Annotated in this window: 53 protein-coding genes, 1 other RNA gene and 1 other annotated feature; of the genes, 21 read left to right on the top strand and 33 right to left on the bottom strand. The window is 54.8% G+C overall.

The annotated features are described in order from the left end of the window. Positions 1-678 (bottom strand): FAD-binding oxidoreductase (locus tag NKJ21_RS26405; RefSeq protein WP_254733360.1); only part of this gene is annotated, 678 nt, incomplete at its 3' end. A 218-nt stretch (positions 679-896) separates the two neighbouring features. On the opposite strand from NKJ21_RS26405, the gene ydiK reads away from it, so the two are divergent. Then, entirely contained in the window at positions 897-2009 is a 1113-nt protein-coding gene (gene ydiK, locus NKJ21_RS26400; RefSeq protein ID WP_004203114.1) for an AI-2E family transporter YdiK, read from the top strand. Positions 2010-2198: 189 nt separating this feature from the next. Beyond that, positions 2199-2306: antisense sRNA RprA (gene rprA / locus NKJ21_RS26395), an RNA gene on the top strand. Positions 2307-2391: 85 nt separating this feature from the next. On the opposite strand, the gene ppsA is transcribed toward rprA, so the two are convergent. After that, complete coding sequence (gene ppsA / locus NKJ21_RS26390) at positions 2392-4770, bottom strand: phosphoenolpyruvate synthase (RefSeq protein WP_012541376.1); 2379 nt, start codon at positions 4768-4770, stop codon at positions 2392-2394. Between the two features lie 75 nt (positions 4771-4845). Here ppsA and NKJ21_RS26385 point away from each other — a divergent pair, with 75 nt between their 5' ends. The 4 genes from NKJ21_RS26385 (at position 4846) to hemP (ending at position 7479) form a co-directional block, all read left to right on the top strand. Further along, complete coding sequence (locus NKJ21_RS26385; protein WP_012541375.1) at positions 4846-4965, top strand: hypothetical protein; 120 nt, start codon at positions 4846-4848, stop codon at positions 4963-4965. Positions 4966-5109: 144 nt separating this feature from the next. Next, the gene (locus NKJ21_RS26380) at positions 5110-5943 is read left to right on the top strand and encodes a pyruvate, water dikinase regulatory protein (protein ID WP_002909061.1); all 834 of its coding nucleotides are present in this window, start codon (positions 5110-5112) and stop codon (positions 5941-5943) included. 154 nt (positions 5944-6097) lie between these two features. Beyond that, a complete protein-coding gene (gene aroH, locus NKJ21_RS26375) occupies positions 6098-7144 on the top strand; it encodes a 3-deoxy-7-phosphoheptulonate synthase AroH (RefSeq protein WP_008804446.1) in 1047 nt (348 codons plus the stop codon). A gap of 155 nt (positions 7145-7299) precedes the next feature. Beyond that, positions 7300-7479 (top strand): hemin uptake protein HemP, encoded by a 180-nt coding sequence (gene hemP, locus NKJ21_RS26370; RefSeq protein ID WP_012967843.1) that lies wholly within the window; start codon positions 7300-7302, stop codon positions 7477-7479. Between the two features lie 29 nt (positions 7480-7508). Here hemP and selO read toward each other — a convergent pair whose 3' ends face one another. From selO to NKJ21_RS26350, 4 genes are all read right to left on the bottom strand, one after another. Continuing rightward, the gene (selO, locus tag NKJ21_RS26365; protein WP_094284983.1) at positions 7509-8951 is read right to left on the bottom strand and encodes a protein adenylyltransferase SelO; all 1443 of its coding nucleotides are present in this window, start codon (positions 8949-8951) and stop codon (positions 7509-7511) included. 113 nt (positions 8952-9064) lie between these two features. Continuing rightward, entirely contained in the window at positions 9065-9529 is a 465-nt protein-coding gene (locus NKJ21_RS26360) for an NlpC/P60 family protein (RefSeq protein ID WP_002909082.1), read from the bottom strand. A gap of 81 nt (positions 9530-9610) precedes the next feature. After that, positions 9611-10360, bottom strand: a complete 750-nt coding sequence (btuD, locus tag NKJ21_RS26355; RefSeq protein WP_008804443.1) for a vitamin B12 ABC transporter ATP-binding protein BtuD — start codon at positions 10358-10360, stop codon at positions 9611-9613. Next, a complete protein-coding gene (locus NKJ21_RS26350) occupies positions 10360-10911 on the bottom strand; it encodes a glutathione peroxidase (RefSeq protein ID WP_008804442.1) in 552 nt (183 codons plus the stop codon). Before NKJ21_RS26350 ends, btuD begins: the two co-directional genes overlap by 1 nt. 236 nt (positions 10912-11147) lie before the next feature. On the opposite strand from NKJ21_RS26350, the gene NKJ21_RS26345 reads away from it, so the two are divergent. Then, positions 11148-11948, top strand: a complete 801-nt coding sequence (locus tag NKJ21_RS26345; RefSeq protein WP_002909085.1) for a MetQ/NlpA family ABC transporter substrate-binding protein — start codon at positions 11148-11150, stop codon at positions 11946-11948. 36 nt (positions 11949-11984) lie between these two features. On the opposite strand, the gene btuC is transcribed toward NKJ21_RS26345, so the two are convergent. Both btuC and NKJ21_RS26335 read right to left on the bottom strand, forming a co-directional pair. Continuing rightward, positions 11985-12971 carry a vitamin B12 ABC transporter permease BtuC gene (gene btuC, locus NKJ21_RS26340; RefSeq protein WP_101139171.1) on the bottom strand — a complete coding sequence of 329 codons (987 nt, stop codon included), beginning with the start codon at positions 12969-12971 and terminating at the stop codon, positions 11985-11987. A 123-nt stretch (positions 12972-13094) separates the two neighbouring features. Then, positions 13095-14528 carry a gluconate:proton symporter gene (locus tag NKJ21_RS26335; protein WP_254733358.1) on the bottom strand — a complete coding sequence of 478 codons (1434 nt, stop codon included), beginning with the start codon at positions 14526-14528 and terminating at the stop codon, positions 13095-13097. Between the two features lie 277 nt (positions 14529-14805). Between NKJ21_RS26335 and NKJ21_RS26330 the strand changes: the two genes are divergently transcribed. Genes NKJ21_RS26330 through NKJ21_RS26320 form a run of 3 tightly spaced genes read left to right on the top strand, consistent with a single transcriptional unit; the run spans position 14806 to position 17373 of the window. Further along, positions 14806-15720, top strand: coding sequence for a LysR family transcriptional regulator (locus tag NKJ21_RS26330; RefSeq protein WP_008804439.1), 915 nt, complete (start codon positions 14806-14808; stop codon positions 15718-15720). A 49-nt stretch (positions 15721-15769) separates the two neighbouring features. Then, entirely contained in the window at positions 15770-17023 is a 1254-nt protein-coding gene (locus tag NKJ21_RS26325) for a D-amino acid dehydrogenase (protein WP_023297833.1), read from the top strand. Next, positions 17020-17373, top strand: coding sequence for a RidA family protein (locus NKJ21_RS26320; RefSeq protein WP_080928526.1), 354 nt, complete (start codon positions 17020-17022; stop codon positions 17371-17373). The genes NKJ21_RS26325 and NKJ21_RS26320 overlap by 4 nt, the downstream gene beginning before the upstream one ends. A gap of 52 nt (positions 17374-17425) precedes the next feature. Here NKJ21_RS26320 and ihfA read toward each other — a convergent pair whose 3' ends face one another. From ihfA to NKJ21_RS26270, 10 genes are all read right to left on the bottom strand, one after another. Next, positions 17426-17725, bottom strand: a complete 300-nt coding sequence (gene ihfA, locus NKJ21_RS26315) for an integration host factor subunit alpha (protein WP_002909098.1) — start codon at positions 17723-17725, stop codon at positions 17426-17428. A 4-nt stretch (positions 17726-17729) separates the two neighbouring features. Continuing rightward, on the bottom strand, positions 17730-20117 hold the full coding sequence (gene pheT, locus NKJ21_RS26310; protein WP_080928525.1) for a phenylalanine--tRNA ligase subunit beta: 2388 nt from the start codon (positions 20115-20117) through the stop codon (positions 17730-17732). Between the two features lie 15 nt (positions 20118-20132). Next, on the bottom strand, positions 20133-21116 hold the full coding sequence (gene pheS, locus NKJ21_RS26305) for a phenylalanine--tRNA ligase subunit alpha (protein WP_008804435.1): 984 nt from the start codon (positions 21114-21116) through the stop codon (positions 20133-20135). A gap of 63 nt (positions 21117-21179) precedes the next feature. After that, positions 21180-21304 (bottom strand) — a sequence feature (Phe leader region). After that, positions 21255-21299 carry a pheST operon leader peptide PheM gene (pheM, locus tag NKJ21_RS26300; protein WP_001386830.1) on the bottom strand — a complete coding sequence of 15 codons (45 nt, stop codon included), beginning with the start codon at positions 21297-21299 and terminating at the stop codon, positions 21255-21257. It overlaps the preceding feature by 45 nt. 118 nt (positions 21305-21422) lie before the next feature. After that, positions 21423-21779, bottom strand: coding sequence for a 50S ribosomal protein L20 (gene rplT, locus NKJ21_RS26295; RefSeq protein WP_000124850.1), 357 nt, complete (start codon positions 21777-21779; stop codon positions 21423-21425). A gap of 50 nt (positions 21780-21829) precedes the next feature. After that, positions 21830-22027 carry a 50S ribosomal protein L35 gene (gene rpmI, locus NKJ21_RS26290; protein WP_001124225.1) on the bottom strand — a complete coding sequence of 66 codons (198 nt, stop codon included), beginning with the start codon at positions 22025-22027 and terminating at the stop codon, positions 21830-21832. Between the two features lie 96 nt (positions 22028-22123). Beyond that, positions 22124-22666: a translation initiation factor IF-3 gene (gene infC, locus NKJ21_RS26285; protein ID WP_012967832.1), complete on the bottom strand. Its 543-nt coding sequence runs from the start codon at positions 22664-22666 to the stop codon at positions 22124-22126. A 3-nt stretch (positions 22667-22669) separates the two neighbouring features. Beyond that, positions 22670-24598, bottom strand: a complete 1929-nt coding sequence (gene thrS / locus NKJ21_RS26280; protein ID WP_008804433.1) for a threonine--tRNA ligase — start codon at positions 24596-24598, stop codon at positions 22670-22672. Between the two features lie 432 nt (positions 24599-25030). After that, a complete protein-coding gene (locus tag NKJ21_RS26275; protein WP_012541368.1) occupies positions 25031-25264 on the bottom strand; it encodes a hypothetical protein in 234 nt (77 codons plus the stop codon). A 270-nt stretch (positions 25265-25534) separates the two neighbouring features. Continuing rightward, entirely contained in the window at positions 25535-26293 is a 759-nt protein-coding gene (locus NKJ21_RS26270) for a YdiY family protein (protein WP_008804431.1), read from the bottom strand. A gap of 354 nt (positions 26294-26647) precedes the next feature. Between NKJ21_RS26270 and pfkB the strand changes: the two genes are divergently transcribed. From pfkB to NKJ21_RS26255, 3 genes are all read left to right on the top strand, one after another. Continuing rightward, complete coding sequence (gene pfkB / locus NKJ21_RS26265) at positions 26648-27580, top strand: 6-phosphofructokinase II (RefSeq protein ID WP_008804430.1); 933 nt, start codon at positions 26648-26650, stop codon at positions 27578-27580. Positions 27581-27672: 92 nt separating this feature from the next. Further along, positions 27673-27957, top strand: a complete 285-nt coding sequence (gene ghoS, locus NKJ21_RS26260; protein WP_008804429.1) for a type V toxin-antitoxin system endoribonuclease antitoxin GhoS — start codon at positions 27673-27675, stop codon at positions 27955-27957. Positions 27958-28062: 105 nt separating this feature from the next. After that, complete coding sequence (locus NKJ21_RS26255) at positions 28063-28935, top strand: fructosamine kinase family protein (protein ID WP_012541366.1); 873 nt, start codon at positions 28063-28065, stop codon at positions 28933-28935. A 42-nt stretch (positions 28936-28977) separates the two neighbouring features. Here NKJ21_RS26255 and tonB read toward each other — a convergent pair whose 3' ends face one another. Further along, positions 28978-29724, bottom strand: coding sequence for a TonB system transport protein TonB (gene tonB / locus NKJ21_RS26250; RefSeq protein ID WP_022065331.1), 747 nt, complete (start codon positions 29722-29724; stop codon positions 28978-28980). Between the two features lie 210 nt (positions 29725-29934). Here tonB and NKJ21_RS26245 point away from each other — a divergent pair, with 210 nt between their 5' ends. Then, positions 29935-30231 carry a YciI family protein gene (locus tag NKJ21_RS26245; RefSeq protein WP_008804420.1) on the top strand — a complete coding sequence of 99 codons (297 nt, stop codon included), beginning with the start codon at positions 29935-29937 and terminating at the stop codon, positions 30229-30231. A gap of 275 nt (positions 30232-30506) precedes the next feature. Here the strand turns inward: NKJ21_RS26245 and NKJ21_RS26240 are convergent, their stop codons facing one another. Next, complete coding sequence (locus NKJ21_RS26240) at positions 30507-32936, bottom strand: glucose/quinate/shikimate family membrane-bound PQQ-dependent dehydrogenase (RefSeq protein WP_023340354.1); 2430 nt, start codon at positions 32934-32936, stop codon at positions 30507-30509. 782 nt (positions 32937-33718) lie between these two features. On the opposite strand from NKJ21_RS26240, the gene NKJ21_RS26235 reads away from it, so the two are divergent. Next, positions 33719-34297 (top strand): YceI family protein, encoded by a 579-nt coding sequence (locus tag NKJ21_RS26235; RefSeq protein ID WP_254733356.1) that lies wholly within the window; start codon positions 33719-33721, stop codon positions 34295-34297. A 468-nt stretch (positions 34298-34765) separates the two neighbouring features. Here the strand turns inward: NKJ21_RS26235 and NKJ21_RS26230 are convergent, their stop codons facing one another. Continuing rightward, complete coding sequence (locus tag NKJ21_RS26230) at positions 34766-34939, bottom strand: YciY family protein (RefSeq protein WP_023290120.1); 174 nt, start codon at positions 34937-34939, stop codon at positions 34766-34768. Positions 34940-35082: 143 nt separating this feature from the next. On the opposite strand from NKJ21_RS26230, the gene cls reads away from it, so the two are divergent. Together cls and NKJ21_RS26220 are read left to right on the top strand one after the other, a co-directional pair. Continuing rightward, on the top strand, positions 35083-36543 hold the full coding sequence (gene cls, locus NKJ21_RS26225; protein ID WP_008804416.1) for a cardiolipin synthase: 1461 nt from the start codon (positions 35083-35085) through the stop codon (positions 36541-36543). Positions 36544-36577: 34 nt separating this feature from the next. Continuing rightward, positions 36578-36907, top strand: a complete 330-nt coding sequence (locus tag NKJ21_RS26220; protein WP_002910079.1) for an HI1450 family dsDNA-mimic protein — start codon at positions 36578-36580, stop codon at positions 36905-36907. 63 nt (positions 36908-36970) lie between these two features. Here the strand turns inward: NKJ21_RS26220 and NKJ21_RS26215 are convergent, their stop codons facing one another. The 8 genes from NKJ21_RS26215 to NKJ21_RS26180 all read right to left on the bottom strand — a co-directional run bounded on the left by NKJ21_RS26215 (position 36971) and on the right by NKJ21_RS26180 (position 45235). Continuing rightward, positions 36971-37798 carry an ion transporter gene (locus tag NKJ21_RS26215; protein ID WP_032730668.1) on the bottom strand — a complete coding sequence of 276 codons (828 nt, stop codon included), beginning with the start codon at positions 37796-37798 and terminating at the stop codon, positions 36971-36973. Between the two features lie 54 nt (positions 37799-37852). Beyond that, positions 37853-38857 (bottom strand): murein tripeptide/oligopeptide ABC transporter ATP-binding protein OppF, encoded by a 1005-nt coding sequence (oppF, locus tag NKJ21_RS26210; RefSeq protein ID WP_008804414.1) that lies wholly within the window; start codon positions 38855-38857, stop codon positions 37853-37855. Next, complete coding sequence (locus tag NKJ21_RS26205; RefSeq protein ID WP_004151853.1) at positions 38854-39867, bottom strand: ABC transporter ATP-binding protein; 1014 nt, start codon at positions 39865-39867, stop codon at positions 38854-38856. The genes oppF and NKJ21_RS26205 overlap by 4 nt, the downstream gene beginning before the upstream one ends. A gap of 11 nt (positions 39868-39878) precedes the next feature. After that, positions 39879-40787, bottom strand: coding sequence for an oligopeptide ABC transporter permease OppC (gene oppC / locus NKJ21_RS26200; protein WP_004145396.1), 909 nt, complete (start codon positions 40785-40787; stop codon positions 39879-39881). 14 nt (positions 40788-40801) lie between these two features. Next, the gene (gene oppB, locus NKJ21_RS26195) at positions 40802-41722 is read right to left on the bottom strand and encodes an oligopeptide ABC transporter permease OppB (protein WP_002910089.1); all 921 of its coding nucleotides are present in this window, start codon (positions 41720-41722) and stop codon (positions 40802-40804) included. 85 nt (positions 41723-41807) lie between these two features. Beyond that, entirely contained in the window at positions 41808-43442 is a 1635-nt protein-coding gene (oppA, locus tag NKJ21_RS26190; protein ID WP_008804413.1) for an oligopeptide ABC transporter substrate-binding protein OppA, read from the bottom strand. Positions 43443-44188: 746 nt separating this feature from the next. Beyond that, entirely contained in the window at positions 44189-44836 is a 648-nt protein-coding gene (locus NKJ21_RS26185; protein WP_008804412.1) for a YchE family NAAT transporter, read from the bottom strand. Positions 44837-45019: 183 nt separating this feature from the next. Continuing rightward, positions 45020-45235 carry a hypothetical protein gene (locus NKJ21_RS26180; protein WP_012541357.1) on the bottom strand — a complete coding sequence of 72 codons (216 nt, stop codon included), beginning with the start codon at positions 45233-45235 and terminating at the stop codon, positions 45020-45022. A gap of 77 nt (positions 45236-45312) precedes the next feature. On the opposite strand from NKJ21_RS26180, the gene adhE reads away from it, so the two are divergent. Beyond that, on the top strand, positions 45313-47988 hold the full coding sequence (gene adhE, locus NKJ21_RS26175; RefSeq protein WP_008804411.1) for a bifunctional acetaldehyde-CoA/alcohol dehydrogenase: 2676 nt from the start codon (positions 45313-45315) through the stop codon (positions 47986-47988). 137 nt (positions 47989-48125) lie between these two features. Here the strand turns inward: adhE and tdk are convergent, their stop codons facing one another. Next, complete coding sequence (gene tdk, locus NKJ21_RS26170; RefSeq protein ID WP_008804410.1) at positions 48126-48743, bottom strand: thymidine kinase; 618 nt, start codon at positions 48741-48743, stop codon at positions 48126-48128. Positions 48744-49303: 560 nt separating this feature from the next. Between tdk and hns the strand changes: the two genes are divergently transcribed. Beyond that, positions 49304-49711, top strand: coding sequence for a histone-like nucleoid-structuring protein H-NS (gene hns, locus NKJ21_RS26165; protein ID WP_002910103.1), 408 nt, complete (start codon positions 49304-49306; stop codon positions 49709-49711). A 122-nt stretch (positions 49712-49833) separates the two neighbouring features. Here hns and galU read toward each other — a convergent pair whose 3' ends face one another. The 3 genes from galU to rssA form a co-directional block, all read right to left on the bottom strand. Beyond that, positions 49834-50736 (bottom strand): UTP--glucose-1-phosphate uridylyltransferase GalU, encoded by a 903-nt coding sequence (gene galU, locus NKJ21_RS26160; protein ID WP_008804409.1) that lies wholly within the window; start codon positions 50734-50736, stop codon positions 49834-49836. Between the two features lie 197 nt (positions 50737-50933). Then, positions 50934-51947, bottom strand: coding sequence for a two-component system response regulator RssB (gene rssB / locus NKJ21_RS26155; protein WP_008804408.1), 1014 nt, complete (start codon positions 51945-51947; stop codon positions 50934-50936). Between the two features lie 89 nt (positions 51948-52036). After that, the gene (gene rssA, locus NKJ21_RS26150) at positions 52037-52939 is read right to left on the bottom strand and encodes a patatin-like phospholipase RssA (protein WP_012541356.1); all 903 of its coding nucleotides are present in this window, start codon (positions 52937-52939) and stop codon (positions 52037-52039) included. Positions 52940-53051: 112 nt separating this feature from the next. On the opposite strand from rssA, the gene NKJ21_RS26145 reads away from it, so the two are divergent. Next, positions 53052-53510, top strand: a complete 459-nt coding sequence (locus tag NKJ21_RS26145) for a YchJ family protein (RefSeq protein WP_008804406.1) — start codon at positions 53052-53054, stop codon at positions 53508-53510. Between the two features lie 42 nt (positions 53511-53552). Beyond that, entirely contained in the window at positions 53553-54395 is an 843-nt protein-coding gene (gene purU, locus NKJ21_RS26140; protein ID WP_004203178.1) for a formyltetrahydrofolate deformylase, read from the top strand. Positions 54396-54609 lie beyond the last annotated feature (214 nt).

Below are 54609 nucleotides of genomic sequence, written 5' to 3'. Positions count from 1 at the left end.
TTCACGCTGCGTCTTGCAGCGCTGGTAGACCGTGTTATAGATTCGGCCAATCGTCGATGGGGTGTTGCCCAGCGTCTCCGCCAGCGCTACCGGCACCGCCTGGGTATCGAGGATATCGCCGCCCATCAGCACCGCTCGCAGACCGAGCACGTGATCCGACGTTTTACCGTACACCAGCGATCCCTGTCCGGACGCGTCGGTGTTTATCATCCCGCCCAGCGTGGCGCGGTTGCTGGTGGAAAGCTCAGGTGCAAAGAAGTAACCATAGGGTTTAAGAAACTGGTTCAGCTGATCTTTGATGACCCCGGCTTCAACGCGCACCCAGCCCTCTTCGGGGTTAATCTCAATGATGCGATTCATATAGCGGGACATATCGACAATAATCCCGCCGTTCAGCGCCTGGCCGTTGGTGCCGGTGCCGCCGCCGCGCGGCGTGAAGACCAGCGATGTAAAGCGCGGTTCGGCGGCGACGCGCGCCAGCAAGGCCACGTCCGCCGTAGAACGCGGGAAAAGGACCGCATCCGGCAGCAGCTGATAGACGCTGTTGTCGGTGGCCATCGTCAGCCTGTCGGCATAGCTGGTGGCGGTATCGCCGGTAAAACCCTGTTGCTCCAGTACCTGCAAAAAATTCAGCACCAGCTGAACTACCCCTGGTGCCTGAGAAATTTGTGGGATCATCACACTTGACCCTGCCTGACTATGTTGTGTTTGAAAATATTGTGTTGGTGCTAACTAAACGTTTGCGTAGCGCATTCAACTTTTTATCACATTTTTTTCATATGCGCCCACGTGTTTTCTGTGCAAAATCAGCCCGGCAATATTATTGATATTATTATCAGTACATGGATTTACGCGGCGCCAGCTTTTTGGCGCGACTGGAAAGGTAAAATTTCTCTATGATAAACCCCCATCAGCCTCGGGACATTCCGCAAATACTGCTGTCGGTGCTGTTCCTGGCCCTGATTATCATATCCTGCCTGTGGGTTGTGCAGCCGTTTATTCTGTCCTTCGCCTGGGCCGGTACGGTGGTGATCGCCACCTGGCCGGTGCTACTGCGTCTGCAGCGCGTGCTGTTCGGCAAACGGATGCTGGCGGTGCTGGCGATGACCCTGCTGCTGTTTTTGCTATTCGTTATTCCTATCGCTCTGCTGGTCAACAGCCTGGTGGATAACAGCGTCCCGCTGATCAAACTTATCAGCAGTGGAAATGTGACGCTGCCGGATTTCGCCTGGCTGAACAGCGTGCCGCTGGTCGGCGATAAGCTGTACTCCGCCTGGCATGGTCTGCTGGATATGGGCGGCTCGGCGATTATGGCCAAGGTTCGCCCCTATATTGGCACTACCACCAGCTGGTTTGTCGGGCAAGCGGCGCACATCGGCAAGCTGCTGGTCTACTGCGGTCTGATGCTGTTGTTCAGCGCGCTGCTCTACTGGCGCGGCGAGCAGGTGGCCTATGGTTTCCGCTACTTCGCTACACGCCTCGCAGCCAAACGCGGCGATGCGGCGGTGCTGCTGGCCGGCCAGGCCGTGCGCGCCGTGGCGCTGGGCGTGGTGGTGACGGCCCTCACTCAGGCGGTGCTGGGCGGGATCGGCCTTGCCATCTCCGGCGTCCCCTACGCCGCTCTGCTGACCGTAGTAATGATCTTTACCTGTCTGGTCCAGCTCGGCCCTTTGCTGGTTCTGGTACCGTCGATTATCTGGCTTTACTGGAGCGGGGACACCACCTGGGGGACCGTGCTGCTGGTGTGGAGCTGCGTGGTTGGCACCATGGACAACGTCATTCGTCCGGTGCTTATCCGCATGGGCGCCGACCTGCCGATGATCCTCATTCTTACCGGCGTCATTGGCGGACTGATCGCCTTCGGCATGATCGGTCTGTTTATCGGTCCAGTGCTGCTGGCCGTCTCCTGGCGTCTGTATGACGCCTGGGTACACGAAGTGCCGCCGCCGCCGAAAGACCCCGATGTCGTCCTCGAAGAGCTTAGCGAGCTGGAGGCTGGGCGCAAGTAATGCCCTGGCAGGCGGGGAGACCCGCCTGTTTCCTTGCCCGCCTATTGTTAAGCAAAATTTATTGATCGCCGGCAACGCGCTGGCCCTGAGCGCCATTCCCCTCGCTTTCCTCCCCCGGTCCTTCACAACAATTTAACTATTGAGAGGAATCTGATCGACGGCAAAGGCCCCGCTGCCTACTATTAGCTCACGGTTATAAATCAACACCTTGATTTATAAGCATGGAAATCCCCTGAGTGAAACAACGAATTGCTGTGTGTAGTCTTTGCCCATCTCCCACGATGGGCTTTTTTTTGTCCTGCGCATCGCCACACCGGACAGCCTGCAACAGGCAAAAAAATCCCCGGCATCGCTGCCGGGGATCGGTGCTGTCAGGGCGAACTTATTTTTTCAGTTCCGCCAGACCTAACCAGGTTTGCACCACAGTATCCGGGTTGAGGGACAGACTGTCGATCCCTTCTTCCATCAGCCAGGCGGCAAAATCTTCATGGTCAGACGGCCCCTGGCCGCAGATGCCGACGTATTTGCCCTGTTTTTTCGCTGCGCGGATCGCCATCGACAGCAGGGCTTTCACCGCGTCGTTGCGCTCATCAAACAGCTCAGAGACCACGCCGGAGTCGCGATCCAGACCGAGCGCCAGCTGGGTCATGTCGTTCGAACCGATGGAGAAGCCGTCGAAGTACTCGAGGAACTGCTCGGCCAGCAAGGCATTCGATGGGATCTCACACATCATAATGATCTTCAGCCCGTTCTCGCCGCGCTTCAGCCCCTGACGCTCCAGCTCTTCGACCACCGCTTTCGCCTGGGCGACGGTACGCACAAACGGCACCATCACTTCAACGTTGGTCAGCCCCATGTCGTTACGCACGCGCTTCATCGCTTCACACTCCAGCGCGAAGCAGTCGCGGAAGCTTTCGGAAACGTAGCGTCCGGCGCCGCGGAAGCCGAGCATCGGGTTCTCTTCTTCCGGCTCATAGCGCTCGCCGCCCACCAGGTTGGCGTACTCATTCGATTTGAAGTCCGACAAACGCACGATGACGCGTTTCGGGTAGAAGGCGGCGCCAAGGGTAGCGATCCCTTCGGTCAGACGGCCGACGTAGAACTCTCTCGGCGAATCGTAGCCTTTCATCAGCTCGCGGATTTCGTTCTGCAGGCCCGGCTCCTGGTCGTCAAACTCCAGCAGCGCGCGCGGGTGAACGCCAATCATGCGGTTGATGATAAATTCCAGCCGCGCCAGACCCACGCCTTCGTTCGGCAGGCAGGCAAAGTCAAACGCACGATCCGGGTTGCCGACGTTCATCATCACCTTCAGCGGCAGATCCGGCATCTCGCCAACGCTGGAGCTCTTGACGCTGAAGTCCAGCAGCTCGGCGTAAACGTAGCCGGTGTCGCCTTCGGCGCAGGAGACGGTCACGTTCTGGTTTTCCTGAATGCGATCGGTGGCATCGCCGCAACCGACCACCGCCGGGATCCCCAGCTCACGGGCGATAATCGCCGCGTGGCAGGTACGTCCGCCGCGGTTGGTGACGATCGCCGAGGCTTTCTTCATGATCGGTTCCCAGTCCGGGTCGGTCATGTCGGTGACCAGCACGTCGCCAGGTTCGATGCGGTTCATCTCGCTGATATCGTGGATCACCTTCACCGGGCCGGCGCCAATACGGTGGCCGATGGCGCGCCCTTCGGCGATGATCTGCCCCTGAGCGTGGAGGGTATAACGCTCCATCACCTGGCCGCGGGAACGCACGGTTTCCGGACGCGCCTGGACGATAAACAGCTTACCGGTGTGGCCATCTTTCGCCCACTCGATATCCATCGGACGGCCGTAGTGCTTCTCGATCTGCACCGCCTGCTTCGCCAGCTCCTGCACCTCCTCGTTAGTTAACGAGAAAACATCGCGCTGCGCCTGCGGCACATCTTCGATACGCACCTGCTTGCCGTGCTCCTGAGTCGGCGCGTATACCATGCGGATCTTTTTCGACCCCATGGTGCGGCGCACGATGGCCGGGCGGCCAGCGGCCAGCGTCGGCTTGTGGACGTAGAATTCATCCGGGTTCACCGCGCCCTGCACCACCATCTCGCCGAGGCCCCACGCCGAGGTGATAAACACCACCTGGTCAAAACCGGACTCGGTATCGATAGAGAACATGACGCCGGAGGAGGCCAGATCGGAGCGGACCATCCTCTGCACCCCGGCGGAAAGCGCCACGCCGCGGTGATCGTAACCCTGATGCACGCGATAGGAGATCGCGCGATCGTTAAACAGTGAGGCAAACACGTGCTTCACGGCAACGAGCACGGCGTCAAAGCCCTGCACGTTGAGGAATGTCTCTTGCTGCCCGGCGAAGGAGGCGTCCGGCATATCTTCCGCAGTAGCGGAAGAGCGCACGGCAAATGAGGCCTCGGCGTCATCGGCGGACAGCAGGTCATAAGCATCGCGAATCGCGTTTTCCAGTTCGCTCTGGAAAGGGGTGTCGATGATCCACTGACGGATCTGCGCGCCCGCTTTCGCTAATGCGGAAACGTCGTCAATGTCGGTTTCATCCAGCAGTGCATAAATGCGCTGGTTAACACCGCTTTGGTCCAGGAACTGATCAAAAGCATCAGCGGTGGTGGCAAACCCGTTAGGCACGGAAACACCCATACCGGACAGGTTTGTAATCATTTCACCAAGGGAGGCATTTTTGCCCCCAACTCTGTCTACATCATTCATGCCGAGTTGGTTATACCAAAGCACCAGCGGTGACGAGCCATTGTTGGACATCGAGACAATCCTTTTGTGATTTAATACCAGTGAAAAAAATTTCACGATCGACTGCAGGATTATCCTGACATATTTATGGGGCTGAAAAAAACGGTGAATCGTTCAAGCAAATTATTTTTTCATTTTTCGGACTGTTCCCGCGATATAGCTAACTTGATGATTTTTAGGAATTATGACGAAAAACGCTGGAAATAACGGCAAAAAGAAGAAAATGAACCACCCTTTTCATAAAAAACAAAAATAGCGTTTCAATTTTAACAAGAGACAAATCAAACAGGGATATGCTTAAATTTAATATCCGTATTCAGGCAATTAAACTCATTATACCGGATGGTCAAAATGGAAAGTGCTGTAGATCGCCACGTATTTTATATTTCTGACGGTACCGCCATTACGGCAGAAGTGCTGGGGCATGCCGTGATGTCGCAATTCCCGGTTGCCATCAGCAGCGTGACTCTGCCGTTTGTCGAAAACATCAGCCGCGCGCGGGCGGTAAAGGAGCAGATCGACGCCATCTATCAGCAAACGGGTATTCGCCCGCTGGTGTTCTATTCCATCGTCATCCCGGAAATCCGCGACATTATTCTGCAAAGTGAAGGTTTTTGTCAGGACATCGTGCAGGCGCTGGTGGCCCCGCTGCAGCAGGAGCTCAACCTCGACCCGACGCCAGTGGCCCACCGTACTCACGGCCTGAACCCCGGGAACCTGATCAAATACGATGCGCGTATCGCCGCCATCGATTACACCCTCGCCCACGACGATGGCATCTCCCTGCGTAACCTCGATCAGGCCCAGGTGATCCTCCTCGGTGTGTCGCGCTGCGGCAAGACGCCCACCAGTCTGTACCTCGCCATGCAGTACGGCATTCGCGCCGCCAATTATCCGTTTATCGCCGACGATATGGACAATCTGGTGCTGCCGGCGTCGCTGAAGCCCCTGCAACATAAGATGTTCGGCCTGACCATCAACCCCGAACGGCTGGCGGCCATCCGCGAAGAGCGTCGGGAAAACAGCCGCTACGCCTCTCTGCGTCAGTGTCGGATGGAGGTGACCGAAGTGGAGGCCCTGTATCGCAAAAATAAAATCCCGTGCCTGAACAGTACCAATTATTCTGTTGAGGAAATTGCGACAAAAATCATGGACATCATGGGGCTGAATCGCAGAATGTACTAACACACTAGTACATTATTAAAAATTTGTTTATGCTATCACCCGTGGCCTATACAGGATCATGCCCTGCTCTTGCAATAAGCAGGGATTGGTTTATCGTGATGCGCATCACTTCCCGGCATTTTCGCCGCGGAAGAAACAGATTTTTGAGACCCCAATGAATAAAACAGACGAATTGCGTACCGCGCGCATTGAAAGCCTGGTAACGCCCGCGGAACTGGCCCAGCGCCATCCCGTCACGGCCGACGTGGCCGCCCACGTTTCGGCCTCCCGCCGCCGAATTGAAAAAATCCTCAACGGCGAAGACCGCCGCCTGCTGGTGATTATCGGCCCCTGCTCCATTCACGATACCGACGCGGCGCTGGAGTATGCCCGCCGCCTGCAGGGCATGCGCGAGCGCTACCAGCCGCAGCTGGAGATCGTGATGCGCACCTACTTTGAAAAACCGCGTACCGTGGTGGGCTGGAAAGGCTTAATCTCCGATCCGGACCTCAACGGCAGCTACCGGGTCAACCACGGAATTGAGCTGGCGCGGCGCCTGCTGCTGCAGGTTAATGAGCTGGGGGTACCGACGGCCACCGAGTTTCTCGATATGGTGACCGGTCAGTTTATCGCCGATCTCATCAGCTGGGGTGCCATCGGGGCGCGCACCACAGAAAGCCAGATCCACCGTGAGATGGCCTCAGCGCTCTCCTGCCCGGTCGGGTTTAAAAACGGCACCGATGGCAATACGCGCATCGCGGTGGACGCCATCCGCGCCTCCCGCGCCAGCCATATGTTCCTCTCCCCGGACAAGCAGGGGCAGATGACGATTTACCAGACCAGCGGCAACCCGTACGGGCATATCATTATGCGCGGCGGCAAACAGCCAAACTATCATGCCGAGGATATCGCTGCCGCCGGCGAGGCGCTGCGTGAATTCGATCTGCCGGAACAGCTGGTCGTTGATTTCAGCCATGGCAACTGCCAGAAGCAGCACCGCCGTCAGCTGGAGGTGTGCGCCGATATCTGTCAGCAAATTCGCGCGGGCTCCACCGCCATCGCCGGAATTATGGCAGAGAGCTTCCTGCAGGAAGGCACCCAGAAAGTGGTCCCCGGCCAGCCGCTGACCTGGGGCCAGTCGATCACCGACCCCTGCCTGAGCTGGGATGACAGCGAAAGGTTATTGAGCGAGCTGGCCGCCGCCACCGCTACCCGTCTGTAACCGCTCCGCCCGTCGCGCCTGCGGCGGGCAATTTCCTTCGGTGACTCCCCTACCAAATCCGGTAACACGATAAATAACGCTTGCCGTCAAAAACAACATTATTGATAATGATTATCATTGTTGCTTTGATTTTTATTTTGAGAGCTATGACGCGTATGGATAACACTGCCACAGCTGAAAAACCAAAAGACAATGCCCCCTATCCCGTGGCGACGGACAGGCAGATTAGCAGTCGGGTGCTGTTAGGTAGCGAAGGACGGGTAGTCATCGAACATGGCGGCCAGCGCTATCTGCTGCGCCAGACCAACGCCGGGAAGTTAATTCTGACCAAGTAAGCGCCCCGCTGAGCGCGGGGCGAGGCGAGTTAGCTCGAGCAGCTGACTTCCAGACGTTTCCCCCAGTCCGGTGGGCGGCGGACGTAGTCGTCCTCGCGATCGGTAAAGGGGTCTGCCAGCGCGGCATGCAGGCGCTCCAGCTCGCCCATATCGCCCGCCTCGGCCTGCTCTATCGCCCGCTGCGCCAGCCAGTTGCGTAACACCAGCGCCGGATTTACGCCCTGCATCCGCTGCTGGCGCTGCGCGTCATCCACCTGTTCATCACGCAGGCGCGCACGATACCCGGCAAACCAGCTGTCGAAAGCCGCCCGATCGATAAACTCGTCGCGCAGCGGCGAGGCGGCGCTGAGCTGTTCGCTGTGGCTCAGCAGGCGGAACGTTCGGGTATAGTCGCTCTTCTCACGGATCATCAGGGCAAACAGCCCGTCCAGCAGGTCATTATCCCCTTTCTGCTGGCTGAACAGGCCGAGTTTATCGCGCATCCGCTGGCCATAAGCGGTCAGCAAGGCGTGCTGATAATCATCCAGCGCCGCGTTCAGCGCTTCGGCGCTGATAAACGGCGACAGCGACTGGGCCAGACGCTGCAGATTCCACAGCCCCACCGCCGGCTGGTTTTCAAAACTGTAGCGCCCCTGGTAATCCGAGTGGTTGCAGATGAAGTCCGGCTGAAAATCGTCAAGGAAGCCATACGGGCCGTAGTCGATGGTCAGACCGAGAATCGACATGTTGTCGGTATTCATCACCCCATGGGCAAAGCCCACGGTTTGCCAGCTGGCGATGGTCTGCGCGGTGCGCGTGACAACGTCACGGAACCATAACAGATACTTGTCTGCCTCATCCTGCAGCTGCGGCCAGTGGTGGCGAATGACATAGTCGGCCAATTGCTGGACCTTCTGCGGCTCACGGCGATAGTAAAAATGTTCGAAATGGCCGAAGCGGACATGGCTCTCGGCCACCCGCATCAGCATCGCGCCAGGCTCCACGCGCTCGCGGTAGATCGGGGTATCGCTGGTCACCATCGCCAGGGCGCGCGTCGTCGGGATCCCCAGGGCGTGCATCGCCTCTGACGCCAGACTTTCCCGGATCGTCGAGCGCAGTACAGCGCGCCCGTCCCCCATCCGCGAATAGGGGGTCAGGCCGGCGCCTTTCAGATGCCAGTCGTAACGGCGACCATCCGCCAGCTGCTGCTCACCGAGCAGGATCCCGCGTCCGTCGCCCAGCTGGCCGGCCCAGGCGCCAAACTGATGGCCGCTGTATACTTGCGCCAGCGGCGACATGCCCGGAAGCAGCGCTTCGCCGCCCCAGACACCGGCTCCATTTTCAGGCGCGAACAGGGCGTCGGGCACCCCCAACTGTTGCGCCAGCGGGGCGTTACGCCAGATGAGTCGGGCGTTATCCAGCGGCGTCGGTAACAGGGAAGTGTAAAAATCCGGCAGTTCATCCCGCCAGTGGGTGGTAAAAGAAAGGGTCATGGTTCCTCCTTCCTTCAGTGTAGTGCCTCAAACAGCGGATTAACACGGGCGGAGTGCAGGGTTATCGGCATAAAAAAGGGAAGCGCTCGCTTCCCTCTTGCTTCTGAATGACGTCAGATACGCCGCGCCTGCCAGAACTTTTTGTTCCAGTAGACGTTATCCAGCGAGGAACGGGTGACGCCCTGGCTGGTGGAGGCATGGATAAACTGGTTGTCGGTATCGTAGATGCCAACGTGCAAACCGCTCTCCCCTGAGCCGGTTTTGAAGAACACCAGATCGCCGGGCAGCAGATCGCGCTTATCGATACGGGTGCCGATTTCCGCCTGCTCGCGGGTTTCACGCGGCAGCTGGAGGGCAAATTTATCGCGAAACGTGCGCACCACGAAGCCGGAGCAGTCGACGCCGCGCGGCGTCATGCCGCCGTAGCGATACGGTGCGCCACGCCAGCTACGCAACTGCTCGTTCAGATTCGCCACCACCGTGATGGAGTCAGCCAGCCGTGGATTCGGCGGCGGTGCCCGATGGCTGCTGCAGCCGGCTAAAATTAACGCCGCCGCCAACATGAACCAGAAGCGCATTTCAGATGATCCCTCTGTCCCTAGTCTCTTTATCGCAATAATTTAGCTTGTTTATCAATACAGTGACAAGATAACTGCGTGCTACTGTGACGCGATGAGCATAATATGACCGGCCACCTCCACGCGCTGGAACGGGATCGCATAGGCAGCGGTTAAATTTTCCTCATTCAGCACCTCGGCGGTCTCTCCGCAGGCGATGGCTTCCCCCTGGCAGAGCAGCCAGCTTTGTCCGGCATGGCGCAGGGTATGGTTGAGATCGTGGCTGCTCATCACCACCGCAATCCCCGCCGCGCTCAGCTCACGTAACAGCCGATCCAGCGCCGCCTGCTGGGCCACATCCAGACTGTTCATCGGCTCATCCAGCAGCAGCAGTTGACCCGCGGGATGACTCAAGGGATCGATCTGCAGGATCACTGCCGCCAGCCGCACGCGCTGCCACTCACCGCCCGAAAGCTGATTAACCTGACGGTCCAGCTTATTGTCCAGACCAAGCCTGGCCGCGATATCGCTCAGACGGGCGCTATCGCCCTGCTGCTGCATATGCAGCGTCAGGTAGTGCCACACCGGCATGGCGAACGGCGGGGTCTGGTGTTGACATAGATATCCGCGACGGCGCGCCAGCTCCGTCGCCGGCCACTCGTCAAGCCGCCGTCCGTTAAAATGAACCGTGCCGGGGCCCTCGGACAGCCCCGCCATGCGGGTCAGCAGCGTGCTCTTCCCTGCGCCGTTCGGCCCCACCAGGTGGACAATCTCCCCGGCGCGAAAGGCCGCAGAAAACGGGGCCAGACGCCCCGCCGCTTCTACATCCTGTAGCTGCATCAGAAACGCCATTATTTCGCCAGCGCTCCTTTAATCGCCGCCACCAGCTGCGGATCGTCCGGCGTCATATCCGGAGAGAAGCGCTCAATGACGTTGCCCTGGCGATCGACGAGGAATTTTTCGAAATTCCACAGAATGTCGTCCACATACAGCGGCGCCCGGCCTTTGCTGGCCATCCGCTCATAAAAACCGCTGCCTTCCGGGGCCACCGCTTTCGGCGCGGCGGCAATCAGTTTTTGATACAGCGGCGCGCGATGTTCACCGTTGACGTCAATTTTGCTGAACAGCGGGAAGGTGACGCCGTAGGTGGTGCTGCAGAAGGTCTTAATCTCTTCTTCACTGCCCGGCTCCTGGCCGAGGAACTGGTTGCAGGGGAACCCCAGCACGCTAAAGCCCTCCCCGGCAAACTGCTTTTGCAGATCCTCGAGTTGCTCATACTGCGGCGTCAGGCCGCATTTCGAGGCCACATTGACGATCAACAGCACCTTGCCGGCAAAGGATGCCAGGGTGGTTTTCTCGCCATCAATGGTCGTCACTTCGGTATTCAGAATGTCATGTTGCATAGCCTGTCCTCAATGGATAAACCGGTTTCCGGTGAAGGTGATCCCTATCTACTGTAGCGGATTCAGCGGCCGCCATTCTACTGCCAATCCCCCCGAGTTGTCGCATGATGTAACAGCGCTTCGCTGGCCGCCAGCAACATGAAATCCTCTCAATTGGGCAGTCGACCATTTCCGTGTACAGTGTCCCGGTAATGTAATATGGTTTCGTTACTTGTTAATTTAAGAGAGTTTTATTGATGAAGAAGTTGTTTAGCCTGGCGTTAATCGCCACCTCTGTCGCCCTGCTGAGCGCCTGCTCTCCGGATGAAGATAATAAAGTGAAAGTCGCTATCAATACCGGGCCGGACGAAGCCATCTGGAAAGTGGTGGAGCAGGTTGCGAAGGATAAATATCATCTCGACGTCGAAGTGGTCTCCTTCAATGATTATGTGCTGCCCAACGAAGCACTGAACAACAAAGATGTGGATGCCAACGCCTTCCAGACCCTGCCGTACCTTGAGGCGCAGTCGAAAGAGCGCGGCTATAAATTTGCGGTGGTCGGTAAAACCTTTGTCTTCCCTATCGCCGCCTATTCTCACCGGATCAAAAACATCAGCGAACTGCCCGAAGGGGCGACGGTGACCATTTCTAATGAAACCACCACCCTGGGCCGCAGCCTGCTGCTGCTCCAGGCGCAGGGGTTACTCAAGCTGAAGCCGGGCGTCGGCTATTTACCGACCACGCTGGATATCATCGACAACCCGAAACAGCTGAAAATTGTTGAAGTGGATACCCCACAGCTGACCCGTACCCTTGATGATCCGAACGTTAGCTTGTCAATCATTAACACCAACTTCTCCGCCCAGGCGGGCCTGTCGGCCGCCCGCGACGGTCTGTTTATGGAGGGGCCGGATTCCCCTTACGTGAATGCGATTGTCGCCCGCGAGGATAATAAGGACAGCAAGAAAATTCAGGAGCTGAAAGCCGCTTTCCAGACCAGCGAAGTCGCGGAAAAAGCGAAGGAAGTCTACAAAGGCGACGCGATCAAAGGCTGGTAAGCCTGAACCGGCGCCGTCCCTGCCGACGGCGCCGCGCTATCCCCGCCCCCGCGAACGCAGCAGCAACCAGATAAAGACCGGCGCGCCCAGCGTCGCCGTCACCACGCCAATCGGCAGCTCTGCGGCGGAAAGCGCCAGTCGGGCAATGATATCCGCCCCCAGCAAGGCGCTCGCCCCGGCCAGCATGCAGGCCGGGAGCAACACCCGGTGATCGCTTAAACCGCATAGCCGCAGAATGTGCGGGATCACCAGGCCGATAAAGCCAATTGCTCCCGCCAGCGCGACGCTAACGCCGACCAACCAGCCGGTCGCCACCACCAGCAGCTTGCGCCATAGCCACAGCGGCAGCCCAAGCTGACGAGCGGAGACCTCGCCCAGCGCCAGTAAATTCAGGGGTTGCGACTGCAGACAGACCCAGCAGAGCACCGGCAGGAGGGCTATCATCAGCCACAGCTGCTGCCAGTCGACGCCGCCAAACCCGCCCATCATCCAGTACATCAGCTGACGCAGGTCAAAAGAGGTGGAGAAGTAGACCACCCAGGTCATCAGGGCGCTGCAGATGATCCCCAGCGCCACCCCTGCCAGCAGCAGACGGCTGGTAGAGAGATGGCGGCGGGCAAAACGTAGCAGAATAAAGGTGATCAGCAGCGCGCCGAGGATCGCGCACAGCCCGAGCGCCCAGCCGGGCAAGACTCCTTTGCCCAGCAGGACGGCGGCAATCAGCCCGACGCCCGCCCCGTTGGAGACGCCCAGCAGACCCGGCTCCGCCAGCGGATTTTCAAACAGCGCCTGCATAATCGCCCCGGAGAGCGCCAGCGCCGCCCCCACCAGCACCACCGCCAGGGTTCGCGGCAGGCGGATCTGCCAGATGAACAACTGGCCTTTCGCGCTCAGCCATTCCCCAGGCGGGATCCATTGATCGCCCGCGCACAGGCTGACCAGCAGGGTGACCAGGAGCAACAGCGTTAATCCGAAGAGCCAACGCCGGCTACGGCGCTGTTGAAGATGGGCGAGAGTCAGCATAGATTCCATTACGCAGTGGGAACAAGAGGCTGATTTTACGGTGGGTGTCGCGGTGAGAAAAGGAAAACCTCGCGGCCGTTCGTCGACGCGGAGGAAGACCTCCCCCGCGTCTGCGTTCGTTCGTTACACCAGGATCTGAAACAGTAGCGCAAAGAGAATGATATTCGCCACCACGATTGCCCAGCCGTTATAGAGCATATATTTCAGATGCGTGGACTGCGCCAGCCCCATCTGGCCGAACATGTCCGATGAGGGAAACGGACCGAACCAGTCCACCTGAGAAGAGGCGAGCAGCACCGCGGTGGTCCCCTGCGGCGGCACGCCGGCGGCCATCAGCATCGGGCCAAAGATTTTATGGGTAAACGTCATTTGCGCCACCGCCGCACCGGGCACATGGCCGATAATATTGAACGCGAAGATGCTAAAGCACAGCCAGGCCGGGGAGATCCCCTCGAGCAGCGGTTGGGTATACTCCAGCAGCCCCTGATAGGCATGCAGACCATCCATCAGTTCAAGGATTGGGTTATACAGCCAGTAGAGGATAAACATCCACACCAGACGGCCGCAGCCGTGATACAGCGCCTGCAGGATCTGCGTCGGTCGCAGGCCACCTACCAGCCCGGTCATCAGCGCCACCAGCAGCATCACGATAATCGCAAAGCTGAAGCCAGCTTTGATCACCACGCCAACGACCGCCATCACAATGATCGTCGCGGCGAAGGCCAGCGCGCTTAATTTACGCCGACGCTGCTGCGCGGCGCTGAGATCGTCTTTTGGCTTCTCCGAAAGATCGACGTCATAGCGCAGTTTGCCTTCAGTCATCTTCTGGATCCGCCCCGCCATTATCCAGCCGGCCAGCAGCGTCACCGCACTCATCGGCAGACCGACGTACAGCAGATAATCCGGATAGCTCAACCCGCCGAGGCTGAGGATTGTCACGGTGCTGTGGGTGAAGGGCCCGGTAAAGAGCCCAACGGAGCCGGCGGTCATCATCAGCGCGGCGACCGTCGGCGGCGTTAAGCGTACCGCTGCCGCCACCGGAATGATCACGGCCACGATAATGGCGTTACCACCGGCCATGGTGCCCAGCGAACCACAAATTAAAATCGATGACACCACAATGCCGAACTTAACCCGCGTCTGGCTCGACAGCCCAATACGATGAACCACGAATTTCACCAGCTCAACCGCTGCGCCGGTGCGGGTGGCCACTTCCCCCACGCCGGCGCCGAGCATAATGATAAGCCCTACCGTGGCGATAAATGACCCGGTGGATTTCGCCAGCATCGTGCCCATTTCCGGCAGGCCGGTCGAGGTCATTATCATGGCGATAATAATCGAGGAGATCACCGCCAGCACAATATCAACGCCGATCAGCGATAATATCGCTAGTGCCACCAGCGGCGTAAATCCCAGCAGGCCAAGCTCACTGCCCGGTCGACCGTGGCACCACAGCGCGATCAACACGAACAGCAGCAATAACAGACCAGTAATAACGTTTTTCCGCGTGATATTTCGTCTGACAGGCGCATTGCCTGTGAGCGTTGAGTCACTCATAGCACTCCTTAATGCCAATCAATCCGACCGTAAGGGTCAGGAGGTGTATTGGGACCTGCTCAGAAAACATCCCCCCTCTTTTTCATTATTGGCCGCGAGCCTGAGGGTGCGTTTGGGTACAAAGGAATAGATTCTGAGAGCGTAATATTCCGCCATCAGGCGGGGTCTACAGCACAATATGTAACCGGAGCGCTGATTGGAGATTAAATTTATGTTAACTTTGTGTTAGTGGATAATGACTTTTTATCGGTAGGCTATAACCCTGAGTTAACTGTTCATGAAACTGCGTCATCTGGAAATCTTTCACGCCGTAATGACCTGCGGCTCGCTGTCACGGGCGGCGGAAGCGCTCAATATCTCTCAGCCAGCGGCCAGCAAAGCGCTAAAAAGCGCCGAGATGAAACTGGGTTTTACCCTCTTTCAGCGGGTGCGCGGCAAGCTGCTGCCGACCAGCGAGGCGATCACACTTTTCGAAAAAGCGCAGAGCATTTATCAGGACCTCGATAACCTGCGCCTGTTGGCCGACAATCTGGCCCGCGATCCGCGCGCCAAAATCACCTTAGGCTGCCTGCCGAGTCTGGGATTAAGCCTGGTGCCAGAGCTGGTGACCGACTTTTATCAGCAAAACAGCAACCTGGTGATGACGCTCACCACCGAGCACACCGAGACGCTGGTCAAAAAACTGGATTTGCGCGAGATAGATTTGGCGCTGACGCTACAGCCGGTGCAGCAGGGAGAGATCCTGACCACCCTGATTGCCGAAGTACCGCTGGTGTACATCGACCGTCATTATCGTCAGGGGGCGGTGGACATCAGCCAGATCGACCAGCAGCGCTGGATCTCGCCAGGGCCGCACTCGCTCTCTGCGGCCATCGCCACCCGTCGCGACTTTTCCACCACCCGGCTTAACGTTCAGACCTACTATATGGCTACCGAGTTCGTGAAGCGCGGCATGGGCTGCAGCATCACAGATATCTTTTCCGCCCAGCACAACCTGGCTCCAGAGATGATCCACCCCATTACGCCGCCGATTGCCATCAACCTCTGCCTGCTGCGCCGGGCCGATGTTTCGCTGAGTCCAATGGCGCAAAAGTTCGTCGATTTTCTCTGCCAGCGTCTGCGCCAGCAACTCAAGGAGATTAACCTGCGGTTATACCCTGACCATAAAAAGTCAATTGCGCCGCTGGGGTAAATGCTTTGACATAACCCGATAAATTGATTAGCGGTGGATATATCGGGTTATGAACAAACGCATTGTCATTATCGGCGGCGGCGTGGTCGGTCTGGCCACGGCCTGGGAACTGATTAAGCGCGGCCATCAGGTGCAATTACTGGAGCGCAATGCTGAACCGGGCAGTGCCACCAGTTTTGCTAACGGCGGACAATTAAGTTATCGCTACGTTGCCCCCCTTGCCGATAGCGGCGTTCCCCTGCAGGGGATTAAATGGATGGGCAAAGCCGATTCGCCGCTGAATATGCGTCTTAAGATGTCTTTCCAGCAGTGGCGCTGGCTGCTGCAGTTCCTGCGTGCCTGTAATAGCCAGACCAATAAAATGAACGGCGATCATATTTTGCGCCTGTCGTTGCTCAGCCGTCAGGTCATGCAGTCATGGCTGGATGAGGATAATCTTGCCGATTTTCACTGGCGGCGCAGCGGTAAATTAATTATCCATCGCCGCGAATATGATTTTATTAAAGCGGCAAAAGGGATAGATCCTCAGTATCAGCAAGCGCTGAATGCTGACGCCTGTCTGCAACTGGAGCCGGCACTCAGACATATCAGCCCTTCGCTGCAGGGCGGAATTTATTCGCCGGGCGATGAAACGGCAGATTGCCATCAGTTCTGCCTTGCCCTGCTCGACAAGCTCAATGCCAGCAACGACTTTAGCCTGCTGACGCACTGTGAGGTGCAGCAGCTCAATAAGCGCGGCGGACGCATCAGCGCCCTGGAGACCAACCGGGGAACCATCACCGGCGATGATTATGTCGTTGCCGCCGGTAACGGCAGTGGTCCTCTGCTTGGGCATCTGGGGGTTCGCGTGCCGCTGTGCGCCCTGAAGGGGTACAGCCTGACCCTGCCCTATCCTGAAAAAGCAGGTATTGCCCCTGACATCAGCGTCACCGACTACGGGCACAAAATCGTTTATGCCCGCCTTGGCCAACAACTGCGCATCGCGGCGATGGTGGACATCGGCTATGACGGCGACCAACTGCGCGAGAGCCGCATTCAGGCGCTGAAAAACATCGTCGCCCGCAGCTTTCCCGAACTCGAAGGGCTGGACAAGGCCGAAGCCTGGACCGGCATGCGCCCGTCAACACCAGCAGGCCCGCCGATGCTGGGTCGCGCCGGATACCCCAATCTATGGATGAACCTCGGCCAGGGTAGTCTCGGCTTTACCCTCGCCGCCGGCAGCGCGGTGGTGCTGGGCGCGTTAATCGACAATCAGGCACCCACTATTTCTTTAGAAGGTCTCACATGGAAACAAACCGCATGACCATTATTCGCAATAATCCACAACCTCGCCTTTCCGCCAGCGTTGCGTATGGCAATCTGTTGTTCCTCTCCGGGCAGACGCCAAAAAGCAGCGAAGACGATATCGTTTTACAAACCCGTGAAGTGCTGGAGAAGATCGATGCCCTGTTGGCGGCTGCCGGGAGCGATAAGCGGCAAATTCTCTCCGCGCAGATCTGGCTGAAAGATATCGAACGTGATTTTGTCGCATTCAATGACATGTGGGTACAGTGGATGCCGGAAGGCCAGAGCCCGGCGCGAGCAGCAGTACAGGCGGAGATGGCGCGACCGGATATCCTGGTGGAGATCATGCTCACCGCCGTCAAAGCGTAAGGACGTGTAGAAAAGAAAAAGGCCGCAATGCGGCCTTTTTAATTAGTTCAGATTATTTGTCTTTCGGCGACGCGTTTTCGACACGGCTTTTCAGCTTCTGACCGGGTCTGAAGGTCACCACGCGCCGGGCTGTAATGGGAATATCCTCCCCCGTCTTCGGGTTACGTCCCGGGCGTTGGTTTTTATCCCGCAAATCGAAGTTGCCGAACCCGGAGAGTTTGACCTGTTCTCCGTTTTCCAGAGCACGACGGATCTCTTCGAAAAACAACTCGACCAGTTCTTTGGCATCCCGCTTGCTAAGCCCAAGCTTATCAAACAGATATTCTGACATTTCAGCTTTTGTAAGCGCCATAGGTTCAATCCCTCAATGATGCCTGGAATCGCTCTTTTAATGCCTCTACACATCTGGCAACGGTAGCGGCAATCTCCTCTTCTTCGAGTGTACGGCTGGTATCCTGCAGGATCAGGCTAATCGCAAGGCTCTTATACCCTTCCGCCACACCTTTACCACGGTACACGTCAAATAAGTTTACGCCAACTACCTGATTTACGCCAACTTTCTTACATTCGGCTAAAACATCGGCAGCAGCCACGTTTTCCGCGACCAGCACCGCGATGTCACGACGGTTCGCCGGGAAGCGGGAAATATCGCGCGCCTGAGGCACCACGCGGTCTGCGAGCTTGTTCCACTCCAGTTCGAACACCAGAGTGCGACCGTTCAGATCCAGTTTACGTTCCAGTTCCGGATGAACAACCCCAATGAAACCAATGCGTTCACCTTTAAGATAAATCGCTGCGGATTGACCTGGATGCAGCGCGGCGATCGCTTCGCCACGGAACTCGATGTCGGCCAATTTACCGGTTAAATCCAGTACGGATTCCAGATCGCCCTTCAGATCATAGAAATCGACCGTCTCTTTCGCCAGCGTCCAGTGCTCTTCGTAACGGTTGCCGCAGATCGCCCCGGCCAGCATCACATCCTGACGAATGCCCAGCGGCGCCTGAGTATCCGGCACGAAGCGCAGGCCACTCTCAAAGATGCGCACGCGGCTCTGCTGACGGTTCTGGTTGTAGACCACGGTACCCAACAGGCCGGTCCACAGCGACAGACGCATCGCCGACATTTCGCTGGAGATCGGGCTTGGCAGGATCAGCGCCTCTTCCCCGGCGTGGATCAGCTGCTGGATTTTCGGGTCAACAAAGCTGTAGGTGATCACTTCCTGATAGCCTTTGTCGTTCAGCAGCGTTTTTACGCGCTTCAGCGACAGGTCGGCTTCACGATGGGTACCCATGATCAGACCCGCCTGTACTGGCTCATCAGGAATGTTGTTGTAGCCATAAACGCGAGCCACTTCTTCGACCAGATCTTCTTCGATCTCCATGTCGAAACGCCAGCTCGGGGCGACTGCCTGCCATTCGTCCTGACCCACCGTCACTTCGCAGCCGAGGCGCTGCAGAATGTCGGTGACCTGCGCGTCATCGATATGGTGGCCAATCAGGCGATCCAGTTTGCTACGACGCAGGGTAATGGTGGCGCGTTTTGGCAAGGTCTCTTCGTTTGTCACGTCGATCACCGGGCCGGCTTCACCGCCGCAGAGGTCGATCAGCAGACGCGTGGCACGCTCCAGCGCTTTATACTGCAGCGCCGGATCGACGCCGCGCTCATAGCGATGAGAGGCATCGGTGTGCAGGCCATGACGGCGCGCGCGGCCGGTAATGGACAGCGGGCTGAAGAACGCGCATTCCAGCAGCACGTTCTGGGTTTCGTCGTTAACGCCGGAGTGTTCCCCGCCGAAGATCCCGCCCATCGCCAGCGCTTTGTTATGGTCAGCAATAACCAGGGTGTCACTGTCGAGCTTCGCTTCAGAGCCATCGAGCAGCACCAGGGTTTCACCCTCTTTCGCCATGCGCACCACGATCCCGCCTTCGATACGGTCGCGGTCAAAGGCGTGCATCGGCTGGCCCAGCTCAAGCAGGACATAGTTAGTCACGTCAACCACCGCGTCGATGGAGCGGATCCCGCAGCGGCGCAGCTTCTCTTTCATCCACAGCGGGGTCGGCGCTTTGACGTTGATGCCTTTCACCACGCGGCCCAGATAGCGCGGGCACGCCTGCGGCGCGTCAACCTGAATCGGCAGCACGTCGTCAATGGTCGCGGCAACCGGCGTGATTTCCGGCGCGTTCAGCGGCGCTTTGTTCAGCACAGCGACATCGCGCGCCACACCGATGATACCCAGGCAGTCGGCACGGTTTGGCGTGACGCTGATTTCGATAGTGTTATCGTCAAGCTTGAGGTATTCACGAATATCAGTGCCGATCGGCGCATCCGCCGGCAGTTCGATGATACCGCTATGGTCGTCGGAAATACCCAGCTCGGAGAAAGAGCACAGCATCCCTTCTGACGGCTCGCCGCGCAGCTTCGCCGCTTTAATTTTAAAATCGCCTGGCAGCACGGCGCCGATGGTCGCCACGGCGACTTTCAGCCCCTGACGGCAGTTTGGCGCGCCGCAGACGATGTCCAGCAGGCGTTCACCGCCCACGTTGACTTTGGTGACGCGCAGTTTGTCAGCATTTGGATGCTGGCCGCACTCCACCACTTCACCGACCACTACGCCGTTGAAGCTGCCGGCAACCGGCTCAACGCCGTCGACCTCGAGGCCCGCCATGGTGATCTGATCGGAAAGCGCTTCGCTGTCGATCGCCGGGTTAACCCACTCGCGTAACCACAGTTCACTGAATTTCATTGTTCTGTCCTGCCCTTATTTAAACTGTTTGAGGAAACGCAGATCGTTTTCGAAGAACGCGCGCAGATCGGTCACGCCATAACGCAGCATGGTCAGACGCTCCATCCCCATACCGAAGGCGAAGCCGGAGTAAACTTCCGGATCGATACCGACGTTACGCAGCACGTTCGGGTGTACCATCCCGCAGCCCAGCACTTCCAGCCATTTGCCGTTTTTACCCATCACGTCAACTTCTGCGGACGGCTCGGTGAACGGGAAGTAGGACGGACGGAAGCGCACCTGCAGGTCTTCTTCAAAGAAGTTGTTCAGGAAGTCGTGCAGCGTCCCTTTCAGGTTGGTGAAGCTGATGTTTTTATCAACAATCAGACCTTCCATCTGGTGGAACATCGGGGTATGGGTCTGGTCGTAGTCGTTACGATAGACGCGGCCCGGCGCGATAATGCGGATGGGCGGCTGCTGGTTTTCCATGGTGCGGATCTGCACGCCGGAGGTCTGAGTACGCAGCAGGCGAGTGGCATCGAACCAGAAAGTGTCGTGGTCAGCGCGCGCCGGATGATGACCCGGAATATTCAGCGCATCGAAGTTGTGGTAATCATCTTCGATTTCCGGGCCAGTCGCCACGGTAAAGCCGAGCTCACCGAAGAAACTTTCAATACGGTCGATGGTGCGAGTGACCGGATGCAGGCCGCCATTTTCAATGCGGCGTCCCGGCAGCGAGACGTCAATGGTCTCTGCGGCCAGACGCGCATTCAGCGCTGCGCCTTCCAGATCAGCTTTGCGCGCGTTCAGCGCCTGCTGCACCTGCTCTTTCGCTTCGTTGATGACCGCGCCGGCTGCCGGACGCTCTTCCGGCGGTAACTCACGCAGGGTGGTCATTTGCAGGGTCAGATGCCCTTTTTTACCCAGGTATTCCACGCGGACGTTGTCCAGCGCAGCAACATCTGATGCCTCGTTAATGGCTGCCTTGGCACTGGCAACCAGCTCTGCGAGATGTGACATGGTTTTCCTCATTATGTCGGTGCAGACACCGGTTATAGTGAAATTAATATCCCGAATCCATATACGAAAAAAGCCTCCACAGGGGAGGCTTTCTGGCGCTGTTTTCCGTTTCTTCTTTCACGCGCTAGCCTCCTGAGTTCAGGTGCTAAAGTAAAAAAAGAAGCGGAAAATAGCAGCATTCATGCTTGCATTACCTTGTCTGGTAAGAAACGTCAGACCTGTATTGAAAAGCCTGCGCCGATAAAAGTCAATGTATTGATGGTGTTGAAACGAAAAGAGGGAGACAAGCTCCCTCTTTCAACTGGCTTATGCCAGAGCTGCTTTCGCTTTTTCGACCAGAGCGGTGAACGCTACTTTGTCGAATACGGCGATGTCAGCCAGGATCTTACGGTCGATTTCAACAGAGGCTTTTTTCAGGCCATTGATGAATTTGCTGTAAGAAATACCGTTCTGACGTGCTGCTGCGTTGATACGTGCAATCCACAGTTGACGGAACTGACGTTTACGTTGACGACGGTCACGGTAAGCGTACTGACCAGCTTTGATAACAGCCTGGAAGGCAACGCGGTATACGCGAGAACGCGCACCGTAGTAGCCTTTAGCTTGTTTCAAAATTTTCTTGTGACGTGCACGTGCAATTACACCACGTTTTACGCGAGCCATGTGTGCTCTCCTGTATCTATTCTAAGTTAAAAAAGTTAAACGTTAACGACTTATGCGTACGGCAGGCACGCGATAACCAGGCCCAGATCGCCTTTGGAAACCATGGCTTTCGGACGCAGGTGACGTTTACGCTTGGTAGCTTTTTTAGTCAGAATGTGACGCAGGTTAGCGTGCTTGTGCTTAAAACCACCTTTACCGGTTTTTTTGAAGCGCTTAGCAGCACCGCGTACGGTCTTAATTTTTGGCATCTTAATAACTTCCACTTCGCATTGTTAATAAACGAAACATAGGCGAACAACATCAGTGAAGCCCTAAGGCTCCACTGACATCGCTACTTGAAGGCCTTACTGTTTCTTCTTAGGAGCGAGCACCATGATCATCTGGCGGCCTTCGATCTTCGTAGGGAAGGATTCGACTACTGCCAGTTCACTCAGATCGTCACGGACGCGCGTAAGCACTTCCATACCGATCTGCTGGTGGGCCATCTCACGACCGCGGAAACGCAGTGTGATCTTAGCCTTATCGCCATCTTCGAGAAAGCGAACCAGGCTGCGGAGTTTTACCTGGTAATCACCATCATCGGTCCCAGGACGGAATTTAATTTCCTTAACCTGGATAACTTTTTGCTTTTTCTTCTGTTCCTTAGAAGACTTACTCTTTTCATAAAGGAACTTGCCGTAGTCCATGATACGACAAACTGGCGGTTCGGCGTTAGGGCTGATTTCAACTAAATCTACTCCGGCCTCTTCAGCCTTTTCGAGAGCTTCTCTCAGACTCACAATACCCAAAGCTTCGCCTTCCAGACCTGTCAAGCGAACTTCCAGGGCGCGAATCTCGCCATTGATACGATTCGGACGTGCCGTTTGAACTCGTTTTCCGCCTTTAATACCTTATTCCTCCAGTTGTTGAAGACTGCGGCTGCGAATCTCTTGTTGCAGCTTCTCAATCACTTCACTTACGTCCATGCTGCCGAGGTCTTTCCCGCGACGGGTGCGCACGGCCACTTTGCCGGCTTCGACTTCTTTGTCGCCACAGACCAACATATACGGGACACGACGTAAAGTGTGCTCGCGGATTTTAAAGCCAATCTTCTCATTTCTCAAGTCTGCTTTTACACGAATGCCCGCATTTTGTAGTTTACGCGTCAATTCGTTAACGTATTCAGCCTGAGAATCGGTAATATTCATGACCACTACCTGCACTGGTGCAATCCAGGTTGGGAAGAAGCCAGCGAACTCTTCGGTCAGGATGCCAATGAAGCGCTCCAGGGAACCGAGAATCGCACGGTGAATCATGACCGGTACCTGACGCTCGTTATTTTCGCCCACATAAGAGGCGCTTAAACGCTGCGGCAGAGAGAAGTCCAGCTGTACCGTTCCGCACTGCCATGCGCGATCGAGGCAGTCATACAGGGTAAATTCAATTTTCGGGCCGTAGAACGCCCCTTCGCCCAGTTGATACTCAAATGGGATGTTATTTTCTTCCAGCGCCACCGCCAGATCCGCTTCCGCGCGATCCCAGGTCTCATCGCTACCGATACGTTTTTCCGGGCGAGTTGACAGTTTGACGACGATCTTCTCGAAGCCAAAGGTGCTGTACATATCGTAGACCATACGAATACAGGCGTTCACTTCATCGCGAACCTGATCTTCAGTACAGAAGATATGCGCATCATCCTGGGTAAAGCCGCGAACGCGCATCAGACCGTGCAGCGCGCCAGACGGTTCGTTACGGTGGCAGCTACCGAATTCCGCCATACGCAGCGGCAGATCGCGGTAGGATTTCAATCCCTGGTTGAAGATCTGCACGTGGCCCGGGCAGTTCATCGGCTTGATGCAGTATTCACGGTTCTCAGAAGAGGTGGTGAACATCGCATCTTTGTAGTTGTCCCAGTGGCCGGTTTTTTCCCACAGCACACGGTCCATCATGAACGGACCTTTGACTTCCTGATACTGGTACTCTTTCAGTTTAGAACGAACAAAGGTTTCCAGTTCACGGAAGATAGTCCAGCCGTCGTTGTGCCAGAACACCATCCCCGGCGCCTCTTCCTGCATATGATACAGGTCAAGCTGCTTGCCAATTTTACGGTGGTCACGCTTGGCGGCTTCTTCAAGACGCTGCAGATAGGCATTCAGCGCTTTTTTATCTGCCCACGCGGTACCGTAGATACGCTGCAACATTTTATTGTTGCTGTCGCCGCGCCAGTAGGCACCGGCGGTTTTCATCAGCTTGAAGTGATGACAGAAGCGCATATTCGGTACGTGCGGGCCGCGGCACATATCGATATATTCTTCATGATGATACAGACCCGGCTTATCATCATGAGCAATGTTTTCGTCAAGAATAGAAACTTTATAGGTTTCGCCGCGCTTCACGAAGGTTTCACGCGCTTCGTGCCAGCTGACTTTCTTCTTGATGACATCGTAGTTTTTCTCGGCGAGCTCATGCATACGTTTTTCGAGCGCGTCGATATCTTCCTGAGTCAGGGTGTGGTCGAGGTCTACGTCATAGTAGAAGCCATTATCAACAACCGGACCGATAGCCATTTTGGTGTTGGGCCACAGCTGTTTAATGGCATGGCCTAACAGGTGCGCACAGGAGTGACGAATGATCTCCAGCCCTTCTTCATCTTTCGCAGTGATAATAGAGAGAGTGGAATCGGTTTCGATCGGGTCGCAGGCGTCTACCAGTTCACCGTTTACCCGCCCGGCAATGGTGGCTTTCGCCAGGCCTGGACCGATATCCAGCGCAACATCCATGGGGCTAACAGCGTGGTCAAAATGGCGTTGACTGCCATCAGGAAGCGTAATTACAGGCATTTTATGTCCTTATTTGCAGTGGTGCCCCACACGAAAGAGCACATACAAAACTATATAATCATAATTATCATCAGGTTAAGGCGCAGTTCCCGCTTCACTCTGCGAAAATAGGAGGACGACCGGATAGACCGTTCCCGCCTGCCACCGCCTGCTGATAACACCGGTGAGTAGTTTACACATCATTGGTACGTGATTAAAGCCGCAAGCGTATAAATGATGGCGGAATGTGGAGAAAACAAGAGAGATTGAGATAAAAAGACGAATATCCTGCTACTGCAGGCGAGAATAATCCCCGGCAAAGCCGGATAATATTATTCGGACGTGATAGTAGAGACGCAATGATATTGCATACTTAATCTTTAACACAGCGCGTTAAACCGGTACCGCTCCACCCGGCTTAATTGACGTACGGCGAAATAAAGGTCTGGTATATTATGACCACTCGCCGGCCACCAGCGTATGCACATTAAAGGCATCGCTCATGGACTGTCCGGTAGTTCGGGAACCGGGGGCGATATTCGAGCCAGCCTCAACGTCAGTCGCTTTGGCGATGCCAACCTGAGTATGGTCCTGGTTGCCTGATGGCGGAACGGGCGTGGCAGCGGATGCGCCAAAGGAAAGCACGCACAGCGCCAGGGCTGCGATGGTAAATGAAGTGTTTTTCATGATATTCATTCTCTTATTACGGAAGACAGACCGCGCGATTTCTCCGCCCGGTCAGTGCATATCATTATAGATCCAGATCACATATTTGTCCGTCGAATATTTAGCTTTTCGTGTCAAATAGAATGAATATTTGTCAACAAACCGGGAATAATGGAGAAAAGATGGAGGGCTATTTCTTTTTATAAAAACTAAAACGAAAGGCCAGAAAAAATAATGGCACTCATTGCTAAATTTAAAACGAACAGGCCGGGAAAACCCGGCCTGAAAATATTACATTTTGTATCCAAGGGACAGCGAGGTTCGGCGATCGGTATGCTCCGGCGCTGAGGAAGGCGGCGCCGAGTTCCAGGTCACGTTGTATGCGACTTTCAGCGCGAAATGGGCGTTAATCGCCACGTTTAACGCGCTCTCAGAGTTGACGGTGGTGTCCTCAGCGCCAAACACCGAGACCCCTTGCGTAAATTTGGCGTTATCGGTCATCTGCCAGGCCCAGGTGCCGGAGGCGTAACCCAGCGGCTGAGTGTCGGTTTCTCCATCGGTAAACTCGTCATAGCGAACGCCAGGACCGAATTCAAACCGCAGGCTGTGCACCGGACCGTTAAGGATCTGACGACCATAACCCGCCGTCAGGACATCACGCTGCTGATAGCCATTATAGCGGTCGGTCAGCCAGCTCCCCTGACCAAAGATATAGTTCATATCGGTCAGGTTGTAGCGGCTACGCCCACCGACTGCATATTTTTCTGAGGATCGCTCATCGTTGGAAGAGGTGTTGCTGGCATTCCCCCACAGCGACCAGGCGGTGGTATTACCATACCAGGTCAAGGTGGAATCTGCCGTCATCGAGGAGTTTTTGGTGTTGCCGGACTGCGCCAGGTAGCCTGCGTTAACCACACCTTCGAAAGGTTTTTTAGCAGCGGAAGGGTCATCCATGACGGTAAATACAGAATCATCGGCCATTGCGCCAACAGACGCAAAAAGCCCCCCCGCCAGCATAACCGCTGCGGGTACTGTCTTTAAAAGCTTCATTATAACTCTCTAAAATACATTTTTTAGGACAGTACAAATGATGAACAGGCACAACTTACCCGCTCATTGAATTTAGCGTCCGTACAACATAAAAGAGACCTGAGGGTCCCGGAAACTTTCGCGAGGATCGCGGTGTGCAGGTCCTAAGAAAGGTAGCAAATTATAAAAAAGCACGAATAACATAGCAATCACTTACTCTTTCGTTTTTTGAATAAGACAGCTCCGGAAACAATCTTTATTTCATAATGAAAATACAGGCTTCTTTGCAAATCTCGCAGGAACATCACTTTCCCTCCCGGAGTCATCGTGCCATGCTTAAATAAAGTACAGTCGCCGTATTAAGGAGGAGAAGGAATGACCAAAATTTATACGTTAACGCTGGCCCCCTCGCTGGATAGCGCCACGCAGACCCCGCAGATTTATCCCGAAGGTAAACTCCGCTGCAGCGCGCCGGTATTTGAGCCCGGCGGCGGCGGGATCAACGTTGCCCGTGCCGTGACCTTTCTTGGCGGCAAAGCCACCGCCATTTTCCCGGTTGGCGGCGCCACCGGCGAGCACTTAGCAGCCCTGCTGGCCGATGAGCAAGTGCCGGTCGAGACCGTCGAAACCCGAGACTGGACGCGGCAAAACCTGCACGTTCACGTGGCCGCCAGCGGCGAACAATATCGCTTTGTCATGCCCGGCGCAGCGTTGACGGATGATGAGTTCCGTCGGCTGGAAGAGAAAGTCCTGACTATCGAACCCGGCTCACTGCTGGTGGTAAGCGGCAGCCTGCCGCCAGGTATCAGCGTCGAAAACCTGATGCAACTGGTGAAAAATGCGCAACAGCAGGGACTGCGCTGCATTATCGACAGCTCCGGCGACGCGCTGGCTGCGGCGCTGGACGTCGGCAATATTGAGCTGGTGAAGCCGAACCAGAAAGAGCTCAGCGCCCTCGTACAGCGCGATCTGAGCCAACCCGATGACGTACGCCTTGCCGCCCAGTCGTTGATCCAGTCCGGTAAAGTACGCCGGGTGGTGGTTTCGCTCGGGCCGCAGGGGGCGTTAGGCGTTGACGCCAGCGGCAGCGTTCAGGTGGTGCCGCCGCCGATGAAAAGCCAGAGCACCGTCGGCGCCGGCGACAGCATGGTGGGCGCCATGACCCTGCGTCTGGCGGAAAACGCCGGGCTGGAGGATATGGTTCGCTTTGGCGTCGCCGCCGGTAGCGCCGCGACAATCAATCAGGGCACCCGTCTCTGCTCGCAGGCCAATACGCAAAAAATCTACGATTATCTCTGCGGTCGCTGATCTTCCCTGCCCCTCCGCGCTGGCGGAGGGAGCCACGATATTGGCTGGATGGTCTATGCTGGAAAGGCTATGGATAACAATGGGGTGTAGAGATGAGCAATGAGATAACCGCCTGGGTCGTCAGCGTCACCTTTCACGAACAGGCGCTGACGGAGATCAACGAGGTCAGCAACCACTTTACCCGCGCCGGGTTCGTACTGACGCTCAATGATGAAGACGGCAATCCCCATGAGCTGGGGACCAACACCTTTGGCCTGCTCAGCGCCCAGGATGCTGATGAAGTTAAGGCCCTCAGCGCAGGGCTGGCGGAATCGGCTCTGGGCCGCCCGGCAGAGATTACGGTCAGCACATTCGCCGAGTGGTTAAAAGCTCAATAAGTGCGTTTAACGCAACGGAAAGCGTCAGTTGTGCGTCAGTTCCAGGTTTACCCGGTAGCAGTGCGCTAACCTTATGATATGGTGGAAAACATGGGGAGAGACAGCATGTGGCAAGCAATCAGTACACTTTTACGCGATTGGCATTCCGAAAACGCTGAAATCGAACTGAAAACCGAGCTGCCCGGTGGGGAAATCCATTCGGCCTGGCATTTACGCTTCGGCGGGAAAGATTACTTCGTGAAATGCGACGAACGTGAGCTTCTGCCCATCTTCACCGCCGAGGCCGATCAGCTGGAACTGCTGTCGCGAAGCAAAACCGTTCGCGTGCCGCAGGTCTATGCGGTCGGCAGCGACCGTGACTACAGTTTTGTGGTCATGGAATACCTCCCTCCCCGTCCGCTGGATGCGCATAATGCCTTCCTGCTCGGCCAGCAGTTAGCGCATCTGCATCAGTGGAGCGATCAGCCGCAGTTTGGTCTGGATTTCGACAACGATCTTTCCACCACGCCGCAGCCCAACGCCTGGCAGCGTCGCTGGTCGGTGTTCTTTGCCGAGCAGCGTATCGGCTGGCAACTGGAGCTGGCGGCGGAGAAAGGGCTGCACTTTGGCGATATCGATACCTTAGTCGATGTGGTTCAGCAGCGGCTGGCCAACCATCAGCCGCAACCTTCACTGCTCCATGGTGACCTGTGGTCCGGTAACTGCGCCTTAGGACCAGATGGCCCCTATATCTTCGATCCGGCCTGCTACTGGGGCGATCGCGAGTGCGATTTAGCCATGCTGCCGATGCACCCGGAACAACCGCCGCAGATCTATGACGGCTACCAGTCCGTTTCACCGCTGCCAGCAGGTTTTCTCGATCGCCAGCCCATCTATCAGCTGTACACCCTGCTGAACCGGGCGATTTTGTTTGGTGGCCAGCACCTGGTGACGGTCCAGCAGGCGCTGGACGATGTATTGACGGAAAAAACGCGTTAGACAAGACTCACGGCGGACCAGGGGGTCCGCCGCAACGCATTATCAGTTGATCTCGACCCCACTCAGACGGAATTTGATAGTCATCGTCACGCCGGTTCCCGGTCTTGCCTGCTCGTAACGCCATCTGCGCATCGCGCTTTTCACTTCGCGCTCAAACATATTGGCCGGCTGGGCAGAGAGGATCTGTAGGTTGTCGATTCGGCCATCTGGCGTCACGTCAAACTTCACCCGTACCGTCCCTTCGATGCGCAGCGCCTGGGCGCGGGCCGGATAGGTCGGCTGGACACGGCTGATCGCCCGCGGGCCGCTCGGGGCAGTAACGGTGGGTTTGGCGGCCGCGGTCGAGGTGCTTGGCGCGGTGCGCGCTGGCGTCGTGTTGTTGTTTTCAAACGGCGAGGCCGGACGCGGCTCTGCTGCCGGCTTCACGTCCCGCTTCGGCTGCTCAACCTTTTTCTCCGGCTTGGGTTTCGGTTTGGGTTTAGGCTTCGGCTTCGGTTCCGGTTTATGGATCACCACCGGCGCCTCTTTCGGCGGTTCAGGCACCACCTCGGGTTCCGGCTCAGGATCAGGTTCGACAACGGGCTCCACGACTGGCTGTGCCGCCGGGGGCGGTTCAAGATCGGCCGGCGCGACCATCGTAATCTCAATCGGCTGCGTCGGAGAAGGCTGTTCAATAACCTGATGTACCGAGGTATAAAGCAGCCCCGCCACAACGGCACCGTGGATAGCCACGGACAGCAGCGTTGGCCACGGGAAGCGGCGAGGTAAATCAAGGGTCATTGCGCTCATAGTCGTTTCTGTTGAAAAATGATGCTCCGATTTTAAATGCAAATAGCAATCATATTCAATAAGGCGTATTAACCTGAGTCAATTTTTGCCACCATTTGCAGAAAAAAGCCGCGTCGGCAGCGCATTCGACACCGGTATGCATCTTTGCATTGCAGTCCAGGGCGGTTTAACTTAACGTAATTCGCCTGATTATTGATAAGGAGCTTTGCCGTGCTTTACGTTATCTACGCTGAAGATATCGCCGATTCTCTGGAAAAGCGGCTCTCGGTTCGCCCTGCGCATCTCGCGCGTCTGCAACTCTTACACGATGAAGGCCGGCTGCTTACCGCCGGGCCAATGCCGGCCGTTGACAGCAACGAACCGGGCGCAGCAGGGTTCAGCGGCTCAACGGTGATTGCCGAGTTTGAGTCGCTGGAAGCGGCGCAGTCCTGGGCCAATGATGATCCGTATATTGCGGCTGGCGTCTACCGCCAGGTCTCTGTTAAGCCTTATAAGAAAGTGTTTTGATAAATATTCCCTGCTATTTTTCTGGTTAGCCATAAAAAGACACCAGGCCATCAGATTAAAGGGCGCATTTTGGTACACAACATTAAAATGTCGCCCTTTTCCATCACGCGAAAAGTTTGGCTGTTCTCTCACTGACATGTCCTGTACAGGGTCAGATCCCCTCTCCTGCCTCAACATCGTCGCCTAACACAACGCCACACCATCCATGCATTAATATGAAAAGCCCCCGCTGTCCGGCGGGGGCCTCTGATCGTTATCGCTGATCCAATTATCTGTTACTTATCGAGCGCATAGGCAATCACGTAGTCACCGCGATCCGGCGACTGGCGGGCTCCACCGGCGGAAATCAGAATGTATTGTTTGCCGGTCTTCGGCGAAACATAGCTGATGGGTCCCCCCTGGCTTCCTACCGGAAGACGGGCTTTCCAGACTTCTTCACCCGTAGATGAATCGAAGGCGCGCAGGTAGTAGTCCTGGGTTCCGGCAATGAACACCAGGCCGCCCTGAGTTGCCAGGGTTCCACCCAGCGTCGGCATACCGATCGGCATCTGAGCACGCATTTTTATGCCAAACGGACCGGTATCCTGGACGGTACCGACCGGCACCTGCCAGACGATTTTCTGTGTTTTCAGGTCAATCGCGGACAGCGTACCAAACGGCGGTTTCTGACATGGGATCCCCAGCGGCGACATGAAACGGTTTTTGTTGACCGAGTACGGTGTTCCTTTCATCGGGACCGCCCCCATCCCGGCGTTCACCGCTTCACCACCGGTGTTGGCCACCGCGCTTTGTGGGTCCTGCTTAATCAGCTGCACCCACAGACCCAGACGCATATCATTGACGAAGATATAGTGGTTGTTCGGATCGGTAGACAGGCTGCCCCAGTTCATTCCTCCCAAAGAGCCCGGGAAGCTGAGGGAAACATCGGTCCCCGGCATGGTGTACAGCCCGTCATAACGCATCGATTTGAAGCTGATACGACAGACCAGCTGATCAAACGGCGTTGCCCCCCACATATCAGATTCTTTCAGGGTTTCCGCCCCAATCTGCGGCATCCCAACAGAGCGCGGCTGCGTCGCCGGATACTGTTCATTTGGGATATCAGCCGGTTTCACCGGGACCTCTTTCACTTCGGTAAGCGGTTGACCCGTCAGGCGATCAAGTACATAGATTTGACCCGCTTTGGTCCCCACCACCACGGCGGGTTTGTTGCCCTCTTTGGTCGGGAAATCGACCAGGCTTGGCTGCATCGGGACATCGAAGTCCCACAGATCGTTACGCACGGTCTTGTATACCCACTTCTCTTTCCCGGTGGTCGCATCCAGCGCCAGGATTGAAGTGGCGTATTTGTGATCGCCCTGAATACGGTCTGCGCCCCACAGGTCAACAGAGGAGCTCCCCATCGGAATAAAGAGGGTATTCATCGACGCATCCCAGGACATGGGCGCCCAGGAGTTAGCGGAACTGCGTTTGTAATGTTCCCCCGGTTGCAGAACATGATTGGGATCCGGATTACGCGGATCAAATGCCCAGCGCTGCTGGCCGGTAATCACGTCATAACCGCGCACCACGCCGCCAGGCATGTCAGTACTGACGTTATCCGCCACGCGGCCTCCAACCACCACCGTGGTGCCAGCCAGCGTCGGGGCTGAAGTCAACACATAGCTTGGATCTGCCGCTGCGCCCATCCCTTCTCGCAGATTCACGCTGCCGTTCGTCCCGAAGTCCGGGCAGAATTGGCCGTTATCTGCGTCTAAGGCGATCAATCTGTCATCAATCGTATTCATCAGGATGCGACGCTGGCATGCTGCACCTGGCGCGACCTGTGCCGGCAGAACCGGTGTGGAGCCTGCCACAGTGGGCTGCGTCAGTGGCTTCGTCGCATCAAAATACGCCAGGCCTCGGCAGCGCATCCAGATGGCGGATTTCGCATTAATTTCCGCTCTCCAGATCTCTTTTCCACTATCGGCATCGACGGCGATCACATTGTTATGCGGGGTACAGAGGAAAACACGATCGCCTACCTGCAGCGGTGTTTGCTGATCTTCTGCGCCATTGCCATCCGGGCTTAACGGGGTGTCGCCAGTATGGAAGGTCCAGACGGGTTTCAGGTTTTTTACATTGTCACGCGTGATCTGGTCCAACGCCACAAAGCGGCTACCGCCGGCAGTATTGCCGTAGTGGTCCCAGTTTTGCTGTTTAACGTCTTCTTTTACCGGCACCAGCGGTAATTTCTCGCCGCTGAACGCCACTGTGGGATGGGGCTGAAACATCTGAACAAAGGTGACGCCCATGGCGATAACCAGAACAACGCAGACCCCCCATGCCCCTTTGGTGCTGTAAGGCTTTCCTTCATGCTTACGTAGCGCAGGCCAGGTGGCCGCCGCCAGCAGCATCAACCCGGCGGGTACCATCAAACGGGAAACGAGCGGCCAGAAGTCGAAGCCGGCATCAAACAGTGCCCAAATCAGGGTACCCACGAATACCAGAGCAAACAGCCACACCGCGGACGACCTGCGGCGGAAAAACTGAATCGCGGCGAGCAGGGTAATAACCCCGGCAATAAGGAAATACCAACTTCCCCCCAGGGAAACCAGTTTATAACCGCCGATGACAAAGAACAGGCCTGTCGCAAGCAGTATCACACCGACCAGCAGGCACCACAGGCCTAACCAGCCGGATGAGCGGGGATTCGTATTTGACATAATAACTCTCCTGATAACACCATGAAATAAAACTATTTCTTATTTAACTATCGATGTTTTCCCCGCAGTAAGCCAAACGGCATAAATGAAGCATAATGCCGGGATAGAAAATGGCGATAAAACATCGATGTCGGGAATTATATTTAATTGTTAATAAATTGTGTAAGTCCGTTATGTAAGATCTTGTATTTTATTTATTTATTGATTGTTTTTTGCGCGACACTATTGTGATAAAGCTAAAAAAACGCCAGGAAGGATTAAAAAGAAATGACTACAACAAATAAATAACACAGAATAATATATCGACATTTATTCATTTCACATCGACATTAGATTGGATAAATGCCTAATTTATGGTTATTGCTCTTTTTTTTACATTGACTGGATAAGCATGTTGATGCGGGTAATTTCTCCCTGCCGATATTAAGCCATGGAATAAACGGGGATTAATGTCCGGTTTTCGCAAGGTACTGAACCGGTCTTAAACAACCTTCCTGCATTCAGGCTCGCGGTGATTTCTCTCCCCCGAAAAATAACCCCGCAATGATATAACCACACACAATATCCTGACATGGCCCAATAAAAATCTCACCGTCAGGTTAAAATTGCCGATGATCATTTTTTAACTTCTATTAATTGCCTTGCGTAAAGTTCACGCTGCGTTACTGTAGGGTAATTCGTGCTTGATTAAAAATTTTGAAAGGGAATAACAAATGTTTTCAATAAGACTTCCCTCTTTTTAAGCTACCCTTTGTGTACTTGCCCATTTTGAGGAATTTTTTGTGAACGTTCTGAAAAATACAGCATTTCTTTCTCTGCTTGCCTTATATATCCCTGTATCACAAGCTGCGGCGACTGAATATAACCTGGATCCGCAGCACACGTCGGTGGTGATTGCCTGGAACCATTTCGGTTTCTCTAACCCTACCGCCTATATCTCTGATGTTTCAGGGAAATTATCTTTTGACAAAGAAAATCCTGAAAAATCTTCTGTTAGCGTTACTCTGCCGGTAAAAACCATTGACACGCATGTCAAAGCGTTAACCGATGAATTTTTAGGCAAAGAATACTTTGATGTCAAAACGTTTCCCGAGGCTACTTTCCGGAGTACCAAAGTGGAAAGCAAGGGCGACAATAAATATGATGTCGAAGGTAACCTGACCATTAAAGGCATCACCAAACCGGTAGTTCTGCATGCAACCCTCAATAAGCAGGACATGCATCCAATGGTGAAAAAAGAGGCGATTGGATTTGATGCAACAGGGGTAATCAAACGTTCAGACTTCAAGCTTGATAAGTATGTGCCCGCGGTAAGTGATAACGTGACCATCACTTTATCCACTGAAGCCTATGCAAAATAAAGTAATGCACGCGTAATAGCGTGCATTTTATTCAGGCGCGTTATCCAGACAACCGTTCTGAAAGGCAAACAAACAGGCGCAGATTATTTAAGACCAGGAGCGGCACGCTTAGCCTCGTGCGCCATGATCTGACTGCGCCTGTTTCATCATTCTTCTCAACTTACTTCAGGCTGCATCTGCTGGCCAGTGTGGGCATGCATTCGACAGCGCCGCACCTGTCTGGGTAACAATAAATACTGCATGGCAATTAATTCCTGTGGCGGCAGGAATAGGTTCTGCCTGAAACAAACCGCCCGGAATAACGTGACATGCCTATTTTAATGAGACGTGAAAGCAAGCCAGGCGCAAACTGTCGTTGCACCGCAGTCGAGCAAAATAATGATGTCAAGATGGCAATGATAACGATAATTCAGCGCAGGGCTGAGAAAACGACAACGGCACCGCGTACGGTGCCGTTAGCCTGCTCGCTTAACAGTCGGGAAAAATAAACAGCAGAGCATGACGCTGCCGTTTCACCAGTCCCTTCCTGATAGCAAGGATCCGCATATTGCGGCGCGATTGGGCTTCCAGCCAGCGCGCTTTACGGCGATTCACCTGTCTCAGCATGCGCCAGCGCCCTACTTCCGTTCTACTACGCTTCATTGCAACGACTCTACGAGTGAAAACAGCCTCCATTATAAACCTCTGCCAGCAACTGACTACCGCTTTCGCTGCGTTTTTATTTGCCAGAAAAATACTGATGCGTAAACTCATCACATAACGTCATTCAAAAGGATTTTACATCTATGACAACCTTTTACACGGTGGTGAACTGGCTGGTCATTCTGGGGTACTGGCTGTTGATCGCCGGTGTAACATTACGAATTCTAATGAAACGCCGCGCTGTCCCGTCCGCCATGGCATGGTTGCTGATCATTTATATCCTGCCGCTGGTGGGGATTATCGCCTATCTCTCCTTTGGCGAACTGCATCTCGGCAAACGCCGGGCGGAACGCGCCAGGGCGATGTGGCCCTCGACGGCCAAGTGGTTAAACGACCTCAAAGCCTGCAAACATATCTTCGCGGAAGATAACAGCCCGGTGGCAGAATCCCTGTTCAAGCTGTGTGAACGGCGTCAGGGCATTGGTGGCGTAAAAGGCAACCAGCTGCAGCTGCTGACGGAATCTGACGACGTGATGCAGGCTCTGATCCGCGATATTCAACTGGCCCGCCACAATATCGAGATGGTCTTTTATATCTGGCAGCCAGGCGGTATGGCCGACAGCGTCGCCGAATCGCTGATGGCCGCCGCGCGTCGTGGGGTTCACTGTCGGCTAATGCTCGATTCTGCGGGCAGCGTGGCCTTTTTCCGCAGCCCATGGGCGGCGATGATGCGTAACGCCGGTATTGAAGTCGTCGAGGCCCTCAAAGTTAACCTGATGCGTGTGTTCCTGCGCCGGATGGATTTGCGTCAACATCGCAAGATGGTGATGATCGATAACTATATTGCCTATACCGGCAGCATGAATATGGTCGATCCGCGCTACTTTAAGCAGGACTCGGGGGTCGGCCAGTGGATTGACCTGATGGCGCGGATGGAAGGCCCGGTGGCGACCTCGATGGGCATCGTCTACTCCTGCGACTGGGAAATCGAAACCGGAAAGCGCATTCTGCCGCCACCACCGGACGTCAATATCATGCCGTTCGAAGAGGCCAGCGGGCATACCATCCACACGATCGCCTCCGGCCCGGGCTTTCCGGAAGATCTGATCCATCAGGCGCTCCTCACCGCCGCCTACGCGGCGAAAGAGCATCTGATCATGACGACACCTTACTTCGTGCCCAGCGACGACCTGCTGCACGCAATCTGTACCGCCGCCCAGCGCGGTGTCGACGTGAGTATTATTTTACCGCGCAAGAACGATTCACTGCTGGTGGGCTGGGCCAGCCGGGCCTTTTTCACCGAGCTGCTGGCGGCCGGGGTCAAAATTTATCAGTTTGAAGGCGGATTGTTGCATACCAAGAGCGTGCTGGTGGATGGCGAACTGAGCCTGGTGGGGACGGTGAATCTGGATATGCGCAGCCTGTGGCTCAATTTTGAGATTACGCTGGTCATTGATGACGCCGGTTTTGGCAGCGATCTGGCGGCGGTCCAGGATGACTATATCTCGCGTTCGCGCCTGCTTGACGCCCGTCGTTGGCTAAAACGACCGCTCTGGCAGCGGATCGTCGAGCGACTGTTTTACTTCTTCAGCCCGTTGCTGTAAAACGTGCCCATCAGATACCGAATGAGTAGCAATCATGGATATGGATTTAAACAACCGCCTGACCGAAGACGAAACGCTTGAGCAGGCTTACGATATCTTCCTCGAGCTGGCGGCCGACAACCTCGACCCGGCGGACATCATTCTGTTTAACCTGCAGTTTGAAGAGCGCGGGGGCGCCGAACTGTTCGACCCGTCCGCAGACTGGGAAGAGCATGTGGATTACGATCTGAATCCGGATTTCTTCGCCGAAGTGGTGATTGGCCTGGCGGATACCGATGGCGGGGAAATTAATGACATTTTCGCCCGTGTTCTGCTGTGCCGCGAAAAAGATCATAAGCTGTGTCATATTTTGTGGCGTGAATAACGCTCACTATCCAGTGAAAAGCCTGCCGCGGTTCACCCGGCAGGCTTTTTTTATGCTGGCAGCTTATTTCGGCAACGCATGGCCGCAGGCGTGACAAAAACGGGCGTTATCGTCATGGTCGCCCTGCTGGCACTGCGGACACAGGCGACGCTGACGCCGACGGTTCAGGGCGCTGGTCATATGGGTAGTGATAAGCCCGGTCGGTATCGCAATAATGGAGTAGCCGATCAGGATGAGGATCGACGCCAGAATGCGGCCCAGTGGGGTATGCGGGGTGATATCGCCATAGCCGACGGTGGTGATGGTCACGATGGCCCAATAGACCGAGGCGTTGAGCGTTGTAAAGCCGTACTCCGGCCCCTCGATCAAATACATTAGCGAACCGAAAATCACCATCACAATGGCGATAAACGAATAGAACAGAATCAGCTGGTGACGCGCACTGACGATTGCTCGCCAGAACACGTTGAGCGAAGGCATAAAGCGCAACAGTTTGAGAATACGCAGCGCGCGGATCGCTCGCATTGCTCGCCAGGCAAAGACATAATTCAGACTAATCTCCGGCCACAGCCACATCACATACAGCGGCAAAATCGTCGCCAGGTCAATCAGTCCCCAAAAGCTAAAAATATAGTGGAGCGGATTGGGCCAGGTGGCGATACGCAGCAGGTACTCCACGGTAAAAACCGCGGTCACCAGCAGCTCCAGCCAGACGAAAACATGCCATTCATCTAATGTCAGATGATATTGCGTGCCCAGCCCCGACTCGATAAAAATCACCAGCACGCTGAGCAAGGCGAAAAGTCCGCACAGCCCTTCGAAGCGGCGGCCGGAACGTCGGTTCTGATCGAAAAGTAAATGATAAAGCCGCAGACGAGCGGCAGAAAGCATACCCACTTCGTTAACCTCGCAAAAAAAAGGGCTGACCTGCGTCAGCCCCTGAGATTATAACGGGTCTACCTTAAGGCAGGAAACCGCATGGCGGAAACTGCCCTCCAGTACCGGGCGGGTTTTCGCACACTCTGGCCCGGCGAGCGGGCAGCGGGTGCGGAACACGCAGCCCGACGGAGGGTTAATTGGCGAGGGTAATTCGCCCTCCAGCAACTGAATAGTTTTCGCTTTCTCGAGATCAGGATCGGGGATCGGTACCGCCGACATCAGCGCTTTGGTATAGGGATGCAGCGGATTATGATACACCTCGTCGTAGGTGCCCAGCTCCACCGCATGGCCCAGATACATCACCAGGACGCGGTCGGAGATATGTTTAACCACCGCCAGATCGTGGGCGATAAATATCAGCGACAGCCCCATCTCACGCTGCAGCTGCTGCAGCAGATTGACCACCTGAGCCTGAATCGACACGTCAAGCGCAGATACTGGCTCATCGCAGATAATCAGCTTCGGCTCAAGGATCAACGCCCGCGCGATGCCGATACGCTGGCACTGACCGCCGGAGAACTCATGCGGATAGCGGTTGATCAGGTTAGGCAGCAACCCGACCTTCATCATCATCGCTTTGACGCGATCGCGCACTTCCTGACGCGACATCTTCGGATGATAGGTGCGCAGCGGTTCAGCGATAATCTCCCCGATGGTCATGCGCGGATTCAGCGAGGCCAGCGGATCCTGGAAGATCATCTGGATATCGCTGCGCACATCGCGCCACTCTTCCTGCTTCATACCCAGCAGATCTTTCCCAAGCCAGGCCACTTTGCCATCGGTCGCTTTCACCAGGCCAATAATGGCGCGGGCGAAGGTCGATTTGCCGCAGCCTGACTCCCCTACCACACCGAGGGTTTCCCCCTCATAGAGGCGCAACGTCACGCCATCCACTGCTTTCAGCGTTTTCGACGGCTGCCAGAACCACTGCTTGCCATCTTTGATATCGAAGTGCACCTTCAGGTCAGCAATTTCAAGCAGGACTTTTCGTTGTTCAGTTACGGCGTTCATAGCAGATCCCCCACCGGTTTAAAGCAGGCGCGCAGGCGGCCTGGCGCGAACGACTCCAGCGGCGGTGCGCTGCTACACTGCTCCATGGCGTGCGGGCAGCGCGGCTGGAATGGACAGCCTTTCGGCAATCGCAGCAGGTTTGGCGGGTTGCCAGGGATGGTTAACAACGCATCGCCCTCGGCATCCAGACGAGGAACTGCATTCAACAGGCCAATAGAGTATGGATGTGACGGTTGATAGAAGACATCGCGCGCCTGACCGTACTCCATGGTGCGCCCGGCGTACATCACCAGCACTTTATCGCAGATCCCGGCCACCACCCCGAGGTCGTGGGTGATCATGATGATTGCCGTATTGAATTCGCGTTTAAGCTCATTCAACAGCGTCATGATCTGCGCCTGCACGGTGACGTCCAGCGCGGTGGTGGGTTCATCCGCAATCAGCAGCCGCGGCCGACACAGCAGCGCCATGGCAATCATCACGCGCTGGCGCATCCCGCCGGAAAACTCGTGCGGAAACATCTTCATGCGCTTGCGCGCTTCCGGCATTTTTACCGCATCGAGCATCTTCACCGACTCTTCAAACGCTTCGGCTTTGCTCAGTCCTTTATGCAACATCAGGACTTCCATTAACTGCTCGCCCACCCGCATATACGGGTTAAGAGAGGTCATCGGATCCTGGAAAATCATCGAGATTTGCTCGGCGCGCAGTTTGTTCAGTTCACGCTCGGGCAAATTGAGGATCTGCCGACCGTTAAAGGTGGCGGATCCTCCGATGCGGCCGTTGGCCGCCAGCAGCCCCATCAGAGCGAAGGCGGTTTGCGATTTACCGGAGCCAGATTCGCCCACAATGCCGAGCGTCTCGCCCGCCTGCAGGGTGAAGTTCAGGTCATTGACGGCGGTGACATCGCCATCCGGCGTTTTAAAGGTGACGCGGAGATCTTTCACGTCCAGCAGCAAGCCGCTGTGACTCTGCGCTTGCGGCGCCTTTGCCGTTTCAATCATGGTCATGGCAGCGCTCCTTAGCGGTCTTTCGGGTCGAGGGCATCACGCAGACCATCGCCGATAAAGTTGAAACAGAACAGGGTCACCACCAGGAAACCCGCCGGGAACAGCAGCAGCCAGGGCGAGACTTCCATTGAGTTGGCGCCATCGCTGAGCAATGCTCCCCAACTGCTGAGCGGCTCCTGGGTTCCCAGCCCGAGGAAGCTGAGGAAGGATTCGAAGAGGATCATGCTGGGGACCAGCAGCGAGGCGTACACTACCACCACCCCCAGTACGTTGGGGACGATATGGCGCAGCACGATGCTGGCCGTGGAGACCCCACCGACCTGCGCGGCTTCGATAAACTCTTTACGCTTCAGGCTCAAGGTCTGTCCGCGCACGATACGCGCCATATCCAGCCAGGAAACCATGCCGATGGCAACAAAGATCAGCAGGATATTCTGACCAAAAAAGGTCACCAGCAGGATGACGAAGAACATAAACGGGAAGGAGTTGAGGATCTCCAGCAGACGCATCATCACCGAATCCACTTTGCCGCCGAGATAACCGGAAAGCGAACCGTACAGCGTGCCGAGGATCACCGCCACCAGCGCCGCTGCCACCCCGACCATCAGCGAAATACGCCCGCCGATCGCCACGCGCACCAGCAGGTCGCGCCCGGAGGAGTCGGTTCCGAAGTAGTGGCCTGAAGCCATATCCGGGGCATTGGACATCATGCCCCAGTCGGTATCGAAGTAGGAGAACGACGACACCATCGGCGCAAAGGTGACAAACAGCGCAATAAGCACCAGCATGATCAGGCTGGTCACCGCGGCGCGGTTGTGCATAAAGCGGCGACGCGCATCCTGCCAGAGGCTACGCCCCTCCACTTCCAGCTTCTCACTGAAGTTTTCCAGCGCCTCGCTATTTTTCTTACTTAACATCATGGCGAACTCCGGCTTCAGTAGCGAATCTTCGGATCGATAACGGCGTACAGCACGTCAACGATGGCGTTGAACAGGATAGTCAGGGCGCCAACGAGGATCGTCAGGCTCAGCACCAGCGAGTAGTCGCGGTTAAGCGCCCCGTTAACGAACAGCTGGCCGATCCCCGGCAGGCCGTAAATGGTTTCAATGACCATTGAGCCGGTGATGATGCCCACGAAAGCTGGCCCCATATAGGAGAGCACCGGCAGCAGCGCCGGCTTCAGCGCATGGCGCAAAATAATGCGGCGCATCGGCAGCCCTTTTGCCCGCGCGGTGCGGATAAAGTTAGAGTGCAACACTTCTATCATCGAGCCGCGGGTGATACGGGCGATACTGGCGATATAGGCCAGGGAAAGCGCCACCATCGGCAGGATCATAAATTTCAGCGCTCCGCCGTTCCAGCCGCCGCCCGGCAGCCAGTGCAGGGTAATGGCAAAAATCATCACCAGCAGCGGCGCCACCACAAAGCTCGGAATAACCACGCCGGTCATGGCTACCCCCATCACCGCGTAGTCCCATCGGGTGTTTTGCTTCAGAGCGGCTATCACCCCGGCGGCTACGCCGATCACCACCGCGAGTAAAAAGGCGGCGAAGCCCAGTTTCGCAGAAACCGGGAAGCTGGCGGCCACCAGATCGTTGACCGAATAATCTTTGTATTTAAAGGAGGGACCAAAATCGCCATGCGCCAGTTGCTTCAGATAATTGAAGTACTGCGTCATGATAGGGTCGTTTAAATGGTATTTTGCTTCAATATTCGCCATGACTTCCGGCGGCAGGGTGCGCTCCCCGGTAAAAGGACTTCCCGGTGCCAGACGCATCATGAAGAATGAGATGGTAATAAGAATAAATAGCGTCGGAATCGCTTCCAGACAGCGACGTAAGATAAATTTTAACATTGCCCGTACCTTCTGGCGTGTGCCTTTGCACTGCTCTCAAATAAGACACGATGGAGCGAGCACAGGCCCGCCCCACGTATTGCCATTAATGTTTGATAACGTAGAGATCTTTGGTATAGACGTTATCCATCGGGTCTTTACCGGTATAGCCCCCAACCCACGGTTTCACCAGGCGGGCGTTGACGTAGTAATAGACCGGTACGATCGCGCTGTCTTTGTCCAGCTGCTGTTCCGCTTTCGCATAGGCTGCCGTACGCTGCGCTTCATCAGACGCTTTTACGGATTCAGCCATAATCTTGTCGAACGCCGGGCTCTTATAGTGCGCAGTGTTCATTGAGCTGTCAGAGAGCATGGTATTCAGGAAGGAAGTTGGCTCGTTATAGTCGGCGCACCAGCCTGCGCGTGCCACGTCATAGGTGCCCTGGTGACGGGTATCGAGGAACGTTTTCCACTCCTGGTTAACCAGCTTCACGTCAATGCCCAGGTTTTTACGCCACAGCGAGGCGGCGGCAATCGCCAGCTTCTTGTGCAAATCGGAGGTGTTATACAGCAGGTTAAAGGTCAACGGTTTATCCGCGGTATAGCCGGCTTCGGCCAGCAGTTTCTTCGCTTCTTCGTTGCGTTTTTCCTGCGACCACGTAAACCATTCCGGCTCGCTCAGCTTCGCGCCATCGGTGTACGGCGGCGTGTAGCCGTAGGCCGGCAGATCGCCCTGTCCTTTCACTTTATTAGCAATAATATCGCGATCCAAACCCAGCTTCAGCGCGGTACGGACGCGTACGTCGGTAAACGGCGCTTTCTGGTTGTTGATTTCGTAATAATAGGTACACAGATACGGGTCGACGTGCAGCTCGTTGGGGATCTCTTTTTTCAGCTTCTGGAAGAGTTCGATCGGCAGCTGGTTATAGGTCATGTCCAGTTCACCGCTGCGATAGCGGTTAACATAGGTCACTTCGGAAGAGGTCGGCAGCCAGGTAACGGTGTTAATGACGGTTTTAGCATTATCCCAGTAGTGCGGGTTGCGCTCCATCACGATACGTTCGTTGACCACCCAGTCTTTCAGAGTATACGCCCCGTTGGTGACGATGTTGCCAGGCTGTGTCCATTTCTCGCCAAATTTTTCAATAGCCGGTTTGTAGACAGGAGACATCGCCGGGTTAACCAGCAGCTTATAAAAATAAGGGACTGGCTCGCTGAGGGTAACTTCCAGCGTGTGGTCGTCAATGGCTTTTACGCCCAGTTCGCTCGGCGCTTTCTTGCCATCAATGATGTCGTCGACGTTAACGATATGACCATATTGCGGATAGCTGGCATAAGGAGAAGCGGTTTTCGGATCCACCAGACGCTGCCAGCTGTAGACGAAGTCCTGAGCAGTAACCGGCTCGCCGTTAGACCATTTCGCATCTTTACGCAGATGGAAGGTCCAGACTTTAAAATCTTTATTATCCCAGCTCTCTGCTACGCCAGGGATCGGGTGGCCATCTTTCGGCGAAGTATTCAGCAAGCCTTCGAAGAGGTCGCGGCTAATATTGGCCTCGGGTACCCCTTCAATTTTATTCGGGTCCAGCGATTGCGGCTCAGCGCCGCTATTTCGCACCAGCGTTTGTTTATCCGACAACTGCACACCGGCTGGGACATCCGCTGCCATAGCCATATTGCCGGCAAGCAGTGCGGATAGCACTCCCGCGGCGATCAAACGTTTTTTAGTGATGATGGTCATTGTGTTGTAACTCCAGTCATTATAATTACTGGTTTTTTAACCAGCCTGTTTTTTTCCCGTTTGCGGGGATCTGTCCAACGCAGGAGCGTTTGCGATTGGCAGATTGCTATCACCGACTTATTTATTACGACCGCTCGAACGGCAGCCTTAACGTCGATTCTTTGCCCCCTCGCTGGAGGGCAGTTCCGGCGCAGTGAGATTATTAATAATGATTCTCATTTACGCATATAATTCAGCAGACGATAACGGCGGAAATTACCAAAAGGTAAACACCTCCGCCAATGCAATTTGCAAATATGTTACCGGATTCTCTTTTATCGCCGATATTGCCCGCGATGCTCAAGTTCTTCGCGGACTACCGACAGAAAAATATCATTGTTAATCATAGTGATATGATTTTTTAATCGCGTTGAGAATCGAGTATCGGCTCAAAGATGCTTTTTTGTACAAAAATTTAACAACAGGTTACTTTTTAGCACATTCATCTACTGCCTTGTTAAAATTACTAATATCATTTCGATGATCCGACAGCAAGTGCCAGAGAATGATGTGAAGAAAATAACATCGCAGGCAGGAAGAGCGTGAGGGGAAAACAATGAACAAAAACAGATATCTTAATGAAAAATATGGATTTAAAGATATTATCGCAAAACGTTATCTCAACAGCCGATCTCGCGCTGGTTAATAGGTTTTGCTAATAATCGCGCAAGCGCGAAGTGAAGCCTCCACGCTTGCATGGTGTTCCACTAATTAAGCAGTCCGGGGAACAGCGCTTTAATACCGGTTACGATAAACTCGATCCCCAGGGCCATCAGCAGCAACCCCATGATACGGGTGATGACGTTGATTCCCGTCTGTCCCAGCAGACGAACCAGCCACGGCGCCATTCGGAAAATGCCCCAGCAGCAAAGAGCGAATACCGCTATCGCCAGTGAGAACCCGACCAGGTGCACCCAGGAATGATATCGGGTGCCCCAGACAATAGTTGAACTGATTGCCCCCGGTCCGGCCATTAAGGGGAGCGCGAGAGGCACGACGCCGATGCTCTCCCGGACCGCCGTCTCCGATTTCTCCTGCTTGTTCTGCTTATCTTCGCCGAGCTTGCCGCTGATCATCGACATCGCAATGGTCACCACCAGGATGCCGCCGGCAATGCGGAAGGAATCAATCGAGATGCCAAAAATCTGCAGAATGCCATCGCCGAGAAACAACGACGTCAGGAGGATGATCGCCACCGACAGGTTTGCGGTCAGGTTGGTCTTGTTGCGCACCGCTGCCGGTTGGTAGCTGGTCATACTGATAAACACCGGAATGATGCCGACCGGGTTGACCAGGGCAAATAAGCCAATGAAAAACTTGAAATAGGTAGCAAAATCGAACAGTGGTTGAGTCACAATGGGCTCCGCAGCATCATCAAAATTGGCGGTTGACTATTAACAGCATAAAATAACTGCGCGAAACATACGCTTTTTGCATGCAATATTCATTATAAATATGCATAACCCGGTGATATGTATCGAATGTTAGTTATTTGTAGCTTTAATGCTAATCGTTTTTTTAATTTCAAAACCCTTCCATTACACTTGATCGAATCGGTTAAAAAGCAGCCAGCTGAAAGGTATCAGCCACGCCAATACTTGATCTAAATCACGTATTTTGTACTCAGAAGTGAGTAATCTTGATGACACCAACAGAGTGGAAGGCAGCATGACCTGAAAGTTAAAGTAATAGAGCTTTTTTAGTAAATCGGTAAAACAGTGTCCTGATTTTTCTACATAAACATTTACATGCAAGCTGTTAACAGCCTGTCTATAATGTCGAATCGAGCGACTGATTTACTAAAAAAGTTTAACATTATCAGGAGAGCATTATGGCTGTTACTAATATCGCTGAACTGAACGCGCTTGTTGAGCGTGTCAAGAAAGCCCAGCGTGAATATGCCAGTTTCACTCAAGAACAAGTCGATAAAATCTTCCGCGCTGCCGCTCTGGCCGCTGCAGATGCTCGAATCCCTCTCGCTAAAATGGCCGTTGCCGAATCCGGCATGGGCATCGTTGAAGACAAAGTGATCAAAAACCACTTCGCTTCCGAATACATTTACAACGCATATAAAGATGAAAAAACCTGTGGCGTCCTGTCAGAAGACGACACCTTTGGTACCATCACTATCGCTGAACCGATCGGCATCATCTGCGGTATCGTACCGACAACTAACCCGACTTCAACAGCCATCTTCAAATCGCTCATCAGCCTGAAGACACGTAACGCCATCATTTTCTCTCCGCACCCGCGTGCAAAAGAAGCCACCAACAAAGCGGCTGATATCGTACTGCAGGCTGCCATCGCGGCTGGCGCGCCGAAAGACCTGATCGGCTGGATCGATCAGCCGTCCGTAGAACTGTCTAACGCGCTGATGCATCACCCGGACATCAACCTGATCCTTGCGACCGGTGGTCCAGGTATGGTGAAAGCGGCGTACAGCTCCGGTAAACCAGCTATCGGCGTTGGTGCCGGTAACACCCCGGTGGTCATTGATGAAACGGCTGATATCAAACGTGCTGTTGCTTCCGTTCTGATGTCTAAAACCTTCGATAACGGCGTTATCTGTGCTTCTGAGCAGTCTGTTGTCGTCGTTGATTCAGTGTATGACGCGGTTCGCGAACGTTTCGCCAGCCACGGCGGCTATCTGCTGCAGGGTAAAGAGCTGAAAGCGGTTCAGGACATCATCCTGAAAAATGGCGCGCTGAACGCTGCTATCGTTGGTCAGCCAGCGGCAAAAATCGCGGAACTCGCAGGCTTCACCGTTCCGGCTACGACTAAGATCCTGATTGGCGAAGTGACCAACGTTGACGAAAGTGAACCGTTTGCTCACGAAAAACTGTCTCCGACGCTGGCGATGTATCGTGCGAAAGATTTCGAAGACGCGGTCACCAAAGCAGAAAAACTGGTTGCCATGGGCGGTATCGGTCACACCTCTTGCCTGTACACCGACCAGGACAACCAGCCGGCTCGCGTGGCTTACTTCGGCCAGATGATGAAAACCGCACGTATCCTGATCAACACCCCGGCTTCTCAGGGTGGTATCGGTGACCTGTACAACTTCAAACTCGCGCCTTCCCTGACTCTGGGTTGTGGTTCCTGGGGTGGTAACTCCATCTCTGAAAACGTTGGTCCGAAACACCTGATCAACAAGAAAACCGTTGCTAAGCGAGCTGAAAACATGTTGTGGCACAAACTTCCGAAATCTATCTACTTCCGTCGTGGCTCCCTGCCAATCGCACTGGATGAAGTGATTACTGATGGTCACAAACGCGCGCTGATCGTGACTGACCGCTTCCTGTTCAACAACGGCTATGCCGATCAGATCACTTCCGTACTGAAAGCAGCGGGCGTTGAAACCGAAGTCTTCTTCGAAGTTGAAGCTGACCCGACCCTGACCATCGTACGTAAAGGTGCCGATCTGGCGAACTCCTTCAAACCAGACGTCATCATCGCGCTGGGCGGCGGTTCCCCGATGGATGCGGCGAAAATCATGTGGGTCATGTACGAACATCCGGAAACCCACTTCGAAGAACTGGCGCTGCGCTTTATGGATATCCGTAAACGTATCTACAAGTTCCCGAAAATGGGCGTCAAAGCCAAGATGGTCGCCATCACCACCACCTCCGGTACCGGTTCTGAAGTGACGCCGTTCGCCGTAGTGACCGATGACGCAACTGGTCAGAAATATCCGCTGGCAGACTACGCGCTGACCCCAGATATGGCCATCGTTGATGCCAACCTGGTGATGGATATGCCGAAATCGCTGTGTGCGTTCGGTGGTCTGGATGCGGTGACTCACGCCCTGGAAGCTTACGTTTCCGTGCTGGCTTCTGAGTTCTCTGACGGCCAGGCTCTGCAGGCGTTGAAACTGCTGAAAGAGTACCTGCCGGCTTCCTACCACGAAGGTTCCAAGAACCCGGTTGCCCGTGAGCGCGTACACAGTGCTGCGACTATCGCCGGTATCGCGTTTGCGAACGCCTTCCTCGGCGTGTGTCACTCCATGGCGCACAAACTGGGCTCTCAGTTCCATATTCCGCACGGTCTGGCCAACGCCCTGCTGATCTGCAACGTTATTCGCTACAACGCGAATGACAACCCGACCAAGCAGACTGCGTTCAGCCAGTACGACCGTCCGCAGGCTCGTCGTCGCTACGCTGAAATCGCCGATCACCTGGGTCTCTCTGCACCGGGCGACCGCACCGCAGCGAAGATCGAGAAACTGCTGGCATGGCTGGAAAGCATCAAAGCTGAGCTGGGAATTCCGAAATCTATCCGCGAAGCTGGCGTTCAGGAAGCTGACTTCCTGGCTAACGTTGATAAGCTGTCTGAAGATGCATTCGATGACCAGTGCACCGGCGCTAACCCGCGCTACCCGCTGATCTCCGAACTGAAACAGATTCTGCTGGATACCTACTACGGCCGCGAGTTCGTCGAAGGCGAAACTGCTGCGAAAACCGACGCGGCTCCGGTGAAAGCTGAGAAAAAAGCGAAGAAATCCGCTTAATCAACAACGGTAAACACACTGCAAGCCCCGTCACCTGACGGGGCTTTTTTATACCTGCTTGTCAGCCAATCCCGAGCTCCAGCCTTCCAGAGTATAAAAAAGGCGCCCACAGGCGCCTGTATGAGCTTCTGAGCGACTCAGCAGGAATAACGCTGGTTTTGTACCTGGGTTAAAGAACCCACGCTCAGCGCCTCTTTATAATGCTTACGACAGACGGACACATACCGCTCATTGCCGCCGATGACAACCTGCTCGCCTTCATTATAAGGTCGCCCCTCTTGATCGAGACGTAGCACCATGCTCGCCTTACGGCCGCAGAAGCAAATGGTTTTCAGCTCCACCAGCTTATCGGACCATGCCAGCAAATACTGGCTACCGGTAAAGAGCTCGCCGCGAAAATCCGTCCGCAGTCCATAGCACAGCACCGGAATATCCAGTGTATCGACAACTTCGGACAGCTCATGAACCTGTTCGCGCGTCAGAAACTGGCTTTCATCCACCAGCACGCAGTGAATCGGCTTAAGCTTGTGCTCTGCCGCAATATCGTTAAATAGCGACGTCTGCGGATTATACAACCGGGCCGGCGAGGAGAGGCCGATACGCGAGCTGACTTTTCCAGCACCGAAGCGGTCATCTATCTCAGCGGTATAAACGATGGTACGCATCCCCCGCTCCTGGTAATTGTACGAAGATTGCAACAGAGCGGTCGACTTACCTGCATTCATTGCAGAGTAGTAGAAATAAAGTTGTGCCATCGGCTGCGTGACCCCAATCAAAGTGTTTTATCGCGGCGGCGATTGTACCATATTTTAGGCGTACAGCCGCCCTTTCCGCAGGGGTATTGTCGCAGCGCTGAAGGGCATGGAAACGGAAAGGGTGACGTGGATGAATTGAATTTACAGGGCCATTATTTGTACGCCCCGTTACGCTATCGGTGAGGTAACCATTGTCTTTTCGTGCTTATAGGACCAGTATCCATGCACTATAAGCGGGCTTGCGGGTTGTTTTATATTAAGGCGCGTAACCAAAAATGCGCTAATACTGACGAGGGTTATTTACCCATGCAAAGGATAATTTTTCTCACTGAACCTCAGAAAAAGCATATGGTCTCAGTGTTTTAGCTGGCCCCCTACTCATGGCTATAAGGAGCAAAGATGTGAAGCGGCACGAGAATTTTAACTTAAATTAATTAATTCCCGCGACAAATAACCAGTAATTTTGAATTCCTTACATTCTCCCCTATTGCACAACGCATTTTATCGCTCTATTATTAGTTCAACAAACCACCCCACAATATAAGTTTGAGATTACTACAATGAGCGAAGCACTTAAAATTTTGAACAACATCCGTACTCTTCGTGCGCAGGCAAGAGAATGCACCCTTGAAACGCTCGAAGAAATGCTGGAAAAATTAGAAGTCGTTGTTAACGAGCGCCGTGAAGAAGAAAACGCCGCCGCAGCAGAAATTGAAGAGCGTACACGTAAGCTGCAGCAATACCGTGAAATGCTGATTGCTGACGGTATTGACCCGAATGAACTGCTGAGCACTATGGCTGCCGTTAAAGCCGGTACCAAAACTAAGCGTGCTGCACGTCCGGCTAAATATAGCTATGTAGACGAAAACGGCGAAACCAAAACCTGGACTGGCCAGGGCCGTACTCCTGCGGTGATCAAAAAAGCAATGGACGAACAAGGTAAATCACTGGACGATTTCCTGATCTAATCTCCGTTGTCGCAATATTAAAAATCCCGCTCCGGCGGGATTTTTTTTGCCCTCAGGCTCGATAAACAAAACCGGGAGTCGCTGACGCGCTCCCGGTTTCTGGCTTTTAATCGCGCTGCGGATTACTTCGTCACCGCGGTTTCCAGCCAGGCTTTAAAATCGTCACCAAGCGTCTTGTGACGAATACCATATTCGACAAACGCCTGCATGTAGCCAAGCTTATTGCCGCAGTCATGGCTCTTGCCCTTCATATGATAAGCTTCAACCGTTTCTTTCTCGATCAGCATATCAATCGCGTCAGTCAGCTGAATTTCATCACCGGCGCCCGGAGGGGTCTTCGCCAGCAGCGGCCAAATATCTGCGCTGAGGACATAGCGCCCCACTACCGCCAGGTTGGACGGCGCAACGTCAGCTTTTGGCTTCTCGACCACGCCCACCATCGGCACGCTTTCGCCCGGCTTCAGGGATTCGCCTTTGCAATCGACCACGCCATACGCGGTCACATCCTCGACAGGCTCAACCATAATCTGGCTGGCGCCAGTCTCATCAAAACGAGAGATCATCTCCGCAAGGTTATCACGGCTCAGATCGGACTCAAATTCATCCAGAATAACGTCTGGCAGAATAACCGCTACCGGCTCATCACCCACTACCGGATGTGCGCACAGCACGGCGTGACCAAGGCCTTTCGCCAGGCCCTGACGAACTTGCATAATGGTCACGTGCGGCGGGCAAATAGACTGCACTTCTTCCAGAAGCTGGCGTTTTACACGTTTTTCCAGCATCGCTTCCAGCTCAAAACTGGTATCGAAATGGTTTTCGATAGAGTTTTTCGATGAGTGCGTTACCAGAACAATTTCAGTAATTCCTGCAGCGATACATTCATTAACAACGTACTGAATTAACGGCTTATCTACCAGCGGCAGCATTTCTTTTGGAATTGCTTTGGTGGCAGGCAGCATCCTGGTGCCTAATCCCGCTACCGGGATAACCGCTTTTCTGACTTTAGAATTAAGGGCAGCCATTGAAATCTCCTGGACTGTTTGTTTTTTAAACTTCTCGTTACAAATAACGTGTCGAGTATATCAGTCAACCGCGTATTCACTGGTCTGAAAAGGTTCCGATAGCCTCGAATTAGGACTTTTACGCATAAAACTGCTCGATGGTACCACTAGTATAGGGCTGCAGGTAATGCCGTCTGCTTAGATATAAACGCAATTGCTCATTCCGCAGACAACATTAAGCGTAAACGCCCCCCGGCCCCCCAAATTTGGCACTGCCATGAGGCGCAGCGCTGGCTAATTTGGTTAAGATAGGCATCGCCCAGCGTCCCTAAAGGAACGCCATTACTTATCTGAATTTGATGCTCACCGGTATTCAACGTGCCATTGAGCCCTGCGGACACCAGAATTAAATTTTTCAGTCCACTGTGGTAATAACCCACCAGCAAAGGGAACTGACCGGGAAGATTCGCCTGGCGGAGTAACTGATTGACCTGTTTTAACAGACTCCCCATTTCAGGTAGCCGTTGCCCCTGATGCGCCAGTTGCTCTTGCAGCAGGCTATTGAATAGCGCGCGCAGTAATAAAGCCGCCAGCACGCCATTATCCCCTGCTCGTGTGACATCCAGACAATAGAAAGCCAAATCATTTTCCGAGAGCGGCGCAATATCGAGCACCAGCCCCGGCTTATCCGCCGATACCAGCTGTCGATAATGAATACGGCAATGTGACATTTCCTGTTGCACCGGAGGCTGTAGCTCCTGCAGCAGTCTCGATGCGGCGGTCGGATTACTGACCAGCGCGTCCCAGTCCTCAAATAAACGCTCTTCCTCTTCCACACGTGAACTAAACATCGCGGGATACAGGCAGGCATAAACGGTCTCACGCAGGCGATCGAAATCTTTCACCGGTTTTAACAGCACATCCTGGACGCCCAGCCGTAACGCTTTGGCAATATCCGCCATGTTTTCGGTGGCGGAAATCATCAGTATCGGTAGCTGCTCGCCGCGGTTACGCAGCGTCTCGACCAGTTCCAGACCGTTCATTCTCGGCATTGAAATGTCGCAAATCATCAGGTCCGGACGTACCTCGGTCATTTTATGCAGGGCATCCATGCCATCTTCCGCCAGCCAGGTCGTTGCTCCCAGCGAGGCCAGCCATCCATGCAAGAGTGAGCGGAAAACGGGTTCGTCTTCAACTATCAGAATCTGTTTTCCCGCCAATGGCTGCGTCATGATATCTCCCCTGGCTGACGATAATTCAATAGTGGCACGCTATTCTCACTATCGCCTGTCAGATTTTACTTAAGTCAGGTACTTGTACGTCAAACCGCTGTACGCACTAAGGGTAATAGTTCATCCATTTTCTTTTCCACGGCCAATTGGCCCGCGGCAATCGCCTCTGCTGCGCGATGGAAGTCGAGCGTCGACACTTGCGGACAGTATGGCTGCAGCAGGATATCCGGCGGGTCACCCGCCATACGGTTGCGTTTAAGACGGTTCTCCAGAACCTGGATAGACGTGGTCATGATCTCCATCGCCGTCGGCGTCACGGCCGTACGACGGGAGCTCATTTGCGTCAATCGCGCGCGCAGACGAGTGTGCCATGGGCCCTCCTTCTCTTCAGCTTCCGGCCGCGGCGTTTCGAGGGAAAATAAATCTTGCTGCATGAGATGGGCATCATGTTGCAGGTCAACGGCAATCACGATATCGGCCCCCATTGCCCGCGTCAGCGACACGGGAACCGGGTTGACCACTGCGCCATCGACCAGCCAGTAACCATTATGCCTCACCGGCGCCATCAGTCCAGGCATGCTGCAGGAGGCTCGAACGGCTAAATGCAGATCGCCTTCAGTAAACCACAGTTCCCGGCCGGTACTTAAATTGGTCGCGACGGCAGCAAACCGACGCTCGCAGCGTTCGATATCGGTCACCGGCATAATACGACGGTAATGATTGAATACCTTTTCACCGCGCAGCAGGCCCCCACGTCGCCAGGAGAGGTCCATCAGCTTCAGGACATCCCAGTTGCTGAATGAGCAGATCCATGACTCGAGCGCCGGGAGCCGGTTGCAGGCATACGCCGCCCCTACCAGCGAACCGATAGAACACCCCGCGACGATATCAATCTCGATACCAGCCCGACGGAGGGCGTTGATGACGCCAATGTGCGACCATCCTCGGGCAGCTCCCGCCCCTAACGCCAGACCAATTTTAAGCTTTCTCATTATTACTGATAACTATCCTTCCACTCTGAGCGTGGCAACATTGTCACGGCTCAGTTAACATAAACACCTTTGGCGTTGAAGCGCCGTAATTCTTTCTTCCATGGAGGCAGTTTTGTCGCAATTATGCCCCTGTGGCAGCGCACTGGAGTATAGCTCATGTTGCCAGCGATATCTGTCCGGCGCAGAGCTTGCGCCAGGCCCGTCACAGCTTATGCGCTCCCGCTATAGCGCGTTCGTCATGAAAGATGCCGACTATCTGATCAAAACCTGGCATCCGTCCTGTCAGGCGCAGACGTTTCGCGCCGAGCTGGAGAAGGGGTTCAGCCAGACCGAGTGGCTGGGTTTAACCCTATTCGCCAGTGATGAAGGGCGAGTCCCAAATGAAGGCTTTGTCAGCTTTGTCGCCCGCTTTAATGACAATAACCGTCCGGGCGCCATTATTGAACGTTCCAGATTCTTAAAAGAAAATGGACAGTGGTACTATATCGACGGGACACGACCGCTGATTGGTCGTAATGACCCCTGCCCTTGCGGCTCAGGTAAAAAATTTAAAAAATGCTGCGGCCAGTAACGCTGCCGTAGCGCTTGCAAACACTACAGGATTTTCCTCGCGATGCATTCATTACAACGTAAAGTACTACGCACTATTTGCCCTGATCAGAAAGGCCTCATCGCGCGTATCACCAATATCTGCTACAAACACGAACTTAACATTGTGCAGAACAATGAATTTGTTGACCACCGTACCGGTCGTTTCTTTATGCGCACCGAACTGGAGGGCATTTTTAACGACGCTATTCTGCTGGCCGATCTGGATAGCGCCCTACCGGAAGGTTCCATCCGCGAACTGAATCCGGCAGGCCGTCGCCGGGTGGTCATTCTGGTGACCAAAGAGGCGCACTGCCTCGGCGATCTGCTGATGAAAGCCAACTACGGCGGACTGGATGTCGATATCGCCGCGGTTATCGGCAACCATGACACGCTGCGCCCGCTGGTGGAGCGTTTTGGTATTCCGTTTGAGCTGGTCAGTCACGAAGGGTTAAGCCGCGAAGAACACGACAAGCAGATGGGGGATGCCATTGCGGCACATGAGCCGGATTACGTGGTACTGGCCAAGTATATGCGCGTCCTCACCCCGGAGTTTGTCGCCCGCTTCCCGAACAAAATCATCAATATTCACCATTCATTTTTGCCGGCGTTTATCGGCGCCCGTCCTTATCATCAGGCCTATGAGCGCGGCGTAAAGATCATTGGCGCCACCGCCCACTATGTGAATGACAATCTGGATGAAGGCCCAATCATCATGCAGGACGTGATTCATGTCGATCATACCTATACTGCAGAAGATATGATGCGCGCTGGCCGCGATGTCGAAAAAAACGTCTTGAGCCGGGCGCTGTATCAGGTACTGGCGCAGCGCGTCTTCGTTTACGGTAACCGGACGATTATTCTTTAATCGACTGAGAAATGAATTGGTTAGCTTTACGGCGTTACGCGTAAAAATCAGGCAACCAGTTTATTTTTGTCAAACGAATGCTTTACAGGGGCGCATCATTTGGTATGATGCGCCCCGCTTCCCGAGAAGGAAGCAGGCCAGTACCAAGCATTACCCCGTGGTGGGGTTCCCGAGCGGCCAAAGGGAGCAGACTGTAAATCTGCCGTCATCGACT

It is taken from the genome of Klebsiella sp. SWET4, assembly GCF_024296565.1.
GTDB lineage: Bacteria > Pseudomonadota > Gammaproteobacteria > Enterobacterales > Enterobacteriaceae > Klebsiella > Klebsiella variicola.
Note: the sequence above shows the minus strand (reverse complement) of the source record. Positions and strands in the feature narration are given on the sequence as shown.

What these genes read in the sequence shown, in the direction of transcription:
- ydiK (WP_004203114.1), top strand. Translation starts at nt 897, where the DNA reads ATGATAAACCCCCATCAGCCTCGGGACATTCCGCAAATACTGCTGTCG.
- ppsA (WP_012541376.1), bottom strand. Translation starts at nt 4,770, where the DNA reads ATGTCCAACAATGGCTCGTCACCGCTGGTGCTTTGGTATAACCAACTC.
- NKJ21_RS26385 (WP_012541375.1), top strand. Translation starts at nt 4,846, where the DNA reads ATGGGGCTGAAAAAAACGGTGAATCGTTCAAGCAAATTATTTTTTCAT.
- NKJ21_RS26380 (WP_002909061.1), top strand. Translation starts at nt 5,110, where the DNA reads ATGGAAAGTGCTGTAGATCGCCACGTATTTTATATTTCTGACGGTACC.
- aroH (WP_008804446.1), top strand. Translation starts at nt 6,098, where the DNA reads ATGAATAAAACAGACGAATTGCGTACCGCGCGCATTGAAAGCCTGGTA.
- hemP (WP_012967843.1), top strand. Translation starts at nt 7,300, where the DNA reads ATGGATAACACTGCCACAGCTGAAAAACCAAAAGACAATGCCCCCTAT.
- selO (WP_094284983.1), bottom strand. Translation starts at nt 8,951, where the DNA reads ATGACCCTTTCTTTTACCACCCACTGGCGGGATGAACTGCCGGATTTT.
- NKJ21_RS26360 (WP_002909082.1), bottom strand. Translation starts at nt 9,529, where the DNA reads ATGCGCTTCTGGTTCATGTTGGCGGCGGCGTTAATTTTAGCCGGCTGC.
- btuD (WP_008804443.1), bottom strand. Translation starts at nt 10,360, where the DNA reads ATGGCGTTTCTGATGCAGCTACAGGATGTAGAAGCGGCGGGGCGTCTG.
- NKJ21_RS26350 (WP_008804442.1), bottom strand. Translation starts at nt 10,911, where the DNA reads ATGCAACATGACATTCTGAATACCGAAGTGACGACCATTGATGGCGAG.
- NKJ21_RS26345 (WP_002909085.1), top strand. Translation starts at nt 11,148, where the DNA reads ATGAAGAAGTTGTTTAGCCTGGCGTTAATCGCCACCTCTGTCGCCCTG.
- btuC (WP_101139171.1), bottom strand. Translation starts at nt 12,971, where the DNA reads ATGCTGACTCTCGCCCATCTTCAACAGCGCCGTAGCCGGCGTTGGCTC.
- NKJ21_RS26335 (WP_254733358.1), bottom strand. Translation starts at nt 14,528, where the DNA reads ATGAGTGACTCAACGCTCACAGGCAATGCGCCTGTCAGACGAAATATC.
- NKJ21_RS26330 (WP_008804439.1), top strand. Translation starts at nt 14,806, where the DNA reads ATGAAACTGCGTCATCTGGAAATCTTTCACGCCGTAATGACCTGCGGC.
- NKJ21_RS26325 (WP_023297833.1), top strand. Translation starts at nt 15,770, where the DNA reads ATGAACAAACGCATTGTCATTATCGGCGGCGGCGTGGTCGGTCTGGCC.
- NKJ21_RS26320 (WP_080928526.1), top strand. Translation starts at nt 17,020, where the DNA reads ATGACCATTATTCGCAATAATCCACAACCTCGCCTTTCCGCCAGCGTT.
- ihfA (WP_002909098.1), bottom strand. Translation starts at nt 17,725, where the DNA reads ATGGCGCTTACAAAAGCTGAAATGTCAGAATATCTGTTTGATAAGCTT.
- pheT (WP_080928525.1), bottom strand. Translation starts at nt 20,117, where the DNA reads ATGAAATTCAGTGAACTGTGGTTACGCGAGTGGGTTAACCCGGCGATC.
- pheS (WP_008804435.1), bottom strand. Translation starts at nt 21,116, where the DNA reads ATGTCACATCTCGCAGAGCTGGTTGCCAGTGCCAAGGCAGCCATTAAC.
- rplT (WP_000124850.1), bottom strand. Translation starts at nt 21,779, where the DNA reads ATGGCTCGCGTAAAACGTGGTGTAATTGCACGTGCACGTCACAAGAAA.
- rpmI (WP_001124225.1), bottom strand. Translation starts at nt 22,027, where the DNA reads ATGCCAAAAATTAAGACCGTACGCGGTGCTGCTAAGCGCTTCAAAAAA.
- thrS (WP_008804433.1), bottom strand. Translation starts at nt 24,598, where the DNA reads ATGCCTGTAATTACGCTTCCTGATGGCAGTCAACGCCATTTTGACCAC.
- NKJ21_RS26275 (WP_012541368.1), bottom strand. Translation starts at nt 25,264, where the DNA reads ATGAAAAACACTTCATTTACCATCGCAGCCCTGGCGCTGTGCGTGCTT.
- NKJ21_RS26270 (WP_008804431.1), bottom strand. Translation starts at nt 26,293, where the DNA reads ATGAAGCTTTTAAAGACAGTACCCGCAGCGGTTATGCTGGCGGGGGGG.
- pfkB (WP_008804430.1), top strand. Translation starts at nt 26,648, where the DNA reads ATGACCAAAATTTATACGTTAACGCTGGCCCCCTCGCTGGATAGCGCC.
- ghoS (WP_008804429.1), top strand. Translation starts at nt 27,673, where the DNA reads ATGAGCAATGAGATAACCGCCTGGGTCGTCAGCGTCACCTTTCACGAA.
- NKJ21_RS26255 (WP_012541366.1), top strand. Translation starts at nt 28,063, where the DNA reads ATGTGGCAAGCAATCAGTACACTTTTACGCGATTGGCATTCCGAAAAC.
- tonB (WP_022065331.1), bottom strand. Translation starts at nt 29,724, where the DNA reads ATGAGCGCAATGACCCTTGATTTACCTCGCCGCTTCCCGTGGCCAACG.
- NKJ21_RS26240 (WP_023340354.1), bottom strand. Translation starts at nt 32,936, where the DNA reads ATGTCAAATACGAATCCCCGCTCATCCGGCTGGTTAGGCCTGTGGTGC.
- NKJ21_RS26230 (WP_023290120.1), bottom strand. Translation starts at nt 34,939, where the DNA reads ATGAAGCGTAGTAGAACGGAAGTAGGGCGCTGGCGCATGCTGAGACAG.
- cls (WP_008804416.1), top strand. Translation starts at nt 35,083, where the DNA reads ATGACAACCTTTTACACGGTGGTGAACTGGCTGGTCATTCTGGGGTAC.
- NKJ21_RS26220 (WP_002910079.1), top strand. Translation starts at nt 36,578, where the DNA reads ATGGATATGGATTTAAACAACCGCCTGACCGAAGACGAAACGCTTGAG.
- NKJ21_RS26215 (WP_032730668.1), bottom strand. Translation starts at nt 37,798, where the DNA reads ATGCTTTCTGCCGCTCGTCTGCGGCTTTATCATTTACTTTTCGATCAG.
- oppF (WP_008804414.1), bottom strand. Translation starts at nt 38,857, where the DNA reads ATGAACGCCGTAACTGAACAACGAAAAGTCCTGCTTGAAATTGCTGAC.
- NKJ21_RS26205 (WP_004151853.1), bottom strand. Translation starts at nt 39,867, where the DNA reads ATGACCATGATTGAAACGGCAAAGGCGCCGCAAGCGCAGAGTCACAGC.
- oppC (WP_004145396.1), bottom strand. Translation starts at nt 40,787, where the DNA reads ATGATGTTAAGTAAGAAAAATAGCGAGGCGCTGGAAAACTTCAGTGAG.
- oppB (WP_002910089.1), bottom strand. Translation starts at nt 41,722, where the DNA reads ATGTTAAAATTTATCTTACGTCGCTGTCTGGAAGCGATTCCGACGCTA.
- oppA (WP_008804413.1), bottom strand. Translation starts at nt 43,442, where the DNA reads ATGACCATCATCACTAAAAAACGTTTGATCGCCGCGGGAGTGCTATCC.
- adhE (WP_008804411.1), top strand. Translation starts at nt 45,313, where the DNA reads ATGGCTGTTACTAATATCGCTGAACTGAACGCGCTTGTTGAGCGTGTC.
- tdk (WP_008804410.1), bottom strand. Translation starts at nt 48,743, where the DNA reads ATGGCACAACTTTATTTCTACTACTCTGCAATGAATGCAGGTAAGTCG.
- hns (WP_002910103.1), top strand. Translation starts at nt 49,304, where the DNA reads ATGAGCGAAGCACTTAAAATTTTGAACAACATCCGTACTCTTCGTGCG.
- galU (WP_008804409.1), bottom strand. Translation starts at nt 50,736, where the DNA reads ATGGCTGCCCTTAATTCTAAAGTCAGAAAAGCGGTTATCCCGGTAGCG.
- rssB (WP_008804408.1), bottom strand. Translation starts at nt 51,947, where the DNA reads ATGACGCAGCCATTGGCGGGAAAACAGATTCTGATAGTTGAAGACGAA.
- rssA (WP_012541356.1), bottom strand. Translation starts at nt 52,939, where the DNA reads ATGAGAAAGCTTAAAATTGGTCTGGCGTTAGGGGCGGGAGCTGCCCGA.
- purU (WP_004203178.1), top strand. Translation starts at nt 53,553, where the DNA reads ATGCATTCATTACAACGTAAAGTACTACGCACTATTTGCCCTGATCAG.